Consider the following 40383-nt stretch of genomic DNA (forward strand, 5'->3'; position numbering starts at 1 on the left):
TAAATAAAAAAAGACCTAACTGTTAATAGGTCTCTTAAGAAATTAAATGTTTAATTTTCTAAATACTTTTCCCAAAGAATTTTCAGTGGTTATTTCCTTAAAGTCAATTCCCAGTTGAATGGCTGTCTGGGCAACTTCAGGACGGATGCCAAGCAAAGTTGACTGAATACCGATCAGTTTTAAAGAACTAATAACTTTGAAGATTTGGTGCGCAACCATTGTGTCGACCATGATGACACCCGAAAGGTCAATGATTAAATGAGTGATCCCCAGCTTTACGCTCTGCTGCAAAGTAGATTCCATAATAAATTTGGCCCGTTCTGTATCAATATCCCCAATGATCGGCAGTAGCCCAACTTCTGAGGAAAGCGGGATAACCGGCGTGCTCAGTTCTTTTATTAATATTGATTGTGCGCTTAATCTGCTCAGCAATATATCCATAAAGTTTTCAGTGAAGGTTTCCATTACATAATCCAGTGTATAATCAATAACTTCCTGCCAATGAAAAATATCCTCTGTTTTAATATTCAAATCGGCAGTTTCGGCAAAACGTTTTATATGCATCCAATAAACCTTTCGGAATATCGAAAGATTTCTCTGGACCTCAACAAGGGAGGTTCTGGATTTAACCCGATCAGCGGACGTCTGCTTTGTCCAGTTGGCTATCGTTTCCTTCATTTCTTCTTCTGTCTGAAGCAGCGATTTTGCTACAGTCCTGAAATACTTTGTATTTTGCTCCTCAACTTTCCTTGCCCTTTCGGGAGGGGCATCGGAGGAATAGTCGGAACCAGCCTTTACGACCTGAAAACTTCTCCAATCCTTTGTCATTTCGGGGGCCTTTTCAACTAGATAATTATATAAAGATTGATTTTTATCTACCATAAATTCTCCTTTCATCCATCAGGATGATTTAATAGCCACAACTAATCTCTATATCATAGCACAGAGGGTGAAGATGAAAAGAAGCGGGATGTTTTATTCAGTAAATTTTAAATTTTTTAATTAAGGGGTTCCCATTCTGAATTTACTGTTATATAATACAAACACAGATATTTAATTGTTTTATAACAACGTAGACTTATAATATAACGGGATTACATTTTTAGTTCTGTTATGTTACAGAGTATTTTGCAGCCGGGATCTTGCTGAAGTGATGATTTTTCTAAATTAAAAGGAGGATTTAAACAAATGGCAGATGAAAGAGTGCGTCAGCTGCAGGAAAGCTGGGAAATGGATGAACGCTGGAATGGAGTAGAAAGACCGTACACCGCTGAGGAAGTCATTAAGTTAAGAGGATCAATTGATATCGAACATACATTAGCTCGCCGTGGTGCAGAGAAGTTATGGAAGCTTGTGAATGAAGAAGATTTCGTCAATGCATTAGGGGCGTTAACGGGAAACCAGGCTGTTCAGCAGGTTAAGGCTGGGCTGAAGGCCATTTACTTAAGCGGCTGGCAGGTTGCTGCCGATGCGAACCTGTCCGGAAATATGTACCCGGATCAAAGCCTGTATCCAGCCAACAGCGTTCCAAGTGTAGTAAAAAGAATTAATCAGGCACTACAGCGTGCTGACCAGATTCATCATATGGAAGGTGATCATTCCATTGACTGGTTTGCTCCAATTGTAGCAGATGCTGAGGCAGGGTTCGGCGGCCAGCTGAATGTATTTGAACTTATGAAAGGCATGATTGAATCGGGTGCCGGCGGGGTACACTTCGAGGACCAGCTTTCTTCTGAAAAGAAATGCGGCCATCTTGGCGGAAAGGTATTGCTTCCAACGCAGACCGCTGTTAAGAATTTAATATCTGCAAGGCTGGCAGCGGATGTTATGGGAGTGCCGACAGTTATTGTCGCCCGGACTGATGCTAACGCGGCCGACTTGATTACAAGCGATGTAGATCCATATGATGCACCTTTTATTACGGGGGAACGCACTCCTGAAGGTTTCTTCCGCACAAAACCAGGACTCGACCAAGCGATCGCTCGGGGATTGGCGTATGCTCCTTATGCTGATCTGGTATGGTGTGAAACATCTGAACCTGATCTTGATGAAGCTAGGCGCTTTGCTGATGCCATTCATGAAAAATTCCCTGGCAAGCTGTTAGCGTATAACTGCTCTCCTTCATTTAACTGGAAGAAAAAGCTCGATGACGAAACGATTGCAAAATTCCAGGTGGAGCTCGGCAAAATGGGCTACAAGTTCCAGTTCGTTACTTTAGCAGGATTCCATGCTTTGAACCATAGCATGTTTGAATTGGCTCGCGGCTATAAAGACCGCGGAATGGCTGCATATTCTGAACTGCAGCAGGCTGAATTTGCCAGCGAAACACATGGCTACACGGCGACAAGGCATCAGCGTGAAGTAGGCACCGGCTATTTCGACCAGGTTTCAATGGTCATTACTGGAGGGACTTCCTCGACAACCGCTTTAAAAGGATCAACCGAGGAAGAACAGTTCACTGAAAAGCAGGAAGCTTAGTTTCTACCCTATGTAACTTGATTTTTATCTTGTATATTCTCCTAATTTACACCTCTCTTCCTTGGAAGGGAGGTATTTTTTGCTTATCAGGCAAGCACAGTACCTCTGTCGAAAACATACATATTATATAGGCGAAATTTGAAATAGGGCATAATACTGAATACAATGAAGGCATTGAGGTCAAATAAGGACGGAGGATGTACAATTGGCTGACAATATAGATGATTATCTTCAACAGGGGATTTATGGGCAAAAACAGACCAATCCGGATGAGCGCCGCAAGTTTCTTGGCTCGCTTCGGGAGAGGGTGGTCATTGCCTTGAAGCAGCCGCAGATGAGGGAGGATGGAACCTATCCTCAGGTGGAAGAAGCACTTAAAGCCAACAGCAAAGCTCATCTTTATCTGAATGGAAATATGAACTACTCCTATTTATCAAAATATATAAAACTGGCTTCAGGATATAAGGTCGAATATACAATCGTTACCAACAAAGAACATAATTCTGAGATTGGGCTGGTTCTGGCCTATGACTATGCAATTGATAAACCGGAAATATTTGTGAAGAGGCAAACGGTCAAAGCAGAGACGAAAAAGGCGAAAAAAGGCGGCCTGTTTGCCAAACTATTTAAGCGGAAATGAGCAGCGTCTGCGGCGCTGCTCTATTTTTGGGGGAATAACAGCTGCAATTTTCACTTGACGGCTAAAGGAAAGAAGCAAATCCACAATTCCCCCTCAACTCATGGTAAAATAAGCAGATAATTGCTAATTCAGCCCGCTCTCGCGTGTTGCTTTAACGCGCGAAAGTTTGGTATGATCATAATAATTGTGCATTGACAGTATTCAAATTTTGGAGGTGGCATTAATGTCGAGAATTTCAATCGATCAGGTTAGGCATGTTGCACATTTGGCGCGACTTGCGATGACTGAAGAGGAAGCTGTTGCATATACGGAACAGCTGGATAAAATGATTTCATTTGCAGAGCTTTTGAATGAGCTTGATACAGATCATGTTGAACCAACATCCCATGTTCTTGATATGAAAAATGTATTGAGAGAAGATAAGGCGAATAAAGGGCTTCCACAGGAAGAAGTTTTGAAAAATGCGCCGGAACATCAGGATGGCTATATAAAAGTGCCGTCTATCATTGAGTAGGGAGGGGAAAATGGTGAGTTTATTTGATCATAAGGTGTCTGAGCTTCATCAGCTTTTACATAAAAAAGAAATAACGGTTACCGATCTTGTCAGTGAATCGTACAAGCGAATCGGTGAAGTGGAGGACAAAGTACAGGCTTTCTTGACGCTTGATGAAGAAAGAGCCCGTGAAGCAGCAAAGATAATGGATGGAAAAATCGGAACGGACGAAGCAAAAGGCCTCTTGTTCGGTATGCCGATTGGAGTAAAGGATAACATCGTAACGAAGGGTCTGCGCACAACAAGTGCGAGTAAAATTCTTGAGAACTTTGACCCGATTTATGACGCAACGGCTGCATCCAAATTACATAATGCTGAAACCATTACAATCGGCAAACTGAATATGGATGAATTTGCAATGGGATCATCCAATGAGAACTCAGGTTTTCAGGTAACCCGAAATCCCTGGAATCTTGAAAGAGTTCCCGGCGGGTCTTCCGGCGGCTCTGCTGCTTCTGTTGCTGCAGGAGAGGTATTATTTTCTCTAGGATCAGATACAGGCGGCTCAATCAGACAGCCTGCTTCTTATTGCGGAGTTGTTGGGTTAAAGCCTACATATGGAAGAGTATCCCGTTTCGGACTGATTGCATTTGCATCCTCTTTGGACCAGATTGGACCTATTACCCGCACAGTTGAAGATAACGCCTATCTGCTTCAGGCTATTTCAGGTGTTGACCCAATGGATTCTACTTCAGCAAATGTTGAGGTGCCAAGCTATGCAGAAAACTTAACTGGCGATGTAAAGGGCCTGAGAATCGCCGTACCAAAAGAATATTTGGCTGAAGGTGTAGATGAAGATGTGCGCCAGTCAGTGCTGGATGCCCTGAAGGTGTTGGAAAAACTGGGGGCAACATGGGAGGAAGTTTCTCTTCCGCATTCCAAATATGCACTGGCAACCTATTATCTGCTGTCCTCCTCTGAGGCATCGGCAAACCTGGCGCGCTTTGATGGGGTACGCTATGGCTATAGAACAGCGGATCCTGAAAGTTTAATCGATTTATACAAAAAGACCCGTGCAGAAGGCTTTGGGGATGAAGTAAAACGCCGCATTATGCTTGGAACATTTGCTTTAAGCTCTGGCTACTACGATGCCTACTATAAAAAGGCACAAAAGGTGCGTACGCTGATTAAACAGGATTTTGAAAATGTTTTTGATAAGTATGATGTCATTATTGGACCGACAGCGCCAACTCCTGCCTTTAAGATTGGTGAAAATACGTCTGATCCTCTGACTATGTATGCAAATGATATTCTGACAATTCCAGTAAACCTTGCCGGGGTGCCTGGAATCAGCGTACCTTGCGGATTCGCGGATGGATTGCCGCTTGGCCTTCAGATTATCGGAAAGCATTTTGATGAAAGCACAGTTTACCGCGTAGCGCATGCTTTTGAACAGGCTACAGAATTCCATAAGCAAAAACCGGGATTGTAAGGGGGGAAATTCATGAAATACGAAACGGTAATCGGACTTGAAGTCCATGTTGAGCTAAAAACAGATTCAAAAATATTCTCGGCAAGCCCTAACCATTTTGGGGCAGAGCCGAACTCCAACACAACAGTCGTCGATCTCGGCTATCCTGGAGTACTGCCAGTCATTAATAAAAAAGCAGTTGAATTCGGAATGAAAGCTGCGATGGCGCTGAACTGTGAAATCGCACCTGTTACAAAATTTGACCGAAAAAATTATTTTTACCCGGATAATCCTAAAGCCTACCAGATTTCGCAATTCGATAAGCCCATTGGTGAACATGGCTGGATCGAGATTGAAGTAGACGGCTATAAGAAAAAAATCGGCATTACGCGTATTCATCTTGAAGAGGATGCAGGCAAGCTGTCTCATGCTAAAGGTTATTCACTAGTAGACTATAACCGCCAGGGTACTCCTCTGATCGAGATTGTTTCTGAACCGGATATCCGCACACCTAATGAAGCATACGCATATTTGGAGAAACTAAAGTCCATCATCCAGTATACTGGCGTTTCTGACTGTAAAATGGAGGAGGGTTCACTTCGCTGTGATGCGAATATCTCCCTTCGTCCTGTCGGCCAGGAGGAATTTGGCACAAAGACAGAGCTGAAGAACCTGAACTCGTTTAACTTTGTCCGCAAAGGGCTCGAGTACGAGGAGAAGAGGCAGGAAGAGGTTTTAAGTTCTGGCGGAACAATCCAGCAGGAAACATTGCGCTATGATGAAGCAACCAATAAAACGATCCTAATGAGGGTAAAAGAAGGTTCGGATGATTATCGTTATTTCCCAGAACCTGATTTACTAGATATCCATATTGATGAAGAGTGGAAAGACCGCATCCGTGCAGAGATTCCTGAGCTTCCGGACCAAAGAAAGAACCGTTATATTGAAGAACTTGGGCTCCCGGCTTATGATGCAGCTGTTCTGACAGTCACAAAAGAAACATCTGATTTCTTTGAAGCGGCTGTGAACAAAGGAGCAGACGCCAAACAGGCTTCCAACTGGGTAATGGGTGAATTGTCAGCTTACTTGAATGCTGAACAAAAAGAGCTGACCGATATAGCTTTGACACCTGAGGGACTTGCAGGCATGATTAAGCTGATCGAAAACGGCACGATCTCTTCCAAAATTGCCAAAACAGTATTCAAAGAGCTGGTTGAAAATGGCGGAGACCCGGAAACAATCGTAAAAGAAAAAGGCCTTGTCCAAATTTCGGACGAAGGCGCACTTCTTAAAATTATCGGTGAAACGCTCGATGCGAACCCGCAATCCATCGAGGACTTCAAAAATGGAAAGCAAAAAGCAATCGGCTTCCTGGTCGGCCAAATTATGAAGGCCACAAAAGGACAGGCCAACCCGCCGCTTGTTAACAAATTATTGCAGCAGGAAATACAGAAAAGATAAAAGGTGAGCTGATGGGAATCCATCAGCTTTTCTTATATTCGACAAAAATAATCCCTATTTCCCAGGAAAAGATTCAGTTTTACAAAGTGCTACAGCAAATGCAGGAATGATAGCGGATGGTAAAGAATAAACACTAAAGAAATCGAAAAAAGGGAGTGGGTTTATGGTATTGATGGATTGGTTTGCGAAGGGTCTAAGTCCGCAGAATTATATAGAATCCATGCAAGTTAACAAAGAAGAGATGAATAAAATCTATAATCGCTTTTCATTATCCGATGACGAAAAAACAAGATTATCAGAGTTTAAGGACATTGGCATGAAGGTAATTGCACTGACTGAGGATTGGTGCGGTGACGCCATGCTGAATAATCCGATTCTATTAAAAATCGCAGAGGAAACCGGCATGGAAGTCCGTTTTGTTTTGAGAGATCAGAACCTTGAGCTTATGGACCAGTATTTGACTAACGGAACATCCAGAGCGATACCTATTTATATCTTTATAGAAAAAGAAGGGGATGAATTTGCTGTTTGGGGACCGCGTGCCAAACAGATTCAGGAATTGGTGGATGGGGAAAGAAGCAAGCTCCCTCCACAGGAAGCTGAGGACTTTAAGGAAAAACAAATGAGCATGTACAGGAGATTAATCGCTTCCTATCAGGAGGATTCTAAGATTTGGCATACGGTTGCTGATAGTATAATAGATGCTCTTGTTACGGAAAAATAGAGTGGGAAGGGTGTTTTAAATGGACTGGAACCGGAATTCCATCACCGCTAAACTGGATATAAAATACCCTATTTTCCAGGCTCCCATGGCTGGAGGGATGACAACGCCGCAATTAATCAGCGAGGTATCAAATTGCGGCGGGCTTGGAAATATGGGTGCAGGCTATATGAGTCCGGTTGCAATAAGAGAAAATATAAAACAGATTCAGAAATTGACTGATCAGCCATTTGGCGTCAATCTCTTTGTTCCGGATAGTGAGGCTTCGGCGGATGCAGAGGACATCAGCAGCATGGGGAATGTGCTTGAACGATACAGCAGTGAGCTTGGTATGGCGGGAAAACCAGCTCTGCCGAACAAGGATTATGCTGCTTTATACAAAAAACAGCTTGATGTTTTGATGGAAGAACGTGTGCCTGCCTGCAGCTTTACGTTTGGCATACCTGATTCGGCCATCATTTCGGAATTAAAGAAACAGGCTACGATGATTATTGGAACCGCAACGAATGTCAATGAGGCAGTGGAATGGGAAGAGGCGGGCGCAGATATAATTGTTGTTCAGGGGTCAGAAGCAGGGGGACACCGCGGAACTTTTCACAAGGAAGAAAGCGGAATGATCGGTTCCATGGCTCTCATACCGCAAGCGGCAGATGCAGTAAGCTGTCCTGTGGCTGCAGCAGGGGGGATCATGGATGCCCGGGGTATAGCTGCGGCCATGATCCTAGGGGCAGAAGGAGTCCAGCTTGGAACGGCCTTTCTTACATGCAGGGAAAGCGGGGCTCACGGGTTGTATAAGCGAGCTCTATTAAATGCAGGGAATGACCAGACAGCTGTGACGAAAGCATTCTCAGGAAAGACTGCAAGAGGGATCCGCAACAGGTTCATGGAAGAAATGAAAGGTGTGCAGCCGTTGCCTTATCCATTGCAGAATGATATGACAGCGCCTATCCGGAAGCATGCAGCGAAGCTTGAGCGGCCGGAGTTTATGTCATTATGGGCCGGTCAGGGAGTGGGAATGGCTGAAGAGGTGACAGTGAAGGAACTGATGACCATGCTTGTTGATGGGACAGAAGAATTATTGGATAAATAAAAAGCAGTGCCAAGTGGGCACTGCTTCTGTCTTATTCACTGATTGAAGTTTACTTTATTTGCCGGCCAATACGTTTGTAAGAGGCGGTACGATCTGCTTTTTGCGTGAAACAACGCCCTTTAATACGGCACTGTTTTTTTCAAGCGTTACATCATAAGCTTTTTCAACTGCTGCAGCTTCTTTGCCAAGAGAAATGGCAACTGAGTCGTTGTTAAGGATATCAGTTAAAACAAAAACAAAAAGATCAAGCTCTTTGTTGTTAATGTTTTCAGTAATCACAGCTTCCAATTCCTCCTGGCGGCTAAGTACGTCATTCAGGTCAACTGCATTTACCTGAGCGATTTCTGTTTTATAGCTGCCCATTTGGAATTCTTTTGCATCAAGGGAGATTAGCTCTTTCACGCTCTTTTTGCTTAAGTCTGCTCCTGCTTTAAGCATTTCCAGACCATACTCTTCCGGGTTTACTCCTGCAATTTCAGCAAGCTCGCGTGCTGCTGCAACATCCTGATCTGTACATGTTGGAGATTTGAACAGAAGGGAATCAGAGATGATGGCAGAAAGCATCAGACCAGCAGTTTCCTTGCTGATTTCCACTCCGTTCTCCTTGTACATTTTGTTTAGAATGGTTGCTGTACAGCCAACAGGCTCTGCACGGTAGTAAAGCGGATCGCTTGTTTCAAAGTTTGCAATGCGGTGGTGGTCAATTACCTCCAGGATTTTCACATCTCTGATATCATCAGCACTTTGCTGGAACTCGTTGTGGTCTACAAGAATTACTTCGCCGGCTTCCTTGGATACTGCTTCAACAAGCCGGGGAGCTTCAGTCTTAAAATAATCCAGGGCATATTGTGTTTCCTCATTTACCTGTCCCAGGCGGATTGGCTCTGCATCTACGCTTAATTTGTTTTTTAATTCTGCATAAGCTAGTGCTGAACAGATTGAGTCAGTGTCAGGGTTTTTGTGTCCGAATACAAATACTTTTGACATAATTCCTACTCCTTCTATATGTAACGTTGGTTTTGGCATGCTGTTATTTTACCATATTTCTAATGTAATGGCGGTACGGGGAAAAATCAAATTTTGTTTTTTTAAATTGTTGGAGGAAGCCTGGGTGTTTTGGAGAAATATAAAAAAGTAAGGAGGAGACAGACATGGGAAAAGTAGCCGTAATATCTGATATTCAAGGAAATATCACAGCTCTGGAGGCTGTTCTGGACAATATTCGTGAACGCGGAATAGAAAATATTTTTTGCCTGGGTGACTTAATAGGAAAAGGACCCAATTCTCTTAAAGCTGTTGAACGGATTAAAGAGGCCTGTGAAGTGGTTCTCCTCGGAAATTGGGATGACTTTATGCAAAAGCCGCTGGACTTTGAAGAGGGGCAGTGGCATCAGAAGCAGCTGGGGGAAGAGGCGTTGTCCTATTTAGGCACGCTCCCGTTCCATCACGATTTTTATATGAGCGGAAAATATATCAGACTCTACCATGCTTCAGCCAAAAGCATTTATCATCGGGTTGTGCCAATGAGGGATTCATATGAAGAAAAGCTGGCAATGTTCGAGAATACGGTGAATATTACTGCCGGAGAGGAAGGCAGGATTCCGGATGTTATCGGGTACGGGGATATTCACGCAGCCCTGGTTGAACCAATTCATCCGCAGAAGACACTATTCAATGCGGGAAGCGTTGGAAACTCCCTTGATATCCCTCAGGCTACTTATGCAATTTTGCATGGGGAATACTTATCAAAAGAAGCTGCCCCTTTCTCCATCGAGATTGTCCGGGTTCCATATAATATTGAAAAAGAAATCAGCATTGCCAAAGAAATGGGAATGCCGAAAATTGAGGCCTATGCGCTGGAGCTGCGCGAAGCAAAATATAGGGGTGCGCCGAAAAAAGTACAGGCAGAGAAATAGGAGCCCGATCCTGAATGCGCATAAAAAATATATCCGCTTGAGCGCAAAATCTTATGTGCATATAAATTTCGGCTATACGAACAGAATATCCTGGTTTTATTAGCAAAAAAGCTGACTTCCGTCCGATGCGGAGTCAGCTTTTTGTACTGATTAAAAGATTTTCCTGCCTTTTTTGGATAGAGCGTAATAAATGCCGTGCTGCAGATTTGTGAAGCAGTTAAATTTAGAGAGATTAAAGTTGGTTTCCGTAATCTTAGTGCCAAGTTCCGGAGAAATGCCAACCAGAATCGTTTCAGTGCCGATCAGATTAGCTGCAGCAGCCAATTTGCTTAAGAACTCAACCGTGTAGGCACTGATGGATTGATTTAACCCGGTCAGGTCCAGGATTAGGCAATCTGCCTGGTGCTTCGGAAGGCTATGAAGAGTTTTATCGACGAGTTCTTCAGAGCGGAATTCATCATATCTTCCCAAAAGAGGGACAACAACAATTCCATCCAGGACAGGTATAACCGGTGAAGAGATTTCTTTAACAAGCTGCTTAAGTTCTAACGTGCGTACTTCCACCAATTTCTCAAGCTCGCTGATTTTTTTAGATTCTTCCCGTCTCGCTAAAGCGTGAATATTTTCCTCAACCGTAACGCTTGAAGGGAAGAAATCCAGCTCTGTATATACGTGGCCGGCTAACTGGTCAGATTCCTTTTTATACCAGATGCTTGTCCCGAACACAGCCGAAAAGATCCCTGCAAAATGTCCCGGCAGAAAGGTGCCGGACTCAGTTTTCTCTTGTTTCCTGTTAATCTTATATTCCCAGCTGTCTACAGTTCTGACCCTGGCAGTTTTGGCAGCGGGATCTACATTAGTGATGATGAATTTCCCCCAGCCGGCAGACGCGTATATTCTGGGGATGATATTGGCCACTTCAGTTATAGGCAGATCCATGTCTTTAAAAAACTTTCCTACAACCATTCCCTGCCTGAAGCCGGCAGTCTCAAGTACAAGACTCGAGGTTTCTTTTCCGGAAATCTCTTCAATCGTATCGAAAAAGCTTTTCATGGCTGAACTTATCCAAAAGAGGACAGAGTCTTCACCTTCAAAATTAAACTGACCCTTTTCCAGGTCCCAATTAAAATTAAAACCATCAATTTTTGTTTCAAGCACTAGACCTGCGTCTTTCATACCATTACCCCCTGATATTGATATGTATAGTAAAGCTACTTATTTTTCTGGTATGTAACTCATATTAAATACCCTATATTTCAATCAATAAACCCATTTAAAAAATTATCTGCGTCTGTTAATATTCAATTTCTTCGACTTTTCATTCACATAAGCGTACATAATCTCTTTCTCATTTAAATTGTTTTGCCGAAGCTGCTCTAAAAGCCAATTCTTAGTCTGTCCGAGCAGATCGAGATTACGCGTCTGGATCCTGCCATCCACAATCACTGCAATCGGGAGCCCCTCATCCTGAATGGGGATCTTTAAATGCTCAACTGTGACAGGCGTATTGGCCACTTTCGGGATGATGCTCACTTCACCAATTGGCTCAAGTATAGCATAATCAACATCCGCAATCTTGGGATAGCCTTTGCTTCTTAAAATGGACAGCAGCTGAGACATGGAAAGATGGGACTTTTCCAGATTGTCTTCAAGGATTTCCCCATTTTTAATCAGCATCGTCGGCTCACCAAGAAAAAATCGGTTGCCAATCTGGTTTAAAGTCAAATATGAGAAGAGGATGTGAAGGCCCACAAGAATGGCCAATGCTGTTAATGTCGGCAAGTATTCAGTGCTAATGAGAGGCTCAGAAGCAACTGTGCCAACGATAATAATGGCGACAAGGTCATAAGGAGTCATCTGGATAATCGTAGATTTCCCCATCAGTCTCATAATCATGATTGTGATTAAGTAAAGACTCGCTATTTTTAAGATCAAGAACATGTGCAAGCTCCTTTGAAAACATCTTATTCAAAGGTTTTGCTTAAAGAGCTGCTTTCATGTGAAAAATAATAAAAAACCCGAATGCAGATTCGGGTTTCAATCAGGCTCGCTTTTTATCATCTCTTGGAGGGATGCGGTCATCTTTTAAGCGCTTATCATTGATTTTCGGCTCATTATTATCAATAAAGTTTTTTATGTTCGAGCGATGCAGGAAAATCAGAAATAATAGGAAAATAGAAAAGATAAGTTCATGTTCAGTGCCTTCAGTAAATAAGGAATAGATAAGCAAGGATGCACCCACCGATAACGAGCCGAAAAATACATACTTTGTTAGGACAATGATAGAGACAAAAGAGATATAGGCGACTAAAAACATCCAGATATTTGCTGCAAGCAAGACACCAGCTGTGGTTGCGATGGCTTTACCTCCGCGGAATCCTGCAAAGACCGGAAAGCAGTGGCCGGCAACTGCGACCATCCCGACTATTAGCGGATCAGCTTCAGCGTTCAGAATGACAGGAATTGCCGCAGCGGCGGCACCCTTGCCCACATCCACCAGCAGAACCACGATAGCCGCTTTTTTGCCAAGAACCCTTAATGTATTAGTCGCACCGGGATTATTGCTGCCATGATCACGAATGTCAATTCCAAAGGCAAATCTGCCAAATAATAAGGCAGTAGGAATTGATCCTATTAAGTATGCTGCCAGGTAAATAAGAAAAGTCATCGTATTCATCCTTTTTCATCAATATATTCAATTGTTATTGAGAGTTGTCCATTATTTGAAAATTTTTTACTAGCCTCCTCTGCATGTAGTCAATGCTTACAGTTTACCATATAATGGTTTAGTGAAGAGGGAGAATTATTCTTTATCTGTAATAGAAAATTCTGTTACTTTTTTAGTGGGAGATTATTATAAAAAAGGTATTGAATTATTCCATTCTCTAAATTATGATTGTTTCGGCACTCAAAAAGAAAGAACGTAATTCGAATAGTTATAAGGATATGTTTGATAAAAATAATACCCTGCAGGATATTATTTGTGTTTCAAAGCACTCCCTGTAAGGAACTTTGGAAGGAGATGATTTTCATGGAGCATTTTTCATTGGAGGAATGGCGGAAATATGCGAAAAATGAGCTTTCTGAACCTGAGCGTGAACTCTATGAAGATCATCTCTATATATGTGATCAATGTCTGGAAGTATACCTTGAAGTGATGGAAGAGGAGGAGTACTCCTTGCCGGAAATGCCGGAGGAAGAGGACTTTACCAATCTTGTCATGGCTCAGATTACAGGCGAACTTCCCAAAGAAGTTTCTAAGGAACAGAGTGGGCTGCCACCTAAATCCTCCTTGTTTGAGCGCTGGTTTCCTCTTGCCTTTGCCGGCTTTATGCTCATTGGGGGATTAGTAACCATGTACCGGGAGAAAAATCAAATAGATCAGGAATAACTCTTAACGGAAGTTAGGAGTTTTTTTTAATGAAAAAATTTGAAAATTCATATAAAGTTACTTACAATAAAAAGACCAATCAGTTTATTTTAATACAATACCTGGGGAGTGGGAGATATGGGAAGAAGGCAGGTTCCGCAGAAAATGCAAAAAAAGAGTAAGAGTGTCCATCTTGAGCAATGGATTTGGGATTTGGCAGCGCAGATGCAGCCGTGCCGTTCAGCTGCTATCAGAGATTTATTTCTCGCTAAAATGAAAGAAGACTTGATAAAAGCAGGATTGACGGAGGAAAATACGGAAATCACGAGTGAACATGCCAGCCTGTATTCAGAAGAAATTCTGAAAAGCAGTAAAATCAGCCGGAAGTGCTGCTAATAAATGAATAACTGAAAGAGAATATATTAAATGCCTTGGAGGGACAGAATTGCCACCTATCGTATCAGAGGAATATAAACGGAAAAAAAAGAAAGAGATCCTGTCTGGCGCCTTGGCCTGCTTTGCCAAAAAAGGATTTCAGGCAGCGACCATAGATGATATTGTCGCTTATTCAGGAATCAGCAAGGGAGCCATCTATAATTATTTTAAAAGCAAGGAAGAAATCTATCTGGATCTGTTAAATGAGCAGACAGAATCAGCTAATGCAAGACTTGCAGAGAAAATATCCGTGTTCTCCTCTGCGGAAGAGAAACTTGAATACCTGTTTGACTTGTACAGGGATATGAGCCCTTTCAGCCAGGAACGGAAAGATAGAATAACTGTTCAGCTGGAATTTACGCTGCATTCCTCAAGAGATGAGAACCTGAATCGAATCCTCAATGAGCGTGGAAAGAAGTTCTTCTTAAAGCTGATAACAGATATTATGGAGGAAGGACAGAACACCGGAGAATTCCGTTCCGGTGCCGATCCAAATCATGTAGCAGGATTGTTCTGGACTTTTATGGATGGGGCAATGCTTCATAGAGTCATTAATGAAGAATATCCATATAGAACTATTATTGACTACGTTAAGGGCCTTGTTTTGCAGGACCTCAAACAGGGGTAATGCTTACCCTCATCCTGGATAATACTGATTTAAAGCACCTGGCCAAGAAATATAACTTAATTACGATACTTTTTTGCTTAATGAGGGTATAATTCATTTGTGCATCTGTCCACTTGTGAAAACACCAGGAAGTGAATAGAATAGAAACGGATAGCTGTGAAAATTGCTAAGCCGTGGACTATTCGCTATGATGAAAAAGATGGAATAAAAAGGATTAAGTTTAGATATTTCAATAATAGGATGATGGGCTATGAAAAGAGCAAGAATTATTTATAATCCGACTTCAGGCCGGGAAATTTTTAAAAGACATTTAGCAGAGGTTTTGCAAAAATTAGAGAGGGCTGGCTATGAAACGTCATGCCATGCAACCACATGTGAAGGGGATGCCATTAAAGCTGCCCGTACAGCTGTTGAACGCAGATTTGACCTGGTCGTTGCAGCAGGCGGTGACGGCACGATTAATGAGGTTGTAAATGGACTCGCTGAACAGGATTACCGTCCGCGTCTCGGCATTATCCCAATGGGAACAACCAATGATTTTGCCCGTGCGCTTCATATTCCAAGAGATGTGGAAGCAGCAGCAGATATCATTGTAAAAGGGGATACCATTCCTGTTGATATTGGCCGCATTAATGATAAATATTTTATTAATATCGCTGGCGGAGGAAGGCTGACAGAGCTGACTTACGAGGTGCCAAGCAAGCTTAAAACCATGATTGGCCAGCTTGCCTATTATCTTAAGGGAATTGAAATGCTCCCTTCTATCCGTTCAACTGAAGTCAGCATTGAGTTTGACGGGAAAATCTTTGAGGGTGAAGCCATGCTTTTCCTTGTCGGTCTGACAAATTCAGTCGGAGGTTTTGAAAAGCTTGCGCCGGATTCCTGTATTAATGACGGACTATTCTCCCTGCTGATCTTAAAGAAAACCAATCTTGCCGATTTTATCCGGATCGCGACAATGGCAGTCCGGGGTGAGCATGTAAAGGATCCGAACGTCATCTACACGCAGGCAAACCGCATTAAAGTGAAATCCAAAGAAAAGGTACAGCTTAATCTTGATGGTGAATTTGGCGGGCTTCTTCCTGCTGAATTCGTAAACCTGTACAGGCATTTGGAAGTGTTTGTTCCTATTGACCAGATCCGCCAAGAAGACCGCCCGGCAGATTGGGAAAGCCCCCACGAATAATAGGAAGTCCGCTCTATTACAGGGCGGGCTTTTATTTTGCAGAAACACAGGAAGTTGTGAACGTTGCAAATAGAAAAGTATTACTGCAAATAGAAGAGTGAAAGAGCAAATAGATAGGGAAACCCTGCAAATAGACTGGAAAAAATGCAAATTCAGGATTCGTTTCTGCAAATAGGCCTGCTGCGGGGTATGCAGTCCAAAGGATCGGAAAGATATCCATTTCGTATTTAACCCTATTTTGTGATACAATCTGTCTAGTCAAAATAGGTCACGGAATTAAGCTGAAAAGGAAGAAAATGATGAGCAGAACATTACCTGTGCAAAAAAATGATTATATAGATGTGACATTTGAGGATTTGACCCATGAAGGTGCAGGAGTGGCAAAGGTTGACGGCTATCCGTTATTTGTGCCGGATGGACTTCCGGGTGAGAGAGCAAAAGTCAAAGTAATAAAGGTGAATAAGGGATATGGGTTTGGGCGCCTGATTGAGACCTATGAAAGCAGCCCATACCGGGTGGAAGCACCCTGCCCGATTTATAAGGAGTGCGGAGGATGTCAGCTGCAGCACTTGAGCTATGAAGGCCAGCTTCTTGCAAAGGAAAAACAGGTCAGAGATGTACTGGAAAGAATCGGGAAGCTGGATGGCGTCAAGGTGCATCCGGTTCTCGGCATGAAGAATCCGTGGCGCTACAGAAATAAAGCGCAGGTTCCGATTGGCGAGCAGGAAGGCGGTCTGATAGGCGGATTTTACCAGCAGCGCACCCACCAGATCATCGATATGAAGGAATGTCTCATCCAGCAGGAAAGAAATGATGAGGTTGTTCAAAAGGTAAAGGAAATTTGCGGCCGCTATGGTGTCCGAGCTTATGATGAAGGCAGGCATAAGGGCGAGCTCCGCCACGTGATGGCGCGCTATGGTCTTGTGACAGGCGAAGTGATGATTGTCCTTGTTACAAGGACGAACGAGCTCCCGAATAAGCAAAAGATTGTGGAAGAGATTGCAGCAAGTATCGAAGGTGTTAAATCCATCGTCCATAATGTGAATTCGCGGAAGACCAATGTGATCATGGGAGATGTTACACGAGTTCTCTGGGGCGAAGAAGTGATCTATGATTTTATTGGCGATATCAAATTTGCGATTTCCGCCCGCTCCTTTTATCAGGTGAATCCGGAGCAAACGAAGGTTTTATATGATAAGGCACTGGAATATGCGAATTTGAGCGGAGAAGAAAAGGTTATCGATGCGTACTGCGGAATTGGCACCATTTCTCTTTTCCTGGCACAGAAAGCAAAAGAAGTGTTTGGAGTAGAAATTGTGCCGGAAGCCATTGAGGATGCGAAGAGGAATGCGGAATTGAACCGGATGACGAATGCTTCATTCGCAGTCGGAAAAGCAGAAGAAGTCATTCCTGAATGGTATAAAAAAGGGAACACAGCAGATGTGCTGGTCGTTGACCCGCCGCGCAAAGGCTGTGATGAGGCTCTTTTGAAAACTATTTTAAGCATGAAGCCAAAGAAAGTCGTCTATGTATCCTGCAATCCGGGAACATTGGCAAGGGACCTGCGTATTTTAGAGGATGGCGGATATAAAACCATCGAGGTTCAGCCGGTGGACATGTTTCCGCAGACGATGCATTGTGAAGCAGTTGCGGGATTGGAATGGAAAGAAGGCAGCTAACCTGTGGGGGAGCTGCTTTTTTTATTGAGCTCTAAAGAATCCTCATGCTTTTTTTTATATAATTCTGTAAAATATAGTTTATAGCGTTATTAAATGGGGTGAGGTTAATGGTCAATGATTTCCCGATCCTTGGCAATGATGGTGAATCGATTTACTCCAATCCTGATGAATTGCTCGACTTGTTCCTGAACTGCACGGCAGATGGGGTTGCCATCATAGATATGGAAAACCGTTTTATAAGGGTTAATCATATGTATACGGTGATTTTTGGCTATACCGAAGCGCAGGTTATCGGCAGGAAGTTTACCGACTTTCAGAACCCGGAAGAAGTGAAGGGGATAATAAAACTGGTCAAGCTGGGGAAGGTTTACAGCAATGTAATCACACAGCGTTATCATCAGGATGGTTCGATTCTGGATATATCGGTTTCCTATTCTCCTTTCAGAAATTCCAAGGGAAAAATCATTGCCGTTTTGGCTATATTCCGGGATATGACAGAGTTTAAAAGCATGGAGAGGGAATTAAGAAAAACCAGGGAACTGTACGATTTGATAACGAGGAATACAACAGATATGATCAAGGTCTTCACAAGAGAACAAACGGTGATTTATGCATCCCCATCTCACGAAAATGTATTGGGATATTCGCCGGTGCAGCTTGTGGGGAAGTCCTGTACCACTGCCATATTCTCCGAGGAAGAGAGGGAAAAGTTTAACAAGGTCTCTCAAAACCTGCTTGAAACAGGAGAGCCTCAGCTCCTTGAGACAAAAATGAATACGGCCAATGGTGATGTCGTTTTCGTGGAGACTAGCATTTCCCCTATTTTCAACGACAGGGGAGAAATTGAATTAATTGTGGCAGTAGGCAGAAACATAACAGACAGAGTGAATAATGATGCTGTTTTGCGGAATTTGGATCGCCTTTCCATTATCGGACAGCTTGCAGCAGGGGTTGCCCACGAAATCAGGAACCCGCTTACTTCTTTAAAAGGTTTTTCAAAACTGCTCCAATCAAGCGTGAATCAGGAAAAACAGGATAATTATCTATCCATTATTATGGAAGAGCTTGATCGAATTGATATCATTGTCAATGAGTTCATGTCATTGGCAAAGCCTCAGGCAATTGAGTTTGAGAAAGGGAACTTAATGTCCATTCTGGAAAGTACGATTAAGGTGCTTCATCCGCAGGCACTGCTTCATAATGTCCAGATTCATCTCATACATAGTGAGAATGATATCATGCTATTATGTTCACCTCTTCAGCTGAAGCAAGTGTTTGTGAACTTTTTAAAAAATGCGATTGAAGCTATGCCGAATGGCGGAAATGTATATATCAGCATGCAGCAAATAGAGCGCGGGCGTGTAAGGATTGCTTTTGCAGATGAAGGAGCAGGCATTGATGATGAAATGCTGAAGCATCTTGGGACACCTTTTTATACAACAAAAGATAAAGGAATCGGTCTGGGGCTTACGGTCAGCAACAAAATTATACAGGAACACCAAGGGCTGATGACTATCGATAGTTTTATAGGTGAAGGAACTACAGTAACTGTAGAATTGGATTGTATATAGTTTGTTCTGCTCATCTCTTTAGGGGTGGGTTTTTTTCAAAAATGAAACACGGCCTTGCAGCATATAGCAAGGCCGTGTTTTTAATTAAAATGCATCTTTCAGAACTTCACCCTCCAAAAAGTCAGGAGCCGGTATCTCCAGCAGTTTATAAACGGTCGGGGCGATATCCAGTGTGGTAATCGAACCAATTCCGCTGTTACTTTTAAAAGAAGGACCCTGTGCAAAGAATACCGCCTTGAGTTCTTTCCGGTCAGGATTGCCGCCATGGCTGCCAAGTTCTATTGCCGGCATTTGGGGGTCTGTTAAGCTGCTGCCCATCATATAGCCACTTGCACCAAGCAGCAATATGTCTCCCTGGTTAGGGTGCTTATTCTCTTTATTGTTATCATACGCAATCTGATAAGGCTTTTCTTGTTTCCTGAAAAGGTAATTGGAAAATTGCTTTGCCGTTTGATTAAATTGGCTGAACTTTCCTTCGGCGAGAAAATCACCGGCTTCACCTAAATAGCCCTTAAGGATTTTTGTCTTAAATTCGGGTTTGATTTTATATTCGCTAAAGAGCTTCACCACTTGGTCTGCAGCCTTTTCCTTTTCTCTTTTGGTGAGGTTTTCATTCAGATATATTTGGGCAGCTGATCCGCTGGCTACAGCCATTGCTTTGGAGTTCTCCTCATCCACTTTGCCTTTTTTATCTGTTTTTAAGAGACCTGCTTCTTTCAGAAGTGTGTTTGGAGCCAGTATGGTGTGGACTGGCTCCATGCCGTGATCAGATACCACAAGAAGGTGGTCTTCTTCGCTAAGGCTGTCCATCGTCTGTCCTACTACATCATCTGCAAGCTTGTAGGCCCATTCAATGTATTTCGAATGTCTTTGGGAATTTCCCTCTGAATACCCGGGCTGCCGCGGATCTGTCAGCAGAAAATGATGTGATTCATAATCAATCTGAGGTGTGTAAAACATCAGCAGATCGGGCTGGTATTTTTCTTTAATATAAAGAGACACATCAGTTGCCCAGCGGACAAAACGCGAACCAATTTCCTCGTACTCTTCCCGAGTAATCCACTTTTTTTCAAAAGCCTTTGTATCATCCTGGACGGGGAAAAAGCCGAATTCCGATAGCAGCTCCTCTTCAAATCCTTCTGGACCTTCAATGAGAGCTGATGTAACAGCAGTCCGGTAAATGCTCGCTTTCTCAAGGCTGGTATCAGTCTTCAGCTTAAACCAAAATCCTGCAGATTCACCGTCAGCTTCAACAGGAATTGATCCCCATTCATTGGCATTGACGATAACATCTTCGGAGTCTGCACTACGGTTTTCCGAAAAAATGAAGCGGTTATAACTGGTTTTTCCATCATCCGAAGTGTCTAAAGCTAATATATAGATCTCTTTATTCTGTGCTTTTTTCAAAGGAAGCTTCACTAAAGCTTCCTTTGCAGGGCTGAAGCTGTTTTCGGTGTGCTTCCAGCTCTCTGTTTTTTTGAACTGAAGCTTATCGAGTGAGCTCTCTGCCCAGGTTTCACCATAATAAACTGCATAATCAGCCTGTTCGCCTGCATCAGGGTTTGATCCGGGAAACAGCACGGTTGCCGTTGTTTTGCCATTCTTTTTGGCTTCTGCCCAAAGCGGGCTTTTATCAAGCGGCTGATGAAAAGCGCTTTCTCCATTGGCCAATTCCTTGTTGGGATCCTGCCATTTATTGCTGACCATACCTGTTTCTGATGGAGCTGCACCTGAGGCAATGGCCGCATGGGATGGTGCAGTGAGCGAAGGGGTTACGGTTTTGGAATCCTTGGCAGCCACTCCGTTCTTCATAAGTGATTTAAAATGAGGAAGCTTGCCGTCCTGTATAAATTCTTTTGCCAGGTCGTTTCTCATTCCATCAAAGGAGATCAGCACAACCTTGTTTTCCTTTCCAATCGTATCCTCTGCATATCCTGAGGAAGGGAATATAATCGATCCTATTAATAAAATTACTATATGAAAATAGTGCTTATTCATTATGTTTCCTCCAAGATGTAAGTGAATTGGTACAAGAGTTTATTCCCTGCAGCCCTTATAATTAAACTTTTTCAATAGGGAAGATATACAGATGCCAAATATACTGACTCTGCTAAATAAGCAATTTCAATCTGATTCAATAGAATCAATAAAATTTTTCCAGTCCCAAATAGGTAGACTTGAAGTTTGCTAATCTTTATTTTTAGAGTAATCCGCAAAATTCGACAGAAATAAAATCAGGGATATGGAGGAAAGTGCATGGCAATTCTAAAAGGTTCATATGGAAATAGAGCTATATTAAAAGGCACTGTTGCTGCTGCTATTTTGGCAGGAGGAGTCTTGTCGCCGTCAATTCCGAGCCTTTCAAACGCGGCAGTGGCAGAAGCGGCTTCCGCTACTTACACAGTGGATGCAACCAGTCTGAACGTCCGTTCCGGTCCGGGAACAAATTACAGCCGGATTGGGGGCCTGGCTCAAGGAAGCAGTATTCAGGCGATTGAACGACTTGCAAACGGCTGGTACAAAATAAACTACAATGGCAAAACAGGCTATGTCAGCGGCCAGTATGTCAAAACAAATGAAAAGCTTTACCGGGTGGAAGCTACGTCATTGAATGTCCGGAAAGGTCCGGGTACAAATTACGGGAAAATAGGGTCCTTGAAGAACGGATCTGTAATGAATGTTATACATAAGGAAAGCAATGGCTGGTATAAAATTTCCTACAATGGCGGAACGGGTTATGTCAGCGGTGATTATGTGAAAGCCAGTGATGCCCGCCTGTCCAAAATTAATGTGCCGCTCATTGCCCAGCGGCCGGAGCTGCCAAGCGGATGTGAAGTCACTTCCCTTGCGATGGCATTGAAGTTTTATGGAGTGAATGTCAGCAAAACCACACTGGCAAAAAAAATGCCATATGACTCAACCAAGCTGGTAAGAAATGCAGACGGATCGATTATAACCTGGGGCGACCCTGATGTCGGGTTCGTTGGAACACCTTTTGGCAACGGACACACGATAAATCCGGGGCCGCTGAAAAAGCTGCTTGATCAATATCGTCCTGGCGGTGTAAATCTGACCGGTAAAGATTTCTCGGAATTAGAAAAGGCTGTTTCAGAGGGTAATCCTGTTCTTGCGTGGTTTACTATCAGCCATGAAATGCCGAATAAAAGAACCTGGAAAACGCCTGCCGGCAAAACGATCAGCGCACCGACACCTCTGCACTGTATTGTCGTAACCGGTGTGGATGCCGATTATGTTTATTTTAATGACAGTGAAGCTGTTAAAAAAGATGTTAAGATGCCAAAAGAAAAGTTCATTAAGATTTACAATGCCATGGGCAAGCGTGCATTGGCGGTTAAATAGCCATAAAGCACCTGCGGAAAAATTTCTGCAGGTGTTTTTTTTATTTAATATACGTCTCAGGTCTTAGCAGCGATTACTTTTGTGGTCTATGGCGGGCAATCGTGTTATTTTGTATCGTATAACTTGAGAAGTTTTTTAAAAGTGTTTTAATAGATTTAAGGATATATGCCTTTTTTGCTGAAAGATGTCTGTGGATGAAACTTTAGGTTTATCAATTACGTATAAATAAGTAGGACTATGAGTAGGAGTCGATAAATATGAATTCCTTTTTAGCATTTGCTTTTCGCCTGCTGACGGCTGTTCCATTGTCTGTCAGTGTCTGGCTGGCCAGTTACTTTGCTTTCGGGCAAACATTTTTTCTGTCAGGGGTTTATGGAGCTGGAGCCGGGCTGCTCACTTATTGGGCCGGAGGCTTGATTCAGCGCCGCCGCTTTTTGAAAAAGCATGGATTGACGAAAAGGGAATACCAATATATAAAGCGAAATCTTGATGAGGCACGCCTTAAAATAACCCGTCTGCATAAAGCGATGTTCTCAATTCGGCATTTCCCGACGCTGAAGCAGCGCATGGAGTTCATGAGGGTGACAAGGAGAATTTACAGACTGACCAGAAGTGAGCCGAAACGGTTCTATCAGGCGGAGCAGTTTTATTTTTCCCATTTGGATTCTGCTGTGGAGCTAGCGGAAAAGTATGTCTTTTTATCTTCCCAGCCGAGAAAATCCCGTGAACTGGATCAGTCCCTCCAGGAAACAAGACGTACACTTGATGCACTTACCCATCATGTGGAGGAAGATCTTCACCGGGTTATAGCGGAAGATATTGATCAGCTTCATCTTGAAATAGATGTTGCCAGGAATTCGATTGAGAAGATTAAAGAATCAAGAATTCATGATGAAAGCAGGAGATTAAAATGACCGAAGAAAAACCATCCCTGTTAAAAAACACAGATTTAATGGATGATTTGCTGGCAGATCCTTTTGGGGAAAATCAGCAGCCTGCTTCGTCGCCGCTGCATTCGGAAAAGCGGACAAGGCTGATAGATGTGATTCCGGAAGAAAACCGCGAAAAAGCCTATCAGCTTGCAAAGCAAATTGATCCGGCCAATCACCAGGCGATGATCTCATATGGAACACCAGCTCAATCAAAGCTGTTATCGTTCTCTCATACCATGCTCGAGCATGTTCAGAAAAAGGACGTTGGTGAAGTGGGAACGATCATTAATGATCTGATGAAAAAATTCAGCGATGTGAATCCGGATGAGCTGAAGCCTGAGAAATCATCCTTTTTTGCGCGTATGTTCGGAAAGATTTCCGGTTCTGTTCAGGAAGTCTTGTCCAAATACCAGAAAACGGGAGCTCAAATCGACCGCATCAGCGTCAAATTGGAGAGAAGCAAGAATGCGCTTCTTTCCGACATTGTCATGTTAGATAAGCTTTATGATAATAATAAAGAGTATTTTCATGCGTTAAATGTTTATATTGCAGCAGGAGAATTAAAGCTTGAGGAGCTTCATGAAAAGACGATTCCCGAGCTGAAAAAGAGGGCAGAAGAGTCAAATGACCAGATGAAGTTCCAGGAAGTAAACGATATGATCCAGTTTGCCGACCGCCTGGATAAACGTCTTTATGACTTGAAGCTGAGCCGTGAAATAACGATTCAAAGTGCGCCGCAGATCCGCCTGATACAGAATACCAATCAGGCATTGGTTGAAAAAATCCAGTCGTCCATCATGACTGCCATCCCGCTTTGGAAAAATCAGGTGGCCATTGCCTTGACACTGCTTCGCCAGCGTCATGCCGTCGAAGCCCAGAAGAAGGTTTCAAAAACCACCAATGATCTTCTATTGAAAAATGCGGAGATGCTGAAAGTGAACACAATTGAAACGGCACGTGAAAATGAGCGGGGCCTTGTCGATATCGAAACATTAAAGAAAACACAGGAAAACCTGATCTCTACTCTTGAAGAAACCTTGAGGATCCAGGAAGAAGGCAGGAATAAGCGCCGGCAGGCTGAACACGACCTGGCCAATATGGAAAATGACTTGAGGCTGAAGCTGCTGGAGATTAAGGGGAATTAAAAGAAGAGCGATATTCAATCAAACGTTTGATTGAATATCGCTCTTTTGCTGTTTAAACGGTTAATCCAGCTTCAGGGGCAGGTGTTTGTTTTTTTACAGGAAGCTTGATGGCAGCTTCTGTTCCTTTCCCTTTCTCGCTATTGAAATGAATGGAACCATTATGGGATTGGACAATCTTAAAGCTGACTGTGAGTCCGAGACCTGTTCCCTTTTCCTTAGAAGAATAAAAAGGTTCACCGATCCTATTCAGGCGATCTTCCGACATGCCGCAGCCGGTATCCTTAACCAGGATAGTCAGCTGATGGTCTTCCGCCAAAAGTGAAACAGTTACTTTGCCGCCTTCTTTAGATGCCTCAATGGCATTTTTTATGATATTAATAAAAAGCTGCTTTAGCTGATTCGGTTCACATTCCATCATAAACACATCCGATTTTAACAGAAATTCAATCTGGACATTGTGCATGCTGGCTTCAGTTTTTAAAAGCGAAATGACATTAAACAGGATTTTTTGAACATCTGCTTTTGTGAAACAAATATCCTGAGGTTTGGCAAGGAGCAGAAGCTCGCCGACAATATGGTTGATCCGATCGAGTTCTTCCTGCATGATCTGATAATAGAACTGATGCTTTTCATCTTCCAGCTGCATCAGCTGCACAAAGCCTTTTAAAGATGTGAGAGGATTTCTGATTTCATGCGCAACACTTGCAGAAAGCTCGCCAACCACAGAAAGCTTTTCGGTGCGGCGGAGTCTTTCTTCAGCCTGACGGAGCTTTGTCACATCTTTTCCATATCCGATGACCCCCGCAATTTGACCGTTCACAATAAGCGGAAGGGCAGTGCATTGAATAGTCAGTTTGCTGCCATTTTTATGATTAAAATCAAACTCACAGGTCTTTGGCTGTTTATCCTCAAGGATGTCAGTAAAGTCTTCGATTGCCTTCGTTTTATAAGGAGCCGGTATAATTTCATTGATGTTTTTACCCAATGTTTCATCAGGGCTGTATCCTGTCACAGCTTTAAATTGGGGATTTACTTTTGTAATCGTGCCATGAAGGTCTGTCATAAAGACAATCTCGGTATTATATTCAAACAGGGATTTATATTGCTGCTGGCTTTCGGCAAGAAGCTTCTCCACATGCTTTCTTTCTGTAATGTCCCGGCCGATAATGACTAATCCCTTTCGGCTGCCGTCTGTATGGAAGAGCGGTACTTTAATTGTATCGAACGTTTTCTCTGTTCCGTCAGGCAAGGGAATTACTTCCTCGATGCGGGTAATTTGACCGTTTACCCAGGTTTCTTCATCTGAAGTTTCACAGTAGCGAAGTGCGTCTGCATAAAAATCAGTGTATTCGGCCAGTTCTGAGTCCTTCTTGCCTTTATAATCGACATTTTCGAGATTGAATAGCTTAAGTCCAAATTCATTAGATTCAATCCAGCGGCCTTGACCGTCTTTGAAATTAACAAAATCCACCATGGAATTGATTAAAGTGGAAAGGCGCTTTTCATCTTCTCTTGAGGCGCTGAGCTCATCTCTTTTGCCTATAAAATAATAGAGGAGCCATCCTGTAGCGATGATGTACAGAAATTCTTTTGCTCTGAATAGAAAATTGACAAGAGAAGAAGGTTCAAGCATATGCAAAAGGTAATTCGTTCCGAATACCCAAATAAGGCTGATGATCACATATAAGCCCAATAACTTTTTTTTATTCATTAGCTTATATTTCTCCTGTTCTCTATTTGCTGGAATTCAGTCAAATAAGTTTTTTTCGCTGTATAATAGAATATAAGTTGCATATACAAATCCATTACAATTCTATTCTATATGATTTTTGCGGAGTCTTCTAGTGCCTGGAAATTAGTAAAATCATATTATAAGGAATAAGAAAGGGAAGGACAAGCATGTATCTGACCATTAAAGAAACCGCAGAATATTTATCTTACCCTGAGCCATACGTAGAAAGCCTGATACAGCAAAAGAAAATACGTGCCATTTATGACGGGGAACAGTATTTAGTATACAAGGAACAGTTTAATGCCCATCTAAAGCAGGTGGAAAAATACAGGGAGCTGGTGGACGAAATTTTAAATGAGCCGATACCGGAGGACCGGGATATCAAAGATGAAGATTAAAATGAACAGTTTTCCTCAAATCACATTATTTTACAGTTATTATTAACTTAGATAAACTATAAGTTAATAATGTGTTAAAGGAGGAGTATGGATGTTTGATATTTTAATTGTGGGTGCAGGTCCTGCCGGTGCAAGTGCTGCGCTATTTGCCGCCAAAGCGGGCAAGAAGGTAGTGGTTGTGGATAATGATAAAAGCATGACTAAACGGGCATGGGTTGAAAATCATTATGGCGTTATGGAAATCACTGGCCCGGAATTGATTGAAACAGGCAAAAAGCAAGCTGTTAAGTTTGGGACAGAGATCGAAGAAGGAACGGTTGATGACATCGAAAAAGCTGAAACTGGTTTTATTGTAACATCAGGAGGAAAATCATTTTCAGCGAAACATGTGATTGTAGCAGCAGGTCTTTCAACTGATTTAGCCGAAAAAGCCGGTTTGAAGACCAAAGCAGGGACTGAGCCTCGCATTAAAACGGTTCTGGATGTTGATGCTGACGGAAAGACCAATGTTGATGGCATTTGGGCAGCAGGAACTATTGCAGGAGTCAGCGTCCATACAATCATCACAGCTGGAGACGGTGCGAAAGTGGCGATTAATGTAATCAGTGAATTGAATGGCGAGCGTTATGTGGATCATGATTTAATGAAATAGACTTGAAGAAGGCTTGCATGGAGCAGCCTTCTTTTTTATCTATCTTCCTATTAGCTAATACCTAAAATTTACAAAATAACCAAAATATAGATTTTTTTACCTATTATATTCTAGTATCTTGTACCCTTATAAGAGTTTTCGAAACATTATAAAATTTAGTGAGCGAAATCTATTATTCTATTGGAGGTACTAGATGAGAAAACCATTTTTAAAAGTGGCATTAGCTTCAACTCTTGTTTTTGGGGCAGTGGGAGCACAAGCAGCCTTTGCACAGCCAGTCGGCGTAAACCAGAAACAGCCGGTAAATGTATTCGATAAAAAGGTAGTCAATAAAATTAATGCAGAAAATATCTATAATAATATTGATTATCTTTCACAAACCCCGCGTGTAGCCGGTACGGAATCGGAGTATAACGCTGTTCAGTATATTAAAAGCCAATTCGAATCCTTTGGCTATGAAACAGAGATTCAGCCATTCACGTTTTATGGATATACTCCTCCCAGCAGTATGGAAGTGACCATTGACGGCTATGAAGGAGAACTGCAGCCAAGATCCTTTACCTATTCAGTCAACGGGAATGTGAGCGGGGAGCTGGTATTTGCCGGTCTGGGAACAGTGGAAGAACTGGAAGGTGCTGATCTCACTGGCAAAATTGCACTAATTCAGCGAGGTTCCATTTCTTTTGCTGAGAAAGTACTAAACGCAGCCGAAAAAGGTGCTGCCGGTGTAATTGTTTTTAATAATGCAGAGGGTCCATTGAGCGGCACGCTTGGAGAACATAATGAAGAGTATGTTCCGGCATTAGCCCTGTCAAAAGCAGAAGGTGAGGCCATTCTTGCTTTGCTGGAGAGCGGTGGAACCTTAACAGCTTCCCTGACCATTGAAGGTGCGGAGGCAGGAGAAAAAGTTTCGCATAATGTGATTGCCACAAAGAAACCGACCAGCAAAAAGAAAGCCAGCGATGACATTATTGTAGTCGGCTCACACCACGATTCTGTAGCGGGTGCGCCTGGGGCGAATGACGATGCTTCCGGAACAGCGATGACTATTGAACTGGCACGGGTGTTTAAGGATATTCCGACTGATACAGAAATCCGCTTCGTTACATTCGGAGCAGAGGAGCTGGGATTAATTGGATCCTATCATTATGTTGACAGTCTTTCTGACGATGAGATCAGCAGGACGATTGCGAACTTTAATCTTGATATGGTTGGAAGCAGAGATGCAGGCGATTTAGTAATGATGACATTGGATGGAAAAGAAAATCTGGTAACAAAGTTATCACAATCATCAAGTGAAAGGCTGAACGGTGAGCCGACACCGGTATATCAGGGCGGCAGAAGTGATCATGTTCCATTCGCGGAAGCGGGCATTCCGGCCGCATTATTCATTCACAGCCCTACTGAGCCGTGGTACCATTCTCCAGAGGATACAATTGATAAAATAAGCAAGGAAAAGCTTCAGGATACAGCAGAAATTGTAGGCACTGCCATTTATGATAAAGCGCGTTTTGATAACATGGGCCCTAAACCGAAAAAGAAGCATAAAATGAAAGCAGCACCTGAGATGGTTTATGAGCAGGATGTGAAATAAGCAAGAGAGCAGCCGATCCTTAGTGGGGAGGCTGCTCTTTTACTTGTTTTTTTCACGCTTATTCATCCATCGAAAAACTCTGGTAAGCCAATAGGCCAGCAGGAATAGGGTAATGTAAATAAGAAATATATAAATATAATTAACCCATTCATACTTTTGGAATAAACCATGTGCGACAAGCAAGGGTTTAAAGCCAAATCCGAAAGCCAATGCAGTTAAAAGAGCATAAAGGTAGTAATTTTTATTGTTTTTCAAGGTCCATTGATATACGAGCATAATAGTGACAGGAATAATGGCTGCATCTAATGACAAGCTGGGTATGAACGGGATCAGCTGATAAGGGTAGGCCCACAAACCGAAGCGGATTCCCGCTGCGTCCACATATGAAAAAAGCACATGAACAGCAAAACCGAAAAAGCCGATGTGGAAAATGAGCTTCCGGTCAATTTTAAAATATACAAGCACCAGGGGCAGGATGAGCAGACATGCAACAGTCCAAAACTGCCATGTGCCAAGGTGGGAATATTGCTGCCAGTATTCAATCCCTTGCCGGGTAAGGTCGCCTTGAATAGCAACGAGTTTGTTGAAGAATTTATCTTGAGCGGGTGACAAACTGATCTCTCCCTTCATGCAGCTGATGGTTATTTTGTCCAGAAGGGTGTTTTTCATGCCCGTTCACTTTCGCTTTTTAAAGCTTTAAATAGACATATTCCCATTTGAAATATGATAAAATGGTACAAATTATGAATGTGGATTTGTCGGAAAGAAGGATCGATGTGAAGAACATAAAAACATACATTCTCCTCACTTCCATCATGGCATTGTGGGGATTGAATGTCAGTATAATTAAGATTCTTGTCAGTTATTTTCCTCCGGTTTCGATTACTTCTCTGCGAATATTAACTGCGGGCATAACGGTGTTTTTAATATTAGGCATAATGGGAAAAGTGAGGAAGCCGAGCTTAAGGGAAGTCTCTTACATTATTTTTGGCGGCCTGCTAAGTGTTGTCAGCCACCATCTTTTTCTGGCTATAGGCCTAACGGGGACAAGTGCAGTGAATGGAGGGCTTATATTAGGTGCGGGTCCTCTCTTGACAGCTATACTTTCTTCCATTTTGCTGCGCCACAAGCCTACAGGCATTCAGGTGCTTGGTTTTCTGCTTGGCGGTGCAGGAGTGACATTTATTGTTCTTTCAGGAAGTAAAGGGATATCAAGCTTAACTCCGGGCGATTTCTTTGTGTTCCTGTCCATTCTTTCACAGGCTCTTAGCTTCATTGTTATCAGTAAGGCTTCGAAAACGCTTGATCCGCGATTGCTGACAGGCTATATGCTGGTTTTTGGAGGAGTGATCCTGTTTGTAATGGCGAGCGTAATGGAACCTGGCGAACTTAAGGGCATATCAGAAGCGCCAGCCTATGTTTGGGCTGCGTTTGCCGCATCTGCCGTATTGGCAACAGCTGTCGGCCATATGGTATATAACACAGCCATCCGTAATATTGGGCCGGCAGAAGCCAGTATATTTTTAAACCTGAATACCTTTTTCTCACTGGCAGGCTCGGCACTAATCCTTGGTGAAGTTATCACCATCAACCACTTGCTTGGGCTGGTTCTTATTGTGGGAGGTGTCCTTTCAGGGTCTGGAGCATTGGAGGATTTAGTTTTCAGAAAGCGGAGAAAAGAGAATAGCCGGTATATATAAAGTGATTTTTAATAGCGGTGACAGGCCCTATACCAGTCAGATAATGTGGTATAGGTACCGGTCACCTTTTCTTTTTTTGCAAAAAGTGGAATACGGGAAAAGGTGTATTTAAAGGCCGCTAAAGGGAATAGAGAGGCTATAGAGAGAGGAGGAGGAGGATGGATGTATTTATCTATAACAGTAAAAATGGCTGTGGGGCTGGTAACGCTGTTAGCGGTAACCCGTATTCTTGGAAAGAAGGAGCTTTCACAGGTAACCCCGTTCGATTTTGTCTATGCAGTTGTTCTTGGAGGGATTATTGAGGAGACGATTTATGATGAAAAAGTAACGGCGCTTCAAGTTATCTATTCTGCATTCCTATGGGGAGCATTTATTTATATCATTGAAATTATGGCAAAAAAGAAAAATATATTCAGAAGGATTTTGAAGGGAAGGGTGTCGGTCCTTGTCAAAAATGGCAAGCTGGATGTGAAAGAGATGGAGAAAAACCATCTGGAAATGGAGCAGCTTAGGACGATGCTGCGCCAAAAAGGAATATTCAGCATGAATGAAGTCAAATATGCTTACCTTGAAACCAATGGGGGCTTAAGTGTTTTGAAATACCAAAATGAAGAGCATGTCACTCCAGAAATGATGAAACTTGAGGTGAGGGAAAAGAATCCTTCCATTTTACTGATTGATGAAGGAGAAGTAGTGGAAGACGGACTTACATTACTGGACAAAGATGGGGGTTGGCTGAGGGAATCTATTAGTAATGAAGGCTATCATAATATTAAAGAAATATTCTGTGCGGAATGGTCGGAAGAAGAAGGGTTTTATATCGTAGCTTATAAAAAATGAGCCTTGCATCTGCAAGGCTCTCGCTATTAATATCCCTTTTGATAATCAACTAGATTAATGCCTGGTATACCGCTGGTTATATATTCTTTTAAATTGGGGATAAATATATCTTCAATTACACGCCTGGTATAGTGTTCCGTCGATCCGGCTGTGTGCGGAGTAACGATGACATTATCAAGCTCCCACAGCGGGCTGTCTTCAGAAAGCGGTTCTTTTTCAAATACATCAAGCCCTGCACCTGCAATCTGGCCGTTTTGCAGTGCGTCGATCAAATCCCTTTCCTTTACAATTTCACCCCGGCCGATATTGATAAAGAAGGCAGAATCCTTCATGAGAGCAAACTGTTCGGATCCGAATAGCTGCCGGGTTTCCGGTGTAAGTGGAAGTGTGACCACAACATAGTCACATTGCGGAAGTACATCGTTCAGCTGTCCGGACGTATACATTTCATCAAAATACTCTTCAGGTCTTCCGGAGTGGCGGACTCCAATGACCTTCATGCCGAATGCTTTGGCAATCCTGGCCGTTTCTTTTCCGATGGCTCCTGCGCCAATCAGGCCGATGGTTTTATTATGTATTTCGAGCTTTAGTCCGGAATGGTGCCATACTTTGGCTTGCTGATTTTTCACATATGTATGGATTTTGCGGGTAAGCCCGAGCATGAGAGCGAAAATGGTTTCAGAAATAGGGTTGGCATGTACGCCATTGGCGCTCGTAATCTGGATGTCCTGTAATTCCATTTCTGCCAGGGGGAGGGAATCGACACCTGCACTCCAGGATTGGAACCAGCGGAGTTTGCTGTCTCCCTCAAGAACCATCTCTTTAAGTTCCTTTTTCCAGCCGGCGATGACTTCGGCTTTTTTCATTTCATTTTGCCAGTTTGCGGGATCCTTGCCGGAAATGAGCTCCCAATCGGGAATGATTTCATTTATTCTTTCAAGCTGTGAGGGTTCCAGATCATGTGTAATGATACAGGTTCTTTTTGTCATGTGTGTGCCTCCGTATTATTTTTTGAAAAGTCGGTAAATATATCATAGTCTATAAAGGAGAACTTTTCTAATAAAATATCCCCCGGGTAAGGAACCGGGGGATGATCTATCTATTAAGAGGGCTGAAAACCTATTAATTTGGCTTTCTTATCGACACCAAGCGTCGTCTTATCCGGGAAGGTAATCACAGAGCTGATGTAATCCCAGCGGATCAGAAAATGGGTGACGCAATCTTCTTCCTTTTGCTGTTCTTCCGGAATGTTGGTACCATCTTCTTTTTGTACCATTGTTCGCTTGAAGCAAGGGTTCTCAACCCAAATTCCCATGCTTTCTGTTTTGATCAGTTTAACAAGATACCACTCATCGGGCTGAAAAATGCCAGTAATGGAGCCGACGAGATCGTTTGGAAAGTTCTTGAATTTTATTTGGATCTTTTGACCTGTAAAGTTTTCAAGATGCATATATGAACCTCCTGAACTATTAAAATTCGTTTTTTTATACTCTTCCTTTATTTGAGTGTTTTAAACATCAAAAAAGCAAGATCCAGTCATTTTGCTGGACCTTGCTTTTTTCTAGCGTTCCCCGTCTACATATTTTCCGTGGTCTGGAACGGCAATTTCATCAAAATCATTCACAAGTCTGGTGAGGCTTTCTCTTAATACAGCGGCGGCCATAGGTATGCCGTGTCCAGTGATGGCAACATCCGGCTGAAGGGTTTCAAGTTTCTGTACGGATGTCCTGGCCGCATCCCAATCTGTCGTCAGATAGCGGGGCGGGCCGCTGATTTCCTGTTCCTGAGTGAGGACACTGTATAAGGATTCCTGTTTCACTGTCACGAAAGCATCACCTGCAATCAGCACACGATCCGATTCCCTGAACAAGGAAACATGGCCAGGGGTATGACCTGGTGTGTGAATCCATTTCCATCCTTCCATATGGGGAACATTTCCGTCGCCAGGCAAAGACTGAATATGGGTTCCGAGATCGATGCCTTCATGCGGAAAGGTGGGGGACATCTTTGCGACAAGTCCGCCTTCAACACTCGCGTCAGGTTTTGGGTAATCCTGCTGACCTGTTAAAAATGGCATTTCCAGTGTGTGTGCGTATACAGGAACCTGCCAGCGCTCAACCAAATCAATAATTGCACCAACATGGTCAAAGTGGCCATGTGTAAGAATAATGGATTTCGGTCTGGCGTTCTCTCCAAAAAGTTCTTCGGCGGCATCCATGATTTTCTCTGCAGATTTTGGCATGCCTGCGTCAACCAGAACCCAGTCGCCGGGCTTTTCTGATATTCGCACAAAACAAACATTGACAATCTGAACTGTCAGGCAGTAAACTCCATCCGCTTCGTTTACAATCATTCCGCTCGTGGAGGAAGTCATGGGCATATAGCGTTCAGTTGATGAACTTTCCTTCAAAAATATTACCTCCTTTAAAAATAACAGACCCCTTATCTTTTTGAGTATACCCGCATGTGACTTTTGTATGCGGCATATTCAGGAGGAGGAGGGAATATATGCAAAAAAAGCTCTGCCGCATAATGGCAAAGCTTTGGAAAATTAAGATAGAAATTCATGAGGGTTTAATCCGAGTTCCATGCAGATTTCTGTAACAGCCTGTTTTTCATTTTGATCAAAGTTCCCATCAGCATAACCGATCGCGATGCAATAACGGGCTACGAGGCGGGCGATCTCGGGCTTATTTCTTACCCGGCCAACTGCTTTGAAGGCTTCAGCCCGGCCGATGATCGGGTCCATCTCAATCCGCTGGACGAACATATTGAATTGCTGTATCACCTTTTGGGTATCAAACACTTTTAATTCCTGGCTGCTGTTTACAAATTCGATCATCTTTTGGCGTTCAGATGGGTCAAGCCTGCCATCTGCCATCCCGACAAGAGCGCATGAAGCTACAACGGCGTCCATGACATCCTGGCTCTTGAAACGGGTGAACAGCTCCTGTGCACGGCGTTTTTGGTCATTGGCCCACTGTGCATAATCTGTCTGGTTAGGCGACCATGAATTGCCGCAGGCATTACAGGTGAGCTTCAGCTGGTTTTTTCCAATAAAGCCGCCAAGAAGTCCTACAGGGCCAAGGATGAGTCCTCCAATCGCCGCTTTTCCAAGGCCAAATCCTTTTTGGCCGGTGCGGATGTTAGTAGATCCGCATCGGGTACAGGCAATATTTCCATCTGAATAGGATTGAGCCTGTACCGGCTGTCCAAAACCTGTTTGGCCGCCCATCGCAGAAGGCTGGGAAGGAGGTGTGCTATATGCAGTCTGATTGTAGGAAGGCTGGCCAAAAGAAGACGGGCTGTAGCCTGATTGAGACTGCTGGGTTTGCTGTGGACTGAATCCATGAGACTGCTGTCCGTAACTTGCCTGCTGCTGAAATTGGCCATGGCCGAATGACGGCTGCTGACTTGGAGCAGGCTCATCATCTACGGAAACACCGAAATTTCGGCACAGGGCAGCTAATCCTCCCTGAAATCCGCTTGCAATGGCATTGAATTTCCACTCGCCATTGTGACGGTAAAGCTCTGCAGCGACGATGGCTGTTTCAACAGTAAAATCACGGCCAAGGTCGAAGCGGATCAGCTCCTCGTTCGTCATGGCATTAAAAATACTCACATAGGCATTTGAAACTTGTCCAAAGTTCTGTCCTTTCATCTGGGCATCATGAATGGTAATAGTAAATGCAATCCGATGGATATGCTGCGGCACCTTATTCAACTCGATGCGGATTTGCTCATCATCCCCGGCGCCAGCTCCTGTTCTGTTATCACTGCTGTAGAGAATCGATCCGTTTCCGCCGGATGGATTATTATAAAACACAAAGTCACTGTCACTTTGCACTTTGCCGGATGCGCCTGTTAAAAATGCTGAAGCATCCAGGTCGTATTGAGATTGATTGTGGCTGACATCCCAGCCCAATCCTGCCATCACAACCTGCAAACCAGGATTGGTTTTGGTCAAATCTACTTTTTGTCCCTTGCTCAATCGAACTCCCACAGATTTCACTCCTAAATTCGTTTTTATGTATGGATAATTTGTTATACGTACTGGAAAGAAAGAAGTTTCATAGTTTAATTATAATGGAATCTAATGCGAAGTGAAACTTGAGCGGGCTTTCTTGGAATGAAAAAATGATTTTGGTACTGGTTGTAGAATAGAATATTAATGATGATGTTTTTGTCATAGGAGGAGATAAATTGAATAAAAGAGCGAAAGTATTTGCGCATCGCGGTGTCAGTGGACGTTTTCCGGAAAACACGATGGCCGCTTTTCAGGCTGCATTGGAGGCGGGAGCAGATGGCATTGAATTGGATGTACAGATGGCGAAGGATGGTACGCTTGTAATCATTCATGACGAAAAAGTGGACAGAACGACAGGCGGAACCGGCTATATTAAGGACATGACCTTTGAAGAAATCCTGCAGCTTGATGCCGGGAGCTGGTTCGCGGAAGTGAACGCCGGAGAAACAATCCCGGCTCTGGAGAAGCTTTTCCAATGGGCGGCGATGGAGGGCAACGAACTGCTGATCAATATTGAATTGAAAAATGATTTGATTGTCTATCCCGGGATGGAAAAAAAGGTGATTGACCTTATCCTTAAGTATGGGTTGGAACAGCGTGTCATTATCTCATCCTTCAATGCGGATAGCCTGAGGAGAGTCCGGGATTCTCATTCAACTATACAGACGGGGTATTTGATTGAAGGGATTCCTGAAAATACACTCGAAATTGCCAAAAGTATTGGTGCAGACAGCATTCATTGTGAAGAAAGGTTTGCTCTATCAGAGTTTGGAAAGAAAGCACAAAAATCAGGGTTTCCGCTGCGGGTATATACCGTAAATGATGAAACCCGCAGCGAAATTTTAACTAATGCCGGAGTAGAAGTGATTATGACCGATTTTCCGGAAAGGTTTTTGAAATAATGATTTTGTTGGATGTGGAAATTCTGATTATCCATGCATCCGCATAAGACACCGCTTCTCCAGCAAAAGTAAAATAAAGTGCATCAAACCGCAGCAATATGAATTTATGCATAAAAAAACAAGCGCACATCATGAGCGCTTGTTTTGATTACTGCCAAAGCACCGGCTTGGCTACCATGAACCAGAGCATGAGCATTAACAGAAATAGATAGATCCAGACGGAGCGGGTGAGCTTTCTGATTAGGAAGTGCTGATCTGCTCCCGGCTCATCAAATTTCCTCAGGACGGGAGTGAAGGCCCGGGCGAGAAAAAAGACTGAGCCTCCCATGACTGCCAGGGTAGCGACGATCCATGATGTCGTCCAGGCCCAGTGGCTGTTCACGATTAAAAGGATACCCGAGCCTACAAGTACATGTCCTGCATGCTTGACAAGGCGCACGGACGTCCTGAAGATGCCGATATATGCCTGCTGGACCCCGGGATGAGCCATTCCCAATTTATTGACGATCGGGATTAGAATAAAAAATGGTCCAACAGAAAGAATGGCACTGCTGACATGGATATACAGCAGTATTCGGTACAATATGTCCATTCCGGCAAATTACTTCGTCACTGCGCTGAATTCATGAACCCATACACGCATTTGCGGAAGCCAAGGCATTCCCGGATGCATGGAAAGGATGGATTGCTTGTAGTCTTCCAAATTTTCGAAGCCTTCCTGGCGGGCATGCTCGTCTGTTAACTCACCAAGGGATTGTGAATAAACTTTATCTACAACAAAGTCCTGTCCCTCAAGTGTCATGATTTCTCCCACATCAGCATAGCGGCCATTGCGGCGTGTAGCTGTTTTCTTTCCTGCAAGAACCTTTTCAACATCCTCTTTAACGGTAACCATGCGGTCTACTGAACATGTTTTCGGCGGTAATGTATTTGGGTCGTGCTGATTTGACATAATCTATTCCTCCTTATGTAAATGCTTACTTTTAAAACCTTACCATACTTTCCTGCGGAAAGGCAGTTTATGAATCGTTTTACGGGTAAAAAAGCCTGAGGAAAGAATCCCTCAAGCTTATTGCCTATTTCAATTTAAATGAACTCTTCAGTGAAACAATCCTGTTAAAGACAGGTTTTTCTGCTGTCGTATATTTTGGGTCTGCATTGAAATAGCCATGGCGGAAGAATTGGAACTTATCCTGGGCTTTTACATCCTTCATATTTGGCTCGATGAAACCATGAACAATTTCAAGCGAATTCGGATTCACGTAGTCAAGGAACGTTTTGCCTTCTGCTTCGTTTTCAAGAGCCTCATCCGTATCTGCCTCAGCATTCCGATCGGCATCTTCGTCAAGAATCAATGGCTCGTACAAACGGAATTCAGCCGGAATGGCACTCTTGGCATCCAGCCAGTGAAGCGTCCCCTTTACCTTTCGGCCGGTAAAGCCTGATCCGCTCTTTGTTTCAGGGTCATATGTGCAATGAAGCTCCACAACATTGCCATTCTCATCCTTAATGACATCGTTGCACTTGATGAAATAAGCATGCTTTAAGCGGACTTCATTGCCAGGGAAGAGGCGGAAATATTTTTTCGGCGGATCTTCCATGAAGTCGTCCTGCTCTACATAAATCTCCCTTGAGAATGGAATTTGGCGCATGCCCATTTCCGGGTTCTCCGGATTGATTTCTGCATCAAGCATTTCAGTCTGATCTTCCGGGTAGTTCGTAATTACAACCTTTAACGGACGAAGTACACCCATTGTGCGGGGAGCCTTCATTTTCAGGTCTTCGCGCACAAAATGCTCAAGCATCGCTTCATCCACTACACCTGAGCCTTTTGAAACACCCGTTTCTTTTACGAACTCGCGGATTGCTTCCGGAGTGTAGCCCTTGCGTCTTAAACCGGAAATCGTCGGCATCCGCGGGTCATCCCAGCCATCAACATAATTTTCTTCTACAAGCTGCTTTAATTTTCTTTTACTCATTACTGTATTAGTAATATTCAGGCGGCCAAACTCGATTTGCTGTGGTGTGCTTTCCATTTCACACTCTGAGACAACCCAGTTATATAGCGGACGCTGGTCTTCAAATTCAGTTGTGCATAAGGAATGGGTAACCCCTTCAATTGCATCTTCAAGCGGGTGGGCAAAAGCATACATCGGGTAGATGCACCATGTATCACCTGTATTATGGTGAGTTGCATGTGAAACACGGTAGATAACCGGATCACGCAAGTTTACGTTCGGTGAAGACATGTCAATCTTCGCTCTAAGAACCTTTGCTCCGTTTTCGAATTCGCCTTTGCGCATGCGTTCAAATAAATCCAGATTCTCTTCTGCTGAACGGCTGCGGTATGGACTTTCTTTTCCAGGCTCTGTCAGTGTTCCGCGGTATTGTCGGATCTCTTCCTGGCTTAAATCATCCACATAAGCTTTTCCTTTCTTAATTAAAAGAACAGCGCGGTTATACATTTCTTCGAAGTAATTTGAAGCAAAATGAAGCTCCTCCCACTCGTAGCCAAGCCATGTAACATCTTCTTTAATGGCATCCACATATTCCTGATCTTCCTTTAGCGGGTTCGTGTCATCAAATCGAAGATTCGTCTTGCCGTTAAAGTCGTCTGCCAGGCCGAAGTTGATGACAATCGATTTGGCATGTCCGATATGAAGATAACCGTTCGGCTCAGGCGGGAAACGGGTAATGACCTCTTTACGCTTTCCCGACTCCAGATCCTCTTTAATAATCGTTCGTATAAAATTTGAATTGTTTTCCAAACCGGTATCAGCCTTTCTGTTTATGTAGTTAGTACTTATTTTAATTATATCGGGAAGGAAAATAAAGCGAAACTTCCCTTAGCTGTGTTGCTGTCGTTTATTAGGCAATACTTCTTTATTCATTCTTTCTATTATAAACAAGGCGATGGTGGAAAAAAAGGTTTTCTCAATGCTGGATGCGAAGTTTTACAAAAATGTTAAATACTTTCAGACGAGGAGGGATAAAGGGAGGTGAAAAGAATATCTCTTTAGAGGAAATAATCTATTGAATGGAGGAAGGAACATGTCTGTAAAGTATCCGGTTTTAGAAGGAGCAGAACCTTTTTATTTTGAAGGAAATGAGGTTGGGATTCTGGTTTCTCATGGCTTTACCGGTTCAACTCAAAGTATGCGTCCGATAGGGGAAGCTTATGCAAATGCTGGATATACGGTCTGCGGTCCACGCCTGAGGGGACATGGCACTCATTATGAAGAAATGGAAACAACGACCTATCAGGACTGGATTCATTCTGTTGAAGAAGGTTATCGGTGGCTGAAAGAGCGCTGCAGTACGATATTCGTTACAGGTCTGTCAATGGGCGGCACCCTGACATTGTATATGGCCGAGAAATATCCGGAGATTAAGGGGATTATCCCGATTAATGCAGCAGTTGAGATTCCTGATATGGCGGCAGCAGCCAGCCTGGAGGATGTCCGTTTTCTTGATGCAATTGGTTCAGACATAAAAAACCCTGATATAAAAGAGCTTGCCTATGAAAAGACACCGGTAAAATCGCTTGGTCAAATAACGGAACTAATGAAGAAGGTGAAAGCCGATTTAGGGAAAGTGACTTGTCCTGCGCTGATTTTTGTCTCAAAAGAAGATCATGTAGTTCCTCCTTCCAATTCACAGGAAATATACAGCGGCATTAAATCAGCTGCCAAGGAATTAGTCACCCTGGACAACAGCTATCATGTAGCAACGCTGGATAACGATCAGGATATCATTATAGATAGAACACTGCATTTTCTGCAGCGGGCACTGGAAACAAGCAGCCTTCAGGGGTGATGAGGGGAGCTTACCCAGGCTCCTTTTTTTTGGACTTTAATAGGATATTTTCATTGTCCCAATAGTTTTTGTATGCCTTGATCTGATGCAAATTCCCGTTCCTTTTTGCAGCCAGTTATGGTAGCATTTAGTGATGCGAAATAATT

General features: G+C 43.2%; 40 protein-coding genes. 25 read left to right on the forward strand and 15 right to left on the reverse strand.

Translation table 11 applies throughout. The features are described from left to right. Positions 1-42 precede the first annotated feature (42 nt). Positions 43-882: an STAS domain-containing protein gene (locus tag CHI10_RS17220; protein WP_095245441.1), complete on the reverse strand. Its 840-nt coding sequence runs from the start codon at positions 880-882 to the stop codon at positions 43-45. A gap of 306 nt (positions 883-1188) precedes the next feature. On the opposite strand from CHI10_RS17220, the gene aceA reads away from it, so the two are divergent. The 7 genes from aceA to CHI10_RS17255 all read left to right on the forward strand — a co-directional run bounded on the left by aceA (position 1189) and on the right by CHI10_RS17255 (position 8354). After that, positions 1189-2478, forward strand: a complete 1290-nt coding sequence (aceA, locus tag CHI10_RS17225; RefSeq protein ID WP_095245442.1) for an isocitrate lyase — start codon at positions 1189-1191, stop codon at positions 2476-2478. 205 nt (positions 2479-2683) lie between these two features. Beyond that, positions 2684-3118 (forward strand): YueI family protein, encoded by a 435-nt coding sequence (locus tag CHI10_RS17230; RefSeq protein ID WP_095245443.1) that lies wholly within the window; start codon positions 2684-2686, stop codon positions 3116-3118. A gap of 223 nt (positions 3119-3341) precedes the next feature. Then, complete coding sequence (gene gatC, locus CHI10_RS17235; RefSeq protein ID WP_095245444.1) at positions 3342-3632, forward strand: Asp-tRNA(Asn)/Glu-tRNA(Gln) amidotransferase subunit GatC; 291 nt, start codon at positions 3342-3344, stop codon at positions 3630-3632. Positions 3633-3645: 13 nt separating this feature from the next. Beyond that, positions 3646-5103 carry an Asp-tRNA(Asn)/Glu-tRNA(Gln) amidotransferase subunit GatA gene (gene gatA, locus CHI10_RS17240; RefSeq protein WP_095245475.1) on the forward strand — a complete coding sequence of 486 codons (1458 nt, stop codon included), beginning with the start codon at positions 3646-3648 and terminating at the stop codon, positions 5101-5103. A 12-nt stretch (positions 5104-5115) separates the two neighbouring features. Then, positions 5116-6543, forward strand: a complete 1428-nt coding sequence (gene gatB / locus CHI10_RS17245; protein WP_095245445.1) for an Asp-tRNA(Asn)/Glu-tRNA(Gln) amidotransferase subunit GatB — start codon at positions 5116-5118, stop codon at positions 6541-6543. A gap of 163 nt (positions 6544-6706) precedes the next feature. Continuing rightward, positions 6707-7267, forward strand: a complete 561-nt coding sequence (locus CHI10_RS17250; RefSeq protein ID WP_095245446.1) for a thioredoxin family protein — start codon at positions 6707-6709, stop codon at positions 7265-7267. Positions 7268-7286: 19 nt separating this feature from the next. Further along, entirely contained in the window at positions 7287-8354 is a 1068-nt protein-coding gene (locus CHI10_RS17255; RefSeq protein ID WP_095245447.1) for an NAD(P)H-dependent flavin oxidoreductase, read from the forward strand. A gap of 54 nt (positions 8355-8408) precedes the next feature. On the opposite strand, the gene CHI10_RS17260 is transcribed toward CHI10_RS17255, so the two are convergent. Beyond that, complete coding sequence (locus CHI10_RS17260) at positions 8409-9341, reverse strand: manganese-dependent inorganic pyrophosphatase (RefSeq protein WP_095245448.1); 933 nt, start codon at positions 9339-9341, stop codon at positions 8409-8411. Positions 9342-9505: 164 nt separating this feature from the next. Here CHI10_RS17260 and CHI10_RS17265 point away from each other — a divergent pair, with 164 nt between their 5' ends. Continuing rightward, the gene (locus CHI10_RS17265; RefSeq protein ID WP_095245449.1) at positions 9506-10270 is read left to right on the forward strand and encodes a metallophosphoesterase family protein; all 765 of its coding nucleotides are present in this window, start codon (positions 9506-9508) and stop codon (positions 10268-10270) included. 150 nt (positions 10271-10420) lie between these two features. Here CHI10_RS17265 and CHI10_RS17270 read toward each other — a convergent pair whose 3' ends face one another. The 3 genes from CHI10_RS17270 to plsY all read right to left on the reverse strand — a co-directional run bounded on the left by CHI10_RS17270 (position 10421) and on the right by plsY (position 12938). Continuing rightward, the gene (locus tag CHI10_RS17270; RefSeq protein WP_095245450.1) at positions 10421-11446 is read right to left on the reverse strand and encodes an STAS domain-containing protein; all 1026 of its coding nucleotides are present in this window, start codon (positions 11444-11446) and stop codon (positions 10421-10423) included. A 105-nt stretch (positions 11447-11551) separates the two neighbouring features. Beyond that, entirely contained in the window at positions 11552-12211 is a 660-nt protein-coding gene (locus CHI10_RS17275) for a DUF421 domain-containing protein (protein WP_095245451.1), read from the reverse strand. Positions 12212-12311: 100 nt separating this feature from the next. After that, positions 12312-12938 (reverse strand): glycerol-3-phosphate 1-O-acyltransferase PlsY, encoded by a 627-nt coding sequence (gene plsY / locus CHI10_RS17280; RefSeq protein WP_095245452.1) that lies wholly within the window; start codon positions 12936-12938, stop codon positions 12312-12314. A 363-nt stretch (positions 12939-13301) separates the two neighbouring features. Here plsY and CHI10_RS17285 point away from each other — a divergent pair, with 363 nt between their 5' ends. The 7 genes from CHI10_RS17285 (at position 13302) to CHI10_RS17310 (ending at position 19139) form a co-directional block, all read left to right on the forward strand. Beyond that, a complete protein-coding gene (locus CHI10_RS17285; protein ID WP_095245453.1) occupies positions 13302-13661 on the forward strand; it encodes an anti-sigma factor in 360 nt (119 codons plus the stop codon). A 29-nt stretch (positions 13662-13690) separates the two neighbouring features. Next, entirely contained in the window at positions 13691-13822 is a 132-nt protein-coding gene (locus CHI10_RS22785; RefSeq protein WP_286137450.1) for a hypothetical protein, read from the forward strand. Further along, the gene (locus tag CHI10_RS17290) at positions 13806-14036 is read left to right on the forward strand and encodes a hypothetical protein (protein ID WP_286137451.1); all 231 of its coding nucleotides are present in this window, start codon (positions 13806-13808) and stop codon (positions 14034-14036) included. The genes CHI10_RS22785 and CHI10_RS17290 overlap by 17 nt, the downstream gene beginning before the upstream one ends. Before the next feature lie 49 nt (positions 14037-14085). Then, positions 14086-14703: a TetR/AcrR family transcriptional regulator gene (locus tag CHI10_RS17295; RefSeq protein ID WP_095245455.1), complete on the forward strand. Its 618-nt coding sequence runs from the start codon at positions 14086-14088 to the stop codon at positions 14701-14703. Between the two features lie 250 nt (positions 14704-14953). Beyond that, positions 14954-15889, forward strand: coding sequence for a diacylglycerol kinase (locus CHI10_RS17300; protein ID WP_095245456.1), 936 nt, complete (start codon positions 14954-14956; stop codon positions 15887-15889). Between the two features lie 299 nt (positions 15890-16188). Beyond that, the gene (gene rlmD / locus CHI10_RS17305; RefSeq protein WP_095245457.1) at positions 16189-17568 is read left to right on the forward strand and encodes a 23S rRNA (uracil(1939)-C(5))-methyltransferase RlmD; all 1380 of its coding nucleotides are present in this window, start codon (positions 16189-16191) and stop codon (positions 17566-17568) included. A 107-nt stretch (positions 17569-17675) separates the two neighbouring features. Further along, positions 17676-19139 (forward strand): PAS domain-containing sensor histidine kinase, encoded by a 1464-nt coding sequence (locus tag CHI10_RS17310; protein ID WP_095245458.1) that lies wholly within the window; start codon positions 17676-17678, stop codon positions 19137-19139. Positions 19140-19223: 84 nt separating this feature from the next. Here the strand turns inward: CHI10_RS17310 and CHI10_RS17315 are convergent, their stop codons facing one another. After that, the gene (locus CHI10_RS17315) at positions 19224-21137 is read right to left on the reverse strand and encodes an alkaline phosphatase family protein (RefSeq protein ID WP_095245459.1); all 1914 of its coding nucleotides are present in this window, start codon (positions 21135-21137) and stop codon (positions 19224-19226) included. A gap of 258 nt (positions 21138-21395) precedes the next feature. On the opposite strand from CHI10_RS17315, the gene CHI10_RS17320 reads away from it, so the two are divergent. The 3 genes from CHI10_RS17320 to CHI10_RS17330 all read left to right on the forward strand — a co-directional run bounded on the left by CHI10_RS17320 (position 21396) and on the right by CHI10_RS17330 (position 24576). Continuing rightward, positions 21396-22499 carry an SH3 domain-containing protein gene (locus CHI10_RS17320; RefSeq protein WP_095245460.1) on the forward strand — a complete coding sequence of 368 codons (1104 nt, stop codon included), beginning with the start codon at positions 21396-21398 and terminating at the stop codon, positions 22497-22499. A gap of 257 nt (positions 22500-22756) precedes the next feature. Continuing rightward, positions 22757-23413, forward strand: a complete 657-nt coding sequence (locus tag CHI10_RS17325) for a 5-bromo-4-chloroindolyl phosphate hydrolysis family protein (RefSeq protein ID WP_095245461.1) — start codon at positions 22757-22759, stop codon at positions 23411-23413. Beyond that, positions 23410-24576 (forward strand): toxic anion resistance protein, encoded by a 1167-nt coding sequence (locus CHI10_RS17330; RefSeq protein WP_095245462.1) that lies wholly within the window; start codon positions 23410-23412, stop codon positions 24574-24576. The genes CHI10_RS17325 and CHI10_RS17330 overlap by 4 nt, the downstream gene beginning before the upstream one ends. A gap of 52 nt (positions 24577-24628) precedes the next feature. On the opposite strand, the gene CHI10_RS17335 is transcribed toward CHI10_RS17330, so the two are convergent. Beyond that, positions 24629-26287 (reverse strand): PAS domain-containing sensor histidine kinase, encoded by a 1659-nt coding sequence (locus tag CHI10_RS17335; protein ID WP_095245463.1) that lies wholly within the window; start codon positions 26285-26287, stop codon positions 24629-24631. 188 nt (positions 26288-26475) lie between these two features. On the opposite strand from CHI10_RS17335, the gene CHI10_RS17340 reads away from it, so the two are divergent. The 3 genes from CHI10_RS17340 (at position 26476) to CHI10_RS17350 (ending at position 28952) form a co-directional block, all read left to right on the forward strand. Continuing rightward, entirely contained in the window at positions 26476-26706 is a 231-nt protein-coding gene (locus CHI10_RS17340) for an excisionase family DNA-binding protein (protein WP_095245464.1), read from the forward strand. Between the two features lie 91 nt (positions 26707-26797). Next, positions 26798-27358, forward strand: a complete 561-nt coding sequence (locus tag CHI10_RS17345) for an FAD-dependent oxidoreductase (protein ID WP_095245465.1) — start codon at positions 26798-26800, stop codon at positions 27356-27358. Between the two features lie 193 nt (positions 27359-27551). After that, the gene (locus tag CHI10_RS17350) at positions 27552-28952 is read left to right on the forward strand and encodes a M28 family peptidase (protein WP_095245466.1); all 1401 of its coding nucleotides are present in this window, start codon (positions 27552-27554) and stop codon (positions 28950-28952) included. Between the two features lie 39 nt (positions 28953-28991). Here the strand turns inward: CHI10_RS17350 and CHI10_RS17355 are convergent, their stop codons facing one another. Further along, positions 28992-29621: a CBO0543 family protein gene (locus CHI10_RS17355; protein ID WP_286137452.1), complete on the reverse strand. Its 630-nt coding sequence runs from the start codon at positions 29619-29621 to the stop codon at positions 28992-28994. A gap of 62 nt (positions 29622-29683) precedes the next feature. On the opposite strand from CHI10_RS17355, the gene CHI10_RS17360 reads away from it, so the two are divergent. Together CHI10_RS17360 and CHI10_RS17365 are read left to right on the forward strand one after the other, a co-directional pair. Then, positions 29684-30652 (forward strand): DMT family transporter, encoded by a 969-nt coding sequence (locus CHI10_RS17360; RefSeq protein ID WP_095245477.1) that lies wholly within the window; start codon positions 29684-29686, stop codon positions 30650-30652. A gap of 162 nt (positions 30653-30814) precedes the next feature. Further along, positions 30815-31492 (forward strand): DUF421 domain-containing protein, encoded by a 678-nt coding sequence (locus CHI10_RS17365; RefSeq protein WP_095245467.1) that lies wholly within the window; start codon positions 30815-30817, stop codon positions 31490-31492. Between the two features lie 26 nt (positions 31493-31518). Here the strand turns inward: CHI10_RS17365 and CHI10_RS17370 are convergent, their stop codons facing one another. The 4 genes from CHI10_RS17370 to CHI10_RS17385 form a co-directional block, all read right to left on the reverse strand. Then, positions 31519-32481, reverse strand: a complete 963-nt coding sequence (locus tag CHI10_RS17370; protein ID WP_095245468.1) for a D-2-hydroxyacid dehydrogenase — start codon at positions 32479-32481, stop codon at positions 31519-31521. A gap of 113 nt (positions 32482-32594) precedes the next feature. Further along, positions 32595-32942: a hypothetical protein gene (locus tag CHI10_RS17375; protein WP_048009723.1), complete on the reverse strand. Its 348-nt coding sequence runs from the start codon at positions 32940-32942 to the stop codon at positions 32595-32597. 111 nt (positions 32943-33053) lie between these two features. Next, positions 33054-33872, reverse strand: a complete 819-nt coding sequence (locus tag CHI10_RS17380) for an MBL fold metallo-hydrolase (RefSeq protein WP_286137453.1) — start codon at positions 33870-33872, stop codon at positions 33054-33056. Positions 33873-34043: 171 nt separating this feature from the next. Beyond that, a complete protein-coding gene (locus CHI10_RS17385) occupies positions 34044-35495 on the reverse strand; it encodes a TerD family protein (protein ID WP_095245470.1) in 1452 nt (483 codons plus the stop codon). Positions 35496-35695: 200 nt separating this feature from the next. Between CHI10_RS17385 and CHI10_RS17390 the strand changes: the two genes are divergently transcribed. Further along, complete coding sequence (locus tag CHI10_RS17390; protein ID WP_095245471.1) at positions 35696-36421, forward strand: glycerophosphodiester phosphodiesterase; 726 nt, start codon at positions 35696-35698, stop codon at positions 36419-36421. Positions 36422-36569: 148 nt separating this feature from the next. Here the strand turns inward: CHI10_RS17390 and CHI10_RS17395 are convergent, their stop codons facing one another. From CHI10_RS17395 to CHI10_RS17405, 3 genes are all read right to left on the reverse strand, one after another. Beyond that, positions 36570-37013, reverse strand: a complete 444-nt coding sequence (locus CHI10_RS17395) for a hypothetical protein (RefSeq protein ID WP_095245472.1) — start codon at positions 37011-37013, stop codon at positions 36570-36572. Between the two features lie 9 nt (positions 37014-37022). Further along, positions 37023-37373: an ASCH domain-containing protein gene (locus CHI10_RS17400; protein WP_061792697.1), complete on the reverse strand. Its 351-nt coding sequence runs from the start codon at positions 37371-37373 to the stop codon at positions 37023-37025. 124 nt (positions 37374-37497) lie between these two features. Next, a complete protein-coding gene (locus tag CHI10_RS17405; protein WP_095245473.1) occupies positions 37498-39189 on the reverse strand; it encodes a glutamine--tRNA ligase/YqeY domain fusion protein in 1692 nt (563 codons plus the stop codon). A gap of 283 nt (positions 39190-39472) precedes the next feature. Between CHI10_RS17405 and CHI10_RS17410 the strand changes: the two genes are divergently transcribed. Then, entirely contained in the window at positions 39473-40237 is a 765-nt protein-coding gene (locus CHI10_RS17410) for an alpha/beta hydrolase (protein WP_095245474.1), read from the forward strand. Positions 40238-40383 lie beyond the last annotated feature (146 nt).

The organism is Bacillus sp. 7894-2 (assembly GCF_002272225.1).
In the GTDB taxonomy this organism is placed as follows: Bacteria; Bacillota; Bacilli; order Bacillales; family Cytobacillaceae; genus Cytobacillus.

Coding starts and splice junctions, on each gene's coding strand:
- CHI10_RS17220 (WP_095245441.1), bottom strand. CDS start 882: ATGGTAGATAAAAATCAATCTTTATATAATTATCTAGTTGAAAAGGCC.
- aceA (WP_095245442.1), top strand. CDS start 1,189: ATGGCAGATGAAAGAGTGCGTCAGCTGCAGGAAAGCTGGGAAATGGAT.
- gatC (WP_095245444.1), top strand. CDS start 3,342: ATGTCGAGAATTTCAATCGATCAGGTTAGGCATGTTGCACATTTGGCG.
- gatB (WP_095245445.1), top strand. CDS start 5,116: ATGAAATACGAAACGGTAATCGGACTTGAAGTCCATGTTGAGCTAAAA.
- CHI10_RS17250 (WP_095245446.1), top strand. CDS start 6,707: ATGGTATTGATGGATTGGTTTGCGAAGGGTCTAAGTCCGCAGAATTAT.
- CHI10_RS17255 (WP_095245447.1), top strand. CDS start 7,287: ATGGACTGGAACCGGAATTCCATCACCGCTAAACTGGATATAAAATAC.
- CHI10_RS17260 (WP_095245448.1), bottom strand. CDS start 9,341: ATGTCAAAAGTATTTGTATTCGGACACAAAAACCCTGACACTGACTCA.
- CHI10_RS17265 (WP_095245449.1), top strand. CDS start 9,506: ATGGGAAAAGTAGCCGTAATATCTGATATTCAAGGAAATATCACAGCT.
- CHI10_RS17270 (WP_095245450.1), bottom strand. CDS start 11,446: ATGAAAGACGCAGGTCTAGTGCTTGAAACAAAAATTGATGGTTTTAAT.
- CHI10_RS17275 (WP_095245451.1), bottom strand. CDS start 12,211: ATGTTCTTGATCTTAAAAATAGCGAGTCTTTACTTAATCACAATCATG.
- plsY (WP_095245452.1), bottom strand. CDS start 12,938: ATGACTTTTCTTATTTACCTGGCAGCATACTTAATAGGATCAATTCCT.
- CHI10_RS17285 (WP_095245453.1), top strand. CDS start 13,302: ATGGAGCATTTTTCATTGGAGGAATGGCGGAAATATGCGAAAAATGAG.
- CHI10_RS22785 (WP_286137450.1), top strand. CDS start 13,691: ATGAAAAAATTTGAAAATTCATATAAAGTTACTTACAATAAAAAGACC.
- CHI10_RS17290 (WP_286137451.1), top strand. CDS start 13,806: ATGCAAAAAAAGAGTAAGAGTGTCCATCTTGAGCAATGGATTTGGGAT.
- CHI10_RS17300 (WP_095245456.1), top strand. CDS start 14,954: ATGAAAAGAGCAAGAATTATTTATAATCCGACTTCAGGCCGGGAAATT.
- rlmD (WP_095245457.1), top strand. CDS start 16,189: ATGAGCAGAACATTACCTGTGCAAAAAAATGATTATATAGATGTGACA.
- CHI10_RS17310 (WP_095245458.1), top strand. CDS start 17,676: ATGGTCAATGATTTCCCGATCCTTGGCAATGATGGTGAATCGATTTAC.
- CHI10_RS17315 (WP_095245459.1), bottom strand. CDS start 21,137: ATGAATAAGCACTATTTTCATATAGTAATTTTATTAATAGGATCGATT.
- CHI10_RS17320 (WP_095245460.1), top strand. CDS start 21,396: ATGGCAATTCTAAAAGGTTCATATGGAAATAGAGCTATATTAAAAGGC.
- CHI10_RS17325 (WP_095245461.1), top strand. CDS start 22,757: ATGAATTCCTTTTTAGCATTTGCTTTTCGCCTGCTGACGGCTGTTCCA.
- CHI10_RS17330 (WP_095245462.1), top strand. CDS start 23,410: ATGACCGAAGAAAAACCATCCCTGTTAAAAAACACAGATTTAATGGAT.
- CHI10_RS17335 (WP_095245463.1), bottom strand. CDS start 26,287: ATGAATAAAAAAAAGTTATTGGGCTTATATGTGATCATCAGCCTTATT.
- CHI10_RS17340 (WP_095245464.1), top strand. CDS start 26,476: ATGTATCTGACCATTAAAGAAACCGCAGAATATTTATCTTACCCTGAG.
- CHI10_RS17345 (WP_095245465.1), top strand. CDS start 26,798: ATGTTTGATATTTTAATTGTGGGTGCAGGTCCTGCCGGTGCAAGTGCT.
- CHI10_RS17350 (WP_095245466.1), top strand. CDS start 27,552: ATGAGAAAACCATTTTTAAAAGTGGCATTAGCTTCAACTCTTGTTTTT.
- CHI10_RS17355 (WP_286137452.1), bottom strand. CDS start 29,621: ATGAAAAACACCCTTCTGGACAAAATAACCATCAGCTGCATGAAGGGA.
- CHI10_RS17360 (WP_095245477.1), top strand. CDS start 29,684: ATGGTACAAATTATGAATGTGGATTTGTCGGAAAGAAGGATCGATGTG.
- CHI10_RS17365 (WP_095245467.1), top strand. CDS start 30,815: ATGTATTTATCTATAACAGTAAAAATGGCTGTGGGGCTGGTAACGCTG.
- CHI10_RS17370 (WP_095245468.1), bottom strand. CDS start 32,481: ATGACAAAAAGAACCTGTATCATTACACATGATCTGGAACCCTCACAG.
- CHI10_RS17375 (WP_048009723.1), bottom strand. CDS start 32,942: ATGCATCTTGAAAACTTTACAGGTCAAAAGATCCAAATAAAATTCAAG.
- CHI10_RS17380 (WP_286137453.1), bottom strand. CDS start 33,872: ATGCCCATGACTTCCTCCACGAGCGGAATGATTGTAAACGAAGCGGAT.
- CHI10_RS17395 (WP_095245472.1), bottom strand. CDS start 37,013: ATGGACATATTGTACCGAATACTGCTGTATATCCATGTCAGCAGTGCC.
- CHI10_RS17400 (WP_061792697.1), bottom strand. CDS start 37,373: ATGTCAAATCAGCACGACCCAAATACATTACCGCCGAAAACATGTTCA.
- CHI10_RS17410 (WP_095245474.1), top strand. CDS start 39,473: ATGTCTGTAAAGTATCCGGTTTTAGAAGGAGCAGAACCTTTTTATTTT.